At 40.1% G+C, this 57,671-nt stretch carries 44 protein-coding genes (2 of these 44 running past the window's edge); 25 read left to right on the top strand and 19 right to left on the bottom strand.

The genetic code is table 11. The annotated features are described in order from the left end of the window. The 3 genes from FLM47_RS16515 to FLM47_RS16505 all read right to left on the bottom strand — a co-directional run. Positions 1-288, bottom strand: the 5' portion of a protein-coding gene (locus FLM47_RS16515; RefSeq protein ID WP_138605720.1) for an HD domain-containing phosphohydrolase. Its footprint begins 1,050 nt before the window's first position; only the first 288 of its 1,338 coding nucleotides appear in the window; it begins with the start codon at positions 286-288; its stop codon lies off the left edge, out of view. An 81-nt stretch (positions 289-369) separates the two neighbouring features. Further along, positions 370-1,782 (bottom strand): sensor histidine kinase, encoded by a 1,413-nt coding sequence (locus tag FLM47_RS16510; RefSeq protein WP_178956995.1) that lies wholly within the window; start codon positions 1,780-1,782, stop codon positions 370-372. Further along, complete coding sequence (locus tag FLM47_RS16505; protein WP_178956994.1) at positions 1,779-2,963, bottom strand: FIST signal transduction protein; 1,185 nt, start codon at positions 2,961-2,963, stop codon at positions 1,779-1,781. Before FLM47_RS16505 ends, FLM47_RS16510 begins: the two co-directional genes overlap by 4 nt. Positions 2,964-3,326: 363 nt before the next feature. Between FLM47_RS16505 and FLM47_RS16500 the strand changes: the two genes are divergently transcribed. The 4 genes from FLM47_RS16500 to arfA all read left to right on the top strand — a co-directional run bounded on the left by FLM47_RS16500 (position 3,327) and on the right by arfA (position 9,845). Continuing rightward, complete coding sequence (locus tag FLM47_RS16500; protein ID WP_178956993.1) at positions 3,327-5,336, top strand: EAL domain-containing protein; 2,010 nt, start codon at positions 3,327-3,329, stop codon at positions 5,334-5,336. Beyond that, positions 5,333-6,490 (top strand): HDOD domain-containing protein, encoded by a 1,158-nt coding sequence (locus tag FLM47_RS16495; RefSeq protein ID WP_178956992.1) that lies wholly within the window; start codon positions 5,333-5,335, stop codon positions 6,488-6,490. Before FLM47_RS16500 ends, FLM47_RS16495 begins: the two co-directional genes overlap by 4 nt. Positions 6,491-6,932: 442 nt before the next feature. Beyond that, the gene (locus FLM47_RS16490; RefSeq protein ID WP_178956991.1) at positions 6,933-9,461 is read left to right on the top strand and encodes a TonB-dependent siderophore receptor; all 2,529 of its coding nucleotides are present in this window, start codon (positions 6,933-6,935) and stop codon (positions 9,459-9,461) included. A 183-nt stretch (positions 9,462-9,644) separates the two neighbouring features. Next, positions 9,645-9,845, top strand: coding sequence for an alternative ribosome rescue factor ArfA (arfA, locus tag FLM47_RS16485; RefSeq protein ID WP_010389506.1), 201 nt, complete (start codon positions 9,645-9,647; stop codon positions 9,843-9,845). Positions 9,846-10,216: 371 nt separating this feature from the next. On the opposite strand, the gene FLM47_RS16480 is transcribed toward arfA, so the two are convergent. Continuing rightward, the gene (locus tag FLM47_RS16480; protein WP_178956990.1) at positions 10,217-11,200 is read right to left on the bottom strand and encodes a helix-turn-helix domain-containing protein; all 984 of its coding nucleotides are present in this window, start codon (positions 11,198-11,200) and stop codon (positions 10,217-10,219) included. Positions 11,201-11,420: 220 nt separating this feature from the next. Between FLM47_RS16480 and FLM47_RS16475 the strand changes: the two genes are divergently transcribed. The 3 genes from FLM47_RS16475 to eat are packed head-to-tail and all read left to right on the top strand — an operon-like array spanning position 11,421 to position 15,152. Further along, positions 11,421-12,827, top strand: a complete 1,407-nt coding sequence (locus FLM47_RS16475; RefSeq protein ID WP_178956989.1) for an ethanolamine ammonia-lyase subunit EutB — start codon at positions 11,421-11,423, stop codon at positions 12,825-12,827. Beyond that, the gene (eutC, locus tag FLM47_RS16470; RefSeq protein WP_178956988.1) at positions 12,824-13,696 is read left to right on the top strand and encodes an ethanolamine ammonia-lyase subunit EutC; all 873 of its coding nucleotides are present in this window, start codon (positions 12,824-12,826) and stop codon (positions 13,694-13,696) included. Before FLM47_RS16475 ends, eutC begins: the two co-directional genes overlap by 4 nt. Before the next feature lie 43 nt (positions 13,697-13,739). Then, the gene (gene eat / locus FLM47_RS16465) at positions 13,740-15,152 is read left to right on the top strand and encodes an ethanolamine permease (RefSeq protein ID WP_076918807.1); all 1,413 of its coding nucleotides are present in this window, start codon (positions 13,740-13,742) and stop codon (positions 15,150-15,152) included. Positions 15,153-15,352: 200 nt separating this feature from the next. On the opposite strand, the gene FLM47_RS16460 is transcribed toward eat, so the two are convergent. Then, entirely contained in the window at positions 15,353-16,369 is a 1,017-nt protein-coding gene (locus FLM47_RS16460) for a LacI family DNA-binding transcriptional regulator (RefSeq protein ID WP_138605738.1), read from the bottom strand. Between the two features lie 575 nt (positions 16,370-16,944). Here FLM47_RS16460 and FLM47_RS16455 point away from each other — a divergent pair. The 5 genes from FLM47_RS16455 to nagP all read left to right on the top strand — a co-directional run bounded on the left by FLM47_RS16455 (position 16,945) and on the right by nagP (position 24,163). Beyond that, the gene (locus tag FLM47_RS16455) at positions 16,945-19,635 is read left to right on the top strand and encodes a family 20 glycosylhydrolase (protein WP_178956987.1); all 2,691 of its coding nucleotides are present in this window, start codon (positions 16,945-16,947) and stop codon (positions 19,633-19,635) included. Positions 19,636-19,797: 162 nt separating this feature from the next. Next, a complete protein-coding gene (nagK, locus tag FLM47_RS16450; RefSeq protein WP_178956986.1) occupies positions 19,798-20,709 on the top strand; it encodes an N-acetylglucosamine kinase in 912 nt (303 codons plus the stop codon). Beyond that, positions 20,709-21,707: a glucosamine-6-phosphate deaminase NagB-II gene (nagB-II, locus tag FLM47_RS16445; protein ID WP_178956985.1), complete on the top strand. Its 999-nt coding sequence runs from the start codon at positions 20,709-20,711 to the stop codon at positions 21,705-21,707. The genes nagK and nagB-II overlap by 1 nt, the downstream gene beginning before the upstream one ends. Continuing rightward, entirely contained in the window at positions 21,708-22,835 is a 1,128-nt protein-coding gene (gene nagA / locus FLM47_RS16440) for an N-acetylglucosamine-6-phosphate deacetylase (protein WP_178956984.1), read from the top strand. It begins immediately after the preceding gene. A gap of 32 nt (positions 22,836-22,867) precedes the next feature. Further along, the gene (nagP, locus tag FLM47_RS16435; RefSeq protein ID WP_178956983.1) at positions 22,868-24,163 is read left to right on the top strand and encodes an N-acetylglucosamine MFS transporter NagP; all 1,296 of its coding nucleotides are present in this window, start codon (positions 22,868-22,870) and stop codon (positions 24,161-24,163) included. Positions 24,164-24,231: 68 nt separating this feature from the next. Here nagP and FLM47_RS16430 read toward each other — a convergent pair whose 3' ends face one another. Both FLM47_RS16430 and FLM47_RS16425 read right to left on the bottom strand, forming a co-directional pair. Continuing rightward, positions 24,232-25,731 carry a DUF2235 domain-containing protein gene (locus FLM47_RS16430; protein WP_054201440.1) on the bottom strand — a complete coding sequence of 500 codons (1,500 nt, stop codon included), beginning with the start codon at positions 25,729-25,731 and terminating at the stop codon, positions 24,232-24,234. Positions 25,732-25,926: 195 nt separating this feature from the next. After that, entirely contained in the window at positions 25,927-27,231 is a 1,305-nt protein-coding gene (locus FLM47_RS16425; protein ID WP_010389488.1) for an NAD(P)/FAD-dependent oxidoreductase, read from the bottom strand. 234 nt (positions 27,232-27,465) lie between these two features. On the opposite strand from FLM47_RS16425, the gene FLM47_RS16420 reads away from it, so the two are divergent. From FLM47_RS16420 to FLM47_RS16405, 4 genes are all read left to right on the top strand, one after another. Beyond that, a complete protein-coding gene (locus FLM47_RS16420) occupies positions 27,466-29,406 on the top strand; it encodes an ATP-dependent DNA helicase RecQ (protein WP_178956982.1) in 1,941 nt (646 codons plus the stop codon). A 107-nt stretch (positions 29,407-29,513) separates the two neighbouring features. Then, positions 29,514-30,587, top strand: coding sequence for a porin (locus FLM47_RS16415; protein WP_054201437.1), 1,074 nt, complete (start codon positions 29,514-29,516; stop codon positions 30,585-30,587). An 11-nt stretch (positions 30,588-30,598) separates the two neighbouring features. Beyond that, on the top strand, positions 30,599-31,006 hold the full coding sequence (locus tag FLM47_RS16410) for a substrate-binding domain-containing protein (protein ID WP_178956981.1): 408 nt from the start codon (positions 30,599-30,601) through the stop codon (positions 31,004-31,006). A gap of 155 nt (positions 31,007-31,161) precedes the next feature. Next, the gene (locus FLM47_RS16405; RefSeq protein WP_178956980.1) at positions 31,162-31,464 is read left to right on the top strand and encodes a YkgJ family cysteine cluster protein; all 303 of its coding nucleotides are present in this window, start codon (positions 31,162-31,164) and stop codon (positions 31,462-31,464) included. A 36-nt stretch (positions 31,465-31,500) separates the two neighbouring features. On the opposite strand, the gene FLM47_RS16400 is transcribed toward FLM47_RS16405, so the two are convergent. After that, positions 31,501-32,865: a TrkH family potassium uptake protein gene (locus FLM47_RS16400; protein WP_178956979.1), complete on the bottom strand. Its 1,365-nt coding sequence runs from the start codon at positions 32,863-32,865 to the stop codon at positions 31,501-31,503. Positions 32,866-32,867: 2 nt separating this feature from the next. Continuing rightward, positions 32,868-33,521, bottom strand: coding sequence for a TrkA family potassium uptake protein (locus FLM47_RS16395; protein WP_178956978.1), 654 nt, complete (start codon positions 33,519-33,521; stop codon positions 32,868-32,870). A 281-nt stretch (positions 33,522-33,802) separates the two neighbouring features. Between FLM47_RS16395 and FLM47_RS16390 the strand changes: the two genes are divergently transcribed. The 4 genes from FLM47_RS16390 to FLM47_RS16375 all read left to right on the top strand — a co-directional run bounded on the left by FLM47_RS16390 (position 33,803) and on the right by FLM47_RS16375 (position 39,662). After that, positions 33,803-35,128 (top strand): DUF4118 domain-containing protein, encoded by a 1,326-nt coding sequence (locus FLM47_RS16390; RefSeq protein ID WP_178956977.1) that lies wholly within the window; start codon positions 33,803-33,805, stop codon positions 35,126-35,128. Next, complete coding sequence (locus FLM47_RS16385) at positions 35,121-35,789, top strand: response regulator (protein ID WP_010389477.1); 669 nt, start codon at positions 35,121-35,123, stop codon at positions 35,787-35,789. Before FLM47_RS16390 ends, FLM47_RS16385 begins: the two co-directional genes overlap by 8 nt. Positions 35,790-35,992: 203 nt before the next feature. After that, on the top strand, positions 35,993-38,110 hold the full coding sequence (locus FLM47_RS16380; protein WP_256729746.1) for an ATP-binding protein: 2,118 nt from the start codon (positions 35,993-35,995) through the stop codon (positions 38,108-38,110). Between the two features lie 16 nt (positions 38,111-38,126). Beyond that, positions 38,127-39,662 carry an HD domain-containing phosphohydrolase gene (locus FLM47_RS16375; RefSeq protein WP_178956976.1) on the top strand — a complete coding sequence of 512 codons (1,536 nt, stop codon included), beginning with the start codon at positions 38,127-38,129 and terminating at the stop codon, positions 39,660-39,662. 49 nt (positions 39,663-39,711) lie between these two features. Here FLM47_RS16375 and FLM47_RS16370 read toward each other — a convergent pair whose 3' ends face one another. From FLM47_RS16370 to FLM47_RS16360, 3 genes are all read right to left on the bottom strand, one after another. Beyond that, positions 39,712-40,329: a glutathione S-transferase family protein gene (locus FLM47_RS16370; protein WP_178956975.1), complete on the bottom strand. Its 618-nt coding sequence runs from the start codon at positions 40,327-40,329 to the stop codon at positions 39,712-39,714. A 48-nt stretch (positions 40,330-40,377) separates the two neighbouring features. Continuing rightward, a complete protein-coding gene (locus FLM47_RS16365) occupies positions 40,378-41,406 on the bottom strand; it encodes an NADP-dependent oxidoreductase (protein WP_178956974.1) in 1,029 nt (342 codons plus the stop codon). Positions 41,407-41,563: 157 nt separating this feature from the next. Beyond that, a complete protein-coding gene (locus tag FLM47_RS16360; RefSeq protein WP_178957430.1) occupies positions 41,564-42,070 on the bottom strand; it encodes a GNAT family N-acetyltransferase in 507 nt (168 codons plus the stop codon). A 151-nt stretch (positions 42,071-42,221) separates the two neighbouring features. Here FLM47_RS16360 and FLM47_RS16355 point away from each other — a divergent pair, with 151 nt between their 5' ends. After that, complete coding sequence (locus FLM47_RS16355; RefSeq protein ID WP_178956973.1) at positions 42,222-43,427, top strand: anhydro-N-acetylmuramic acid kinase; 1,206 nt, start codon at positions 42,222-42,224, stop codon at positions 43,425-43,427. 36 nt (positions 43,428-43,463) lie between these two features. On the opposite strand, the gene FLM47_RS16350 is transcribed toward FLM47_RS16355, so the two are convergent. Then, complete coding sequence (locus FLM47_RS16350; protein WP_178956972.1) at positions 43,464-43,949, bottom strand: hypothetical protein; 486 nt, start codon at positions 43,947-43,949, stop codon at positions 43,464-43,466. Positions 43,950-44,372: 423 nt separating this feature from the next. Between FLM47_RS16350 and FLM47_RS16345 the strand changes: the two genes are divergently transcribed. Then, on the top strand, positions 44,373-46,628 hold the full coding sequence (locus tag FLM47_RS16345; protein ID WP_178956971.1) for an EAL domain-containing protein: 2,256 nt from the start codon (positions 44,373-44,375) through the stop codon (positions 46,626-46,628). Here the strand turns inward: FLM47_RS16345 and FLM47_RS16340 are convergent. The 4 genes from FLM47_RS16340 to FLM47_RS16325 are packed head-to-tail and all read right to left on the bottom strand — an operon-like array spanning position 46,621 to position 52,420. Further along, the gene (locus FLM47_RS16340; protein ID WP_178956970.1) at positions 46,621-47,619 is read right to left on the bottom strand and encodes an L-threonylcarbamoyladenylate synthase; all 999 of its coding nucleotides are present in this window, start codon (positions 47,617-47,619) and stop codon (positions 46,621-46,623) included. The two genes, FLM47_RS16345 and FLM47_RS16340, sit on opposite strands and share 8 nt — an antisense overlap. Before the next feature lie 8 nt (positions 47,620-47,627). Then, the gene (locus FLM47_RS16335; protein ID WP_178956969.1) at positions 47,628-48,425 is read right to left on the bottom strand and encodes a DUF6671 family protein; all 798 of its coding nucleotides are present in this window, start codon (positions 48,423-48,425) and stop codon (positions 47,628-47,630) included. A gap of 3 nt (positions 48,426-48,428) precedes the next feature. Then, the gene (locus FLM47_RS16330) at positions 48,429-50,855 is read right to left on the bottom strand and encodes a YbcC family protein (RefSeq protein WP_178956968.1); all 2,427 of its coding nucleotides are present in this window, start codon (positions 50,853-50,855) and stop codon (positions 48,429-48,431) included. Continuing rightward, complete coding sequence (locus FLM47_RS16325) at positions 50,852-52,420, bottom strand: NADH-quinone oxidoreductase subunit L (protein ID WP_178956967.1); 1,569 nt, start codon at positions 52,418-52,420, stop codon at positions 50,852-50,854. The genes FLM47_RS16330 and FLM47_RS16325 overlap by 4 nt, the downstream gene beginning before the upstream one ends. Before the next feature lie 96 nt (positions 52,421-52,516). Here FLM47_RS16325 and FLM47_RS16320 point away from each other — a divergent pair, with 96 nt between their 5' ends. The 3 genes from FLM47_RS16320 to FLM47_RS16310 all read left to right on the top strand — a co-directional run bounded on the left by FLM47_RS16320 (position 52,517) and on the right by FLM47_RS16310 (position 55,991). Beyond that, positions 52,517-53,395: a LysR family transcriptional regulator gene (locus tag FLM47_RS16320; protein WP_138621673.1), complete on the top strand. Its 879-nt coding sequence runs from the start codon at positions 52,517-52,519 to the stop codon at positions 53,393-53,395. 120 nt (positions 53,396-53,515) lie between these two features. Beyond that, positions 53,516-55,471, top strand: a complete 1,956-nt coding sequence (locus FLM47_RS16315) for a hypothetical protein (protein WP_178956966.1) — start codon at positions 53,516-53,518, stop codon at positions 55,469-55,471. Between the two features lie 61 nt (positions 55,472-55,532). Continuing rightward, positions 55,533-55,991 carry a thioredoxin family protein gene (locus FLM47_RS16310; RefSeq protein WP_138605787.1) on the top strand — a complete coding sequence of 153 codons (459 nt, stop codon included), beginning with the start codon at positions 55,533-55,535 and terminating at the stop codon, positions 55,989-55,991. Positions 55,992-56,031: 40 nt separating this feature from the next. On the opposite strand, the gene FLM47_RS16305 is transcribed toward FLM47_RS16310, so the two are convergent. Both FLM47_RS16305 and FLM47_RS16300 read right to left on the bottom strand, forming a co-directional pair. Further along, positions 56,032-57,342: a DASH family cryptochrome gene (locus tag FLM47_RS16305; protein ID WP_178956965.1), complete on the bottom strand. Its 1,311-nt coding sequence runs from the start codon at positions 57,340-57,342 to the stop codon at positions 56,032-56,034. 130 nt (positions 57,343-57,472) lie between these two features. After that, positions 57,473-57,671: the 3' portion of a DUF885 family protein gene (locus tag FLM47_RS16300; RefSeq protein WP_178956964.1), read on the bottom strand. Its footprint extends 1,529 nt past the window's final position; the window shows 199 of its 1,728 coding nt (coding positions 1,530-1,728); its start codon lies off the right edge, out of view; its stop codon occupies positions 57,473-57,475.

Below are 57,671 nucleotides of genomic sequence, written 5' to 3'. Positions count from 1 at the left end.
GGAAAAGCCAGTTAACAAAATGCGTTGGCTATCGGGGGCGAGCTTTCTGGCTTTGGCTAAAAACTCTGCCCCGCTCATGTGTGGCATGCGCATGTCGCTTATTACGACGTCAAACTCTTTACTTTGCATTTTTTCAAGTGCATCTTGGCCATTGGTTGAAACACTCACATCAAATTTATATTGACGAAGTAAGCGTACTAAAGATTTGAGTACATTAGCTTCATCGTCCAAGCATAAGATGCTCGGAGGCTGTTGATTTAGCTGTTCTAATTGGGCAATGTCTGTCATTTATCTTCTTACCACCAACATAATTATAAGTTTAATTTAGTCTAAGCTTTGGCTGTAAACAACTGATAATGTATTAAAAATTCACTCTTTAGCGATTTTTTTTGCATTTAAAATACTCAATGCATCGTCAGTTAATATTGGTTTTTTAGGTAAGGTAATATTAAAAATAGTGCCTTGATTTATCTTACTTTTAACACTAATTAGGCCACTGTGTTGTTCTATTATTGCTTTACTTATAGCAAGCCCTAACCCTGTGCCTTGGCCAATTGGTTTTGTAGTAAAAAAAGGGTCAAAAATTTTATTTAATTTGTCCTCCTTAATTCCACTACCATTATCGGCAATCGTTATATAGGCATTTTTTTTATCGGCTTTAGTAGTAATAGTGATCACCCCAACTTTGTCGCAAATAGCTTGAGCGGCGTTAAAAAATAAATTTAAAAACACTTGGGAGAGTTGGGTCGAACGACCAGTGATGATGATTGGTTCTGTATTGTAGTGCTTTTCGACCTTGGCACTGTATTTAATTTCGCTCCAGGCAACACGTAATGTATTATCAATAAGCTCAGTTATATTTATATCGCCAATTTTAGTTTGATCTGGATGAGCAAATTGCCTTAACCCTTGAACAATCTCTTTAACACGATCAGCCCCTTCAGTCATTTCAGCAATGATATCGCTTGAGTCTGATTGTAATCCATCAAATTGAAAATGTTGTAACAAATCTGCTAATGTTTGCTGCGTTATGACACTCTCTGTTTTAAGAGCGTTAATGAAATGGCTAAATTGCTCAAGGTTGTATGCCAAATTTTGAATGTTACTAACTATGTAACTTAAAGGATTATTTATTTCGTGCGCAACGCCTGCTGCCATTTGCCCTAACGAAGCCATTTTTTCAGAGTTAATTAACACTTGCTCGATGTTATTTTGTTTTTCCTCCATTTCTTTTTGTTTAACAAGTAAGTTTCGTTTTTCAAATTGTGAAATCGTATTACCTGCAAAACTGACAAAGCGCTGCATTAAAGTAATATCGTGCTGATTAAACGCGCCAATTTTTTCAGAAAAAATATAGAGCTGGTAGCTCTCTGTACTTGTATTTACTGGAGTGGTGAGCATGGCATATTGCGAATGCCAAAAAGGGTCGGTTACTTGCCAATTAGGGAGTTGATGTAAGTTAAATATATTTTTAATATTTCTATCGGGTCTATTAAGTACTTCCAGCTGGGTAATTATTGCATCGCTATTCGGATGCGACGCTGTAATTAACGTAGCCATTACATCTTTTGGATTTATTTTAATTAAAATAGCCGCAGAAAAGGCAATGGCCTGATGCAAAATATCAAAAAACTCAGTGAGTAAGGTTTCTGTGTTGTCGTTTTTTAAGATTATATCTAGACCATTTAAAATCAAGCTATTAAAGGCACGGTTTTCTTCAAGTGCTAAATTATGAACTTGTAATAAGTGTAGCTTTTCTAACAGTATTTCATTGTTACTCATATTGGGTCACCAAAAATTTCGCATGAGATCATTAAGTTACCATGTTTACTGGTCGCATCGCTGAATGTCCCGAGCTCCCCGAAAGTAAAGCCTATAATAAACGGAATAGTGGGAAGTTGTGTTTCAATAGATTGCTTTACTTCGTGCATTGCCTCTTTAATTGATAGCATACAACCACCGCAAAAAATAATAACACCACCGGTAATATTTTTTATAGCATGGAGTTCTGCCAATTTAGTTAATGAGGTGACAACCATATCAGCTCGCTTTATTAATTGCTCTGGGCTTCCTGAGGCAAGGTAAACCGTATCGCCAACATGTAGGTTAGAAAATAATTCTAACGATCCATTTTTTGCTATAGCTGGATGACTTAACAATAATCGTGGGATTTCATCATCTGAAGCAAAAGCTCTTGATAGCGGGGTCATTGCTGATTGGGCAAGTATATTTCCCGCTTTTAACTGTCCAAACCCTAGGTTTTTACGCCATTGATTATAAACATCAAAAGCGGGCTGATTATCGATTGTTTTTAATAAACGTCCTTCAATATTGGTAACTATGCCCTGCTGGTTGGTTATATCGTAGCCTGAACTATAAAAGCCGAATGTTTCTACAGACGGATATAACACCGCAATGATAAAACCTTGTTGGTATACATTTTTAGTATCGCTGAAACACCACTTTGCCGAAATGTCGTTATCAGCGCAACTTCCTCCAAAAACAGGTATACGCTGCCCAATAGCATCTTGGATTCCTTGTAGCACTAGTTCTTCGTTCCCTGGGACTTGAAAGCACCAGACCATTTTTGGGGCGAGTCCTGTTTGGCCTGCATTAGCAATAGCTCGGAGTACAGTGTTAGCTGCATTTTCTCTTAGGTTATTAGTTGTATTGCAACTGGCAATTCCATAATGACCCGTTGAGTCTTTGATAGAGAATAAACTAATACTTTGCTCATTTAACGATAAATTTTTTTCGGTTGATGAGCCAAGACAGGAGGAGATGATTAAGCAATTTTGAGTGTTTTTTATCACGTTGGGCTGGCTATTATAAAGATATTTAATGGTATCGGTTGTAGCAAACCCGAGCAGTAAATCGGGACTGTTGTTTGTAAACTGACTTACAGGTTTGATAAATTTATCTATATCGCTGCCGTGAGTGTGAAAAGTTTCAATGGCGAACATAGATGCCCCTTGGTAATAATAGCCACAACGCTGGATGTTTTTAACTAAAAATAATCACTTAGAATTTATTCTAGACTATTATTATATAAAGTGAACTGGATGGCTTATTTTTAAAAAGTATCATTTTTGTTTAAGTTGTATCTAGTGATTGCAATCACTTATTAATGATAGAAACCTTAAACCAATATAGGTGATCTGAAAAGGTATCAGTTAGATAGACAGTTACAGCTAAGTGGCATTATTGCGTATGTAGTTAGATACAACATACTTGTGCTGATGTGAACATTTTTGGTTGCTTAGCAAAGGGTACTTAGAAGAACAATCAAGTTAGCAAGAGTACAACCCCATTTTGAGGTGTAGATAGTGGCTTTGCGAATTTTATTAGTAGACGATGAACTCAATGTATTGAAATCTTTAAAGCGAGTACTTGCTCGTTCTGGTTATGATGTGCTGACGGCATCCTCTGGTTTTGAGGCACTTGAAATATTAGCGGCTAATCAAATTGAGATAATCATTACTGATTTTAGAATGCCAGAAATGAACGGCGCTGATTTATTACGCCAAGTTAAAAGTCGCTGGCCTGATAGTGTAAACCTAGTACTGAGTGGGTATGCTGATTTTAAGTCTGTGGTTGAGTTACTGAATCAGGGGTTAGTATTTCGTTTTTTAGAAAAGCCATGGGTCGATAGTGAGTTACTTGAGAACATCAGCGAAGCGAAAGTTAAATATGAACAGCGCCGAGCAAAAAGAGTAAGAGATCAATTATTAATGGGCAGTATGTCTGGCTTAATAGAAATAGACAATAACGGTATTATAAATCGTTTTAATGCACCTGCAGCTGAAATTATTCCAGATATTCATTTATATGAAAATAAACACCTCGCTTATTTAGATACAGCTCAAAACAAATCAGTAAGTCAGTCATTTGTTGATAAGAAAAGCAGTACACTTTTTATTAATTATGCACACGCCTCTGATCTAGCTAAAAACGAAGAAGTTATGATAGAGCGTTGTTTAAATGATGATTATTTTCAACTCTTAAAATTATCGAGCAACTCAAATAGCATGAGTAACATTTTTCAACTTACTAGAACACAGTCGGTGGTAACCAACGAGTCTGAATTTTATCACCATTTAACGCTGTGTGAAGCGAATAAAAAATGTTATGCCTTAGTTTATATAGGTATTGCCCAGTTTCAATTAATTAATGATTTGCTAGGTGCAGAAGATGGCAACCACCTTATAAAATTGGTTTTGAAAGTGTTAAAAAGCGTATCGGAGAAATCTGTCAAAGTTTTTCATAAGAGCGCCGATCGATTTGTATTATTTGTTCCGGAAATTAAATCTGATAGTGAAGTTTTAAGTGATTTAAATAAAGCGATTGAGCAGTTAAATAAAATTCTACCCAGAAAATATATTGACGCTCATGTGCAGCTATATGGTGTGTATGGTTTGTTTCCTGAGGATAATTTAGAAGGAAAAGAACTCGTAAATCAGATGCAGTTGACGTTGAATTATCAATTAGGTGAGCAGCAGCGTATTTTTTCCCGGTTTGATCCTCAGCTAGTAGCCGACTATAGAAAGAATTTTGAGTTAAGCCGTTTATTACTAATCGCGGTAAATAAAGATGAACTGTCACTACGTTTTCAGCCAAAAGTTAACATTGAAACAGGACAAGTACACAGTGCTGAGGCGCTCATTCGCTGGTATGAGCCAAGTAAATATGGTTGGGTTCCTCCTGCTCATTTTATTCCGATTGCTGAATGTGATGGCCAGATAATACCAATAGGGCGTTGGGTTATTTCTCAAAGCTGTAAAACGCTAAAATATTGGGGTGATAACAATATAGGTGTGAACGTGTTGGCTATTAACTTATCTGCTAGGCAATTAAAAGATGATCCCGGTTTGATTGACTATGTGCTGGAATGTTTAAGCTGCAATGGTTTAGAGTCATCACAGTTGGTTTTTGAGTTAACAGAAACCTATTTGATAGAAGATTTTTCTGCTTGCGAACAACAATTAAAAAGGTTAAAAAAGTTAGGGGTTAAGCTATTGATTGATGATTTTGGCGTGGGTTATTCATCACTTGGTTACCTTTCTAAACTGCCAGTAGATGGGGTTAAACTGGATAAAGCGCTTATTACTGATATTGAATCGTCTTTAGCGATGCAAAGTATGATTCGTAATATTACGCGTATGTCTCATGATCTCAGCCTTATAGTGATAGCTGAGGGAGTAGAAACTGCCTTTGAATGCGAAGTAATTAAAAAATTAGGCTGTGACTACATACAAGGTTATTACTATTCGCAGCCTTTAGAATCAGATGATTTTTGTAATTATTTAAACCATGCAAACACTCAAGGTGCTAAATGAAAGCGATTAAAGTAATCATTTTAGATGACGATGCTTTTTTATTAAAAGTATTGCAAAGAACTATTCATCGAGTATTCCCAGAGGTTGATATCATAACGACTGCGGATATTGATGAGTTTTGGCAACTTTTAAGTGCCATAAAAGACGTTGATTTAGTATTGAGTGATTATTTAATGCCGCAAATGAATGGGCTGGATATTTTAGAGCAATGCTCTTCAAAGAACCCCTATCCGGTTAGAGCATTACTTACCGGTGATATGAGGTTGAGTACTATGATACAACAACCTAATATTGTTCATGCTTATCTTGCTAAACCGTTTAATGAGGCAGACATAGCTGCACTTTTTAATAATGTGGCGGCGTTAAAGTCATTGCCTTTTGCTTATAATGTGCGTAGACAGTTAGGGGCTATGATCAGTTTTCCTGTTTATCCTCTTATTTTAAAAGAGCTCAGAGACTTAGTACAAAGCGATGAATTTGATTTACATGATATTGCCCATGTTGTTTCTCAAGAGCCAATAATAACGGCTAAATTGTTACAACTTGCAAACTCCGCTTATCTTGGTTTTGTAAGGCCAACATCGTCAATAGATGAGGCTGTTTCGAGGCTCGGTACCACGATATTAATGGCTATCACCACCTCTTTATTGGTTGCTAAAAACTTTGAATCGTCTATTCCTGTTGATGTGCATGAAAAGCAATTGAATATAGCGGCGAATTACGCTAGTTGTGTTAAGGATTTTGCAAAGCTGGCTGGTTTTAACTTGCATGATCAAGAATTGTTATTTTCAGTGGCGTTATTGAGTTTTGTCGGCAAGATCATTTTATTATCTCAAGCTCAAAGCGATGTGTCAGATGAGCATGCGCAAACCATCAGCGATGGATACGTAAGTGCCAATTTTATTTCTGCCTACGTTTTAAAGTTATGGGGATACGACACAAAAATATGTAACTTATTAATGAGTTGCCACGATTTAGATGGCACTGATGATAATGAGTTAACTCTGTTTAATCACATGTTGTATATAGTTTGGCAAATTATTTTTGACGAGCAACCCCCCATGCAATTACGTGCATACTGTGACTCAAAAGGCGTAGACCCTTTACTTTGCCATGTTATTAGTGAATTTGATTGGCATAGTTATACATCTTAAATAGGCCCTATATAAAATAACGTATAATAAACGGGCTGTTCTACACAACCACCTATTTATAATCTCTTCTGAGTTCCCTTTCTTATTTTTTATTATCTACTTTAGTCTAATAAAAACCGTATAAAACGTTATTGTAAGTACGTTTTACGCTCAGTGCGGTATGAAAAACATACAACGTTGATGTTTTTAATAATTATAAAGAAAATCCTTATGGTTAACATTGCATTAACTTCTGTGGGTGAGATATTAAATTGCTAATTTGGGCGTATTTTGAGCTTTTAAAGGTGTTATTTTCCTTTTTTTAAAGTTATTTGCATTCTTATGCCAATTTTGTCAAATTTTTTGTTTCTTTTTGTTTGTGTATGTTGCTAGGATGTTGGCAAGGGGATACATGCATATACCCTACACACATTATAAGAATACACAAAACAGGGTCATCATTATGTCAACATATCGTTTAAACACCTTGGCTGTAGCAGTTGCTTTTGCCTTTAGTGCGCCAAGTATGGTTAATGCACAAGAAGCGCCAACTAAAGCTGAAAAAAATATCGAACAAATATCTGTTTTAGGATCGCGAGTTTCAAACCGTACAGCCACTGAGTCATCATCACCTATTGATTTAATTGACGCAGATGATTTAAACAAAGGCGGCTTTACCGAACTTGGGCAAAGCTTACAGGCAACGGCGCCGTCATTTAACTTTTCGCGAACACAGGTTTCTGATGGCTCTGATTTATTTCGCCCTGCTACATTACGCGGCTTACAACCAGACCAAACGCTGGTTTTAGTAAACGGTAAACGCCGCCATAATCAATCTATTTTTGGTTTAACAAGCACTGTGGGCGGTGGCTCTGCCGGCACTGATATGAATGCGATTCCACTAATTGCTTTAAAAGGTGTTGAAGTGTTACGTGATGGTGCGGCGGCTCAGTATGGCTCTGATGCAATTGCAGGGGTTATCAACTTATCACTTAATGATTCAACAGATTTAACCACCGGTTACGTACAATATGGCGAAACGGCAGAAGGTGATGGAGAAACAATTTCAGCCGGTTTAAACCGTGGTTTTGAATTAGGTAATGAGGGCGGTTTTATAAATTTATCGCTTGAGTACCGTGATGCAGATAAAACTAACCGCGCAGAGCGAGATACGGGTGGGTCACTTAATGTTGCACCAGGTACTTTATCTGACGAAGTACGTTGGGGACAAGGTAATGCAGAGAGTGAATTCACTTCGGTATTTTACAATATGGCCCTGCCAATGGGTGAAGGAGAGCTTTACTCATTTGGTGGTTACTCTGAGCGCACGGCACTAGGCAACGGCTTTTACCGTAACTTTAATGAAGCGTCTAAAAACGTAACGCAAGTTTACAGCGATGGTTTTTTACCGCAAATCGACAATGAAGCACAAGATATTTCGGTAGCAGTTGGTTTTAAAGGTGAAATTAACTCTGATTGGACCTACGATGTTTCTGCTGTTTACGGTGAAAATCAATACGATTTTACCTCACGAAATACTTTAAATGCGTCATACGCGGCGGAGTATTTATTTAATAATCCGGGTGCAAGCGATGCCGATATAGCCGCGAATGCTGGCCCAACAGAGGGTTATTCGGGTGGCTTTAGATTTGATCAAACAACGTTTAATGCAGATATAAACGGAATTGTTGATATTGGTCGCAGTGAGCCTGTTTATGTTTCAATTGGCGCTGAATACCGTAAAGAAAACTATGAAATTGTACCAGGTGAGGTGGCATCATACGCATGTGGAGCAGCCAACACGGATACCTCATACCCATCGGTGAACGATCCGAGTCAATTTGCACAATGTGGTTTTCAAGCTTATAACGGTCTTCGTCCTGAAGCTTCAAACAAAAGCGATCGTGATAGTTACGCAGTATATGTAGATGCAGAAACCATGTTAAGCGATGCATGGAATGTGAGCGGTGCTCTTCGCTATGAAGATTTTTCGAATGCGGGTGACGACATCATAGGTAAAGTAGCAACACGTTATGAATTTAATGATGACTTTGCAGTACGTGGTGCGTTATCAACGGGCTTTAGAGCGCCATCATTACAGCAAAGTGGTTACACTGCGTTTACCACTAACTTAGGGTCTGACGGCACGTTAAGTCAGTCGTTTACTGCGACAACGGGCTCTGCATTTCCTGCTGCTTTAGGCGTTGATACATTAAAGCTTGAAACATCAACTAACTACAGTGCCGGTTTTGTTTACGATGTGACCAGTGATTTATCGTTAACGGTGGATTTTTACCGTGTAGAAATTGAAGACCGTATTACATTAGGCAGCTTGTTATCGGCTGATGATGTGGCGTTTAGTCCTGAGGCGGTTGCTGCTCTGCAAGCAACGGGTGCGGTGCAGGCGAATTACTTTTCAAACTCAGTGAATTCAACCACTCAAGGTGTGGACATTATTGCGTCATACCGCACTGATTTATATGACGGTAATTTTTCTGCTACGTTTGCGGGTAATTTAAACGAAACTCAAATTGATAGTGTGAATGCAGCTCCCGGCATTCCAAAAAGTGTAGCACTTGATGACATTCAAAGTAGCTTTTTAACCGACGGACAACCGGGTGAACGTGCGACGCTTACCTTTGATTATGAGCGTGATGCCTACAGCGCAATGATCCGCTTTAATTACTTTGGCGAAACTGATGTGAAGTACTTTGGTAATGACCATATTGAGCTTGCAACAGATGGCTCGTTTAAAGCGACGAGTACCGTAGAGACTGCAGTACTCGTAGATTTAAACGTAAGCTATGAAATTAATGAGATGTTTTCGTTATCGGTTGGAGCAGACAACGTATTTGATGAAACACCGGATGAATTAGGTGATGATGAAGTACTAAATGCGATCTCAAATGGGGCATTTAAATACCCGCTACGTGCAGTACCATACGGTTTTGATGGCCGTAGTTACTATGCAAAACTAAGCTTTAGTTTTTAATTTTTAATTTTTAGGTTAAGTTAAACCAGCAAAGGCGCCGTTTTAAACGGCGCTTTTTTTATGCTTAAAAAACATTGAAAAAGACATTAAAAATGGTTGCATGCTTGAAAATTAAGCATACAATCGCCATCAATATCAGTGTGGGATATGTATCCCTCTCATTTTACTAATAGGAAAAAACAAATGGCTAAAAAAGGCAAAGCAAAAGCGGTTAATAAATCCGCAGTAGACACCGGTCGAGGAGTGATAAAGCACAACGCATTGGCGGCACTGGTAACCTCTAAAGTATTTAAACCGCAAGTGGTTAAAGCTAAAAAAGGTAAAGGTTCGTTTAAACGTAACAACAAACATGCAGGACAAGAGTCCTATTTAATCGCGGCTTAATTAGCACCGATCAAATAGGGCTTTTGACTTACCGGAATAAGGCTGGCTTCGAGCGACGGGTTTCGAGTCACGAGCAGCGAACACAACCTAGCACCTTTAGCCTTCTCTTTCCGCGCAGCGTCTCATGACCTCTTTGTGAATTAATCACTTAAAACATGTTTGCACAAAGAGAAGTGAATGAGGAGTAAATGAGAAGGCAACGGGCTTCGAGTGACGAGTAGCGAGCTTGTGCAAACAGTCTAGCACCTAGTCATATCAGCCCTTAAATCTATTCTTTCAGCGCAGCGCCTCCCGCAGCTCGAAGCTCGAAGCTCGAAGCTCGAAGCTCGAAGCTCGAAGCTCGAAGCTCGAAGCTCGAAGCCGTACCCTCGTTATCCATGTATTATCGATTTAGAATCTTTCAGGTAAGAAGCATGGTTGCTAACTGTTTGCGAAGGGTTCTCACCAAATAATTGTGTGTAGTCTTTGGTAAATTGCCCTGCATGCCAAAACCCCCAATTGGCAGCAACCACAGAAATGGGTTTATCTTGCTTTGCTAATTTTAGCTCTCTTCTAACATTATTTAATCGAGTTAAACGTAAAAACCGCAGTGGGTTTATCCCTAAAATACTCTCAAAACTATATTGTAAGGTACGCCTGCTCACAAAGGTGAGTTCGCATAATTGAGTAATTGTTACCGTGTTTTGTGGATGCGCTTTTATATAATCTTTAACTTTATCAACGACCGCTTTGCGGTGTTTATAACTGGGAGCGATGCGTTGACACGGAGTCTGTTCGTTTAGTAAATGTAATACCAACATATTAAGCATATCTTGCTGTAAATCGGCATTTAGGCCAAAAGCGTTGTTGCTAACCATACTGTTTATTATACTCCGGGCACTTTTTAGCATGGCGTTGCATGTTGTCAGTCGCTCAGTATCTGAAGACGTTATATTTTTTAAGTGCATCCCTTGTATCTGAGCCATATGTTCTAACGATTGCATGTCTATTACTAAACCATAAATATTAAACTGCTCAGGTGTAATAAGCTCAAAGTTACTCTCACTAGTGCGACACATAAATTGATTACTTGCCACATTTAAGCCATTAATTTTGCTCTGCTGCGACTGCTTTGGGATCCCAAGCCAAATAGATCGTGGCGCTATTGCGCATTGTTGGTGAAGAGCACGCTCTGTGTATTCTTCAAATGCATGAATATTAGAATAATCCACGCTTTCTATACACCCAAAAAATCGCCCATCACTGAGCTGATCATATTTTTGCTGCCACTGCGTTAGATTATGCGCTTGCTCATCTATATCTTGGGTATGCACCATGCTCTTTTGTGGTGCGCTAGCTAAATCTTGCTGCGTCATAATGGAGTTACTCTTTGCTTTTTTATTTTTATTAAGATTAAGTTACCACCTGTAACTATAGTTAACTATATGAAATAAAGCTAAAAATGAAGATTTGCCAAAATTCGATAGTGTCTTGGTATGAATTAAGCTCTCTTGAAACTAAACAAAATTGATTTATAGCTTATAGGTCAGCAAAACCTGTACCAAGGTTTGAACTAGTTGTTATGTGGAGTAGATCATGGGGCAAAGGCACCGATATACACTGGGCACGCAGGTGTATAATTTTAAAAATTTGGCGCAAGTAATGGCAAAAGCCACTCCTCATCGCTCAGGTGACAGGTTAGCGGGTGTTATTGCACAATCAGCGCAAGAGCGAGCGGTTGCTCAAATGACCTTAGCGGATATTCCGTTGAAGGCATTTTTAAATGAGGCACTGATTGCTTATGAAGACGATGAAATAACTCGCTTAATTATGGACGATCACGATGCTAATGCATTTATGGCGATTGCTCATTTAACCGTGGGAGATTTTCGTAATTGGTTGTTAAGTGACTTTGCAACTCCCTCGGTACTTGCAAGTGTAAGACAGGGGATCACTCCGGAAATGGCTGCGGCTGTTAGCAAAATAATGCGTAATCAGGATCTTATCCTTATTGCTAAAAAATGCCATGTAACCAGTGCATTTAGAAACACCATTGGTTTACCTGGGCATTTATCCACGCGTTTACAACCTAATCACCCAACAGATGATATTAACGGCATTGCCGCCTGTATTTTAGATGGGTTGCTGTACGGTAATGGTGATGCGGTGATAGGTATAAACCCCGCAACCGACAACGTGGCGCAGGCTATTAAATTGATGACATTGATGGATGAGGTGATTCAAAAATATGAAATTCCTACCCAAAGCTGTGTGCTTACCCATGTCACTAATACGATTGAATGCATAGAAGCGGGGGCGCCAGTTGATTTAGTGTTTCAGTCTATTGGTGGAACAGAAGCCACCAATTCGAGTTTTGGTTTTAGTTTAAATACTTTAGCTGAGGCACAAGATGCCGCGCTGAGTCTAAAGCGTGGCACGGTAGGCAATAATGTGATGTATTTTGAAACAGGGCAAGGCAGCTCGCTTTCGGCTAATGCTCATCACGGGCTAGATCAGCAAACCTGCGAAACTCGCGCGTATGCCGTTGCACGAAAATTTAATCCGCTATTAGTTAATACGGTGGTGGGATTTATAGGCCCGGAGTATTTATTTGATGGCAAAGAAATTACCCGCGCGGGGCTTGAGGATCATTTTTGTGCCAAATTACTGGGTATTCCGATGGGATGTGACGTGTGTTACACCAATCATGCCGAGGCTGACCAAAATGATATGGATAATTTACTTACGCTGCTTGGTGTAGCTGGGTGCTCGTTTGTGATGGGGATTCCGGGCTCCGATGACATTATGCTCAATTACCAAACTACCTCATTTCATGATGCGTTATACGTGCGCCGAGTTCTAGGCTCTCGTCCCGCGCCAGAATTTGAAAAGTGGCTTACTAACATGAACATTATGAAAAACAGTAGCGATGTTACTTTATCGCACAGTCTTCCCGCGGCATTTGCTAAGCCGTTAGATGCACTGGCGGGAGGCCGTTCATGACTGCAGATTTTAAATCAAATGACCTTGCTAATATTGATCATAAAAATAATGGCAATGTGGTACACAACCCATGGCGTGACTTACGCCAGTTTACTGATGCCCGCATAGGACTTGGTCGAGCGGGTATTAGTTTACCAACCTCTGAAATGCTGGCGTTTCAACTGTCGCATGCGCAAGCGCGCGATGCAGTCAATTTTCCACTTGATATCAATGGAATGAAAGCAAAGTTAGCGACTGTTAATGCAGCTAATGCGCGTGTATTGCATTTACATAGCCAAGCGGTTGATAGAGTTACTTATTTACAACGACCAGATTTAGGTCGAAAGCTAAATGAGCATAGTCGTCAATTATTACTTGATTTTGTTGCTGAGCAACAGCAAAGCACCCAAGAAAAGTATGACTTAGCCATTGTGGTCGTTGATGGTTTGTCATCGTTGGCGGTTCAAAAAAATGCAGCTCCTTTTATAACTGAATTACTTTCACAGTTGAGCGTTAATAAGCCTCTTACTCTTGCTCCAATCACCTTAGTTGAACAAGGGCGAGTAGCCATTGGTGATGATATTGGTGAGTTATTGAATGCCCAAATTGTGATGGTGCTCATTGGTGAACGCCCGGGGCTTAGCTCACCAGATAGCTTGGGGCTTTATTTAACCTGGGAGCCTAAAACAGGGCTTAACGATTCGCTGCGTAATTGTATATCTAATATTCGTCCTGCTGGTTTGACCTATATTGATGCGGCAAGTCGGGCAGCCTACTTATTAAATGAAGCTAAAACATTAAAACTAACAGGAGTGAACTTAAAAGATCGGACACAGGATGATGTGATTGAGCATCAACAATCGAGCCGTCATTTTTTAAATGCGGAATAACGGTAATTAACAATAAAAATGAAATATCGATAAAGAGGATGTTATGTCTACTAATAATTCAGAATACTTAGCAAAAAGGCAGCTCAAAGGTGGCACTGCAGGTTGGTTATTGCTGGCAGGGTTAGGGGTATCGTATGTGATTTCAGGTGACTTTGCTGGGTGGAACTTTGGTATTGCAGAAGCTGGCTGGGGCGGCTTCGCGATAGCGGCAGTGCTAATGGCGATTATGTATTTAACTTTGGTGTTATCGCTGGCTGAAATGTCGGCTGCTATTCCTGCTGCTGGAGGGGGTTATAGTTTTGCTCGTCAAGCAATGGGGCCAACGGGTGGTTATTTAACCGGTCTTGCGGTATTAATTGAATATGCGTTAGCACCGGCCGCCATTGTGATATTTATTGGCTCTGCAGTGGAGGCGTTAACGGGGTTCAATGGCCCATGGGTTTATGCACTATTTTATTTGGTGTTTGTAGGTATTCATTTAGCTGGAGTAGGTGAAGCGCTAAAAGTAATGATGGTAATAAGCGGTTTAGCGGTACTGGCTATTGTTGCAACGGCAGTGGTTTTAATTACAAATTTTGATGCTACCAATTTATTTGATGTTGCAGTAACAGATGCCGCAGGTGCGAATGAATTTTTACCTTTGGGTTGGTATGGGGTATGGGCAGCTTTACCTTTTGCTATGTGGTTATTTTTAGCGGTTGAAGGCGTGCCATTGGCGGCTGAAGAGGCAAAAGATCCGGCTAAAGATGTACCTAAAGGCATTATTGGCGCCATGGTATTTTTATTGTTTACCGCGTTATTAGTGGTTGTGTTAGTACCCGGCGCAGCAGGTGCAACAGCAATGGGCGCTAGCGCAGTTCCGCTGGTGGATGCGTTAAATGCGACGGGCAATAGCGATTTAGCAACCGTGGTTAATATACTGGGATTAGCGGGGCTGGTGGCTTCATTTTTCTCTATTATTTATGGCTATAGTCGATTGGTGTTCGCGTTATCGCGTGCGGGGTATTTACCGCGTTCGTTATCAATTACCACAGCGCGTAAAGTGCCAGCACGAGCGCTTATTGTTCCTGCTGTATTTGGTTTTTTAGCTTCACTAAGTGGTGAGGGCGATTTAATGTTAGCTATGGCGGTAGTGGGGGCAACGGTATCGTATGCGTTAATGGCGTTCAGTCATATAATGTTGCGCTTAAAACAACCTGATTTACCTCGACCTTATAAAACGCCTGGCGGCATTGTCACTTCAAGCATAGCATTGTGTTTATCCTTGATTGCTTTGACTGGCGTGTACGCCTTTGACCCCCGTGCTTTTTTATACACTATGGTGCTGTTTATAGTCGGTGCGGCGTATTACTTTGGCTTTAGCTCTAAACATTTAGTGGCCAAAAGTGCAGATGAGGAGTTTGCTATGCTCGCTGATGCTGAGGCCGGTTTAAATACAGCGATAAGTGAGGGGTAATTTTCATTTACTAAAATAACTCATGTGGCTTTAACCTTCGAAGAGTTTGTAATGGCGCGATAAGTTTTAACTTACCGCGCTTTTTATTGTAAATAAACTCAGTAATACAGAAGGTATATTCAAAAAGTAGGCCGTTTTTAATTCACTTCTGCGCTGACCCTTTGTTACAGCGCAGAAGTGAATTATATGGTTAACCTAAGCTAAAGAGGGCGTGCGGTAGAGTCTCTAACGACGAGCTCAGGAGTGTATAGTTTTATAATATCGCGGTCATTGCCATTACGAATTTGGGCTATTAATAAGCTAGCCGCATCTTCAGCAATTTTATTATTTGGCTGATGAGCCGTGGTGAGTTTTGGCCATGTTTGACGCGAGAATGGGCTATCCTCAAACCCTGTTATAGAAAGCTCGCTGGGTATATCAATGTTCATTAATCTGGCTGCAAATAACGCACCGGCGGCTATTTCATCATTACATGAGACGATAGCGGTTGGCCTATTTGTTTGGCTAATGAGTGTTTTAGCGCCCTCAACCCCCGACTCAAATGAATATTCGCCATCAATAATTAAGCTTGGATCTATAGGAATGTCGTATTGGGTTAGCGCCGCTTTGTAACCTTCCAAGCGCTCTTTGGTCGAGTTATGCTCGCTGCCACCGGCTAAAAAGCCAATGCGCGTGTGGCCGTTATTAATTAGATGCTCAGTAATTGACTTTGAGGCGAGATTATCGTCAATCATAATACAGGGTGTTAATGAATCAGGCGCGTTGTGCCCTGATAAAATACGCACAACTTTTAGGTCTAGTTGAGTTAGCTTTTCAACAAACTCAGGCATTTCAGAAAAGGGCGGGGTGAGTAAGATTCCCGCGATACGAGTGCGTTTGATCATATTAGTAATTTCATCAAAAATATGCGCTTCTTTGGCATCACATGGGTGAATAAGTAGTTCAAACCCCTGCTTTTTGCACGCATCTAAAATACCATTTTGCATGTCGATAATGTAGTACGCATTAGGATTGTCGTAAATGTAAGCTATGCTGTAAGCTTTTGTTCCTGCAAGACTTCTTGCTGCTAAGTTTGGCTGGAAGTTCAACTTTTCGACCGACGCCATGACTTTTTCACGGGTGTTGTCACGGACCGAGGTTTCGTTATTTATTACTCTTGATACCGTTTTTATTGATACTCCGGCATCTTTTGCCACGTCGTTTATTGTTGTTCTCATCGGCTTAATAGACCTTTACATATCATTTTGGGTACTATACTAATTTATCTTTATCGGTTAACGACTACAGCAAAAGCGGTTAACAGTACTCGGTTTTTATTATTTGACGACTAAATTATAAAGACATCATTGAATTTTAACAGTTAATTTATACGCCTTTCTTGAGAGAATGGTAGATAAAGTTTCAGGTAATGATTTAGTAATATTTAAATCTCATTTAAATACAGTGATTTAAAATAAAAAAAGACGTATGCATGTAAATTTTTTGTATCTTTTTTGCCCCCTATGTAGCTATAAAAGAAAAAAAAGGATACATTAACAGTCAAATGACAGCGTTGTCATAAATTAAAGCGCAATGTTAATTATTATTTAGAACCTACGTAGTGGATTGTTTGGCTAAGGTAGCAATTACTAGATATGAATAGTGATTAATTTAAAGCATAAAATATTTTTTAGCTGATGGTACATTATAAACTAACCGCACTAAGAATAAATGCATTGAAAAATCGGCTTAATTTTTAGCATTTGAAAGAGATGCTTGAGTGACTAAGTTAATAATAAAGGGAGAGTAGCGAATGAAGATTCAATCATTACTGACAGCATGCTGCTTAGCACTAGGTTTAAGTGCATGTCAGGGCAATGTTGAAGGACAAAATACGGCATCGGTTCAGCTAAGGCCTGCAAACGATAGTGCGGTGGAGTTACTTGCTAACACATTACAAATAAAATATCAGCAAGTTGATAACCGCCCATCAGCACAGTGCGATCCAGATATTGAAAACGGTCACTGTTTTAAAGCGAATTTACATTTAACTGCCAACTCGGCAATTAACCTTAACCAATGGAAAATTTACTTTAGTCAAATTACGCCTATACAAAAGTCGATTAGCGATGAATTTACTATTAAACACGTTAATGGCGATATTCATGTCATTGAGCTTAAAGATGGGTTTACTGGCTTTAAAGCCGGTGAGACTAAAACGATTACTTTTTATGCGCATTTTTGGTCATTATCGCAAAGCGACGCTATTCCTAACTATATCGTGGTGAATAATAACGACACCGCTAAAGTGATTGAAAGTACAAAGCCTAAAATTGATACAGAGACTGGCTTAGAGCTATTACCTCATGTAGAACCTTATACCGATTACACTCGTCAGTTTAAACGTACTGCGGGCGACAAAACACAGTGGCTTACTGCTGAGCGCTTGTTTGAGCGTAATGAAAAGTATGACTTTTCAGCTTACTTAACCTCGCAAAATCAAGCAAGTTATGTCATTGCTAAGCAAATTATACCCACCCCACGCGTTAGCGAGTTTAGTCAAACTCAAACGCTTGATATTAGCCAAGGGCTTAATATTAATTATGCAGAAGTTAATAAATCAAGTGTATTGGCTGCAATCGAGCGGCTTGAACTACTAGGTATTAATTTAAGCGATGATGCAGCGGCAATTAAGGTCACACTTAATTCCACTGTTAAAAAAGATCAGCTTAATGGTAGTTATAAATTAGCAATTAAAGCCGATGAGGTTGTAATCGATGCAGTTGACGAAACGGGTGTTTTTTATGCTCTGCAAAGTTTAGCGAGCTTATATCAGGTTAACAGTAATATATTACCTGTGGGAGAAGTTATTGATGCACCGCATTATCAGTTTAGAGGGGTATTGGTTGATGTAGCGCGAAACTTTCGTGATAAAGGCTTTATTTTAAAGTTACTTGATCAAATGGCTGCTTATAAACTTAACAAGCTACATTTACACTTAGGTGATGATGAAGGCTGGCGTTTAGAAATTCCATCACTGCCTGAACTTACAGATATAGGTGCAAAGCGTTGTTTTGATCAAAGCGAGCAGCAATGTTTAATGCCACAGCTAGGCGCAGGGCTTGATACTTCAAGTGCAGCAAACGGCTATTATTCGGTAGCTGATTACCAAGAAATACTTAAAGCGGCCAGTGCGCGTCACATTCAGGTGATCCCATCGCTTGATATGCCAGGACATTCTCGCGCTGCGATTAAATCCATGCAAGCGCGTTATAATAAATATATACAACAAGGCGATAAACAAAAAGCCGAACAGTTTTTACTTTATGACCCGCTTGATACAACGCTCTATTCGTCGGTACAGCACTACAACGACAATACCATTAATGTGTGTTTAGACTCATCTTATGCGTTTATCCGTGAAGTAATGGAACAAGTAAAAAGTATTCATAGTGAGGCACAGCATCCGCTAACTCGTTATCACATAGGTGCCGATGAAACCGCCGGAGCATGGGTCGATTCACCTGCTTGTGCTGATTTTATTAAACAAAATAAGTTAGAAATTACCGAAGCAGGTCAGCTGGGCAGTTATTTTATTGAACGTATCGCGAATATGTTGGCTGATATGAATATTGAAACCGCAGCATGGAGCGATGGCTTATCGCATACTAACCCAGAGAATATGCCAGAGGTTGTGCAAGGTAATATTTGGGATTTATTAATGTGGAATGGCCATCAGCGTGCACATGAATTTGCCAATAGAAATTGGCAAGCAGTGCTTTCGTCGCCAGATGTGCTGTATTTTGACTTTCCGTATGAGGCAGACCCACAAGAGCATGGTTATTACTGGGCTTCAAGGCACATAAATACTGAGAAAATATTTCAGTTTATGCCAGATAATTTGCCTATTCATGCTGAGTTTTGGCTTGATAGAGAAGATAAGCCTTATGTAGCTGATGACACATTACAGCATGATGAGCAAGGCAAGGTCGTATCCGCGCCTTTAGCTAAAGATAAACGTTTTGTGGGTATTCAGGGTCAATTATGGAGCGAAAATACGCGTACCAATAATATGGCTGAATATAAGCTATTCCCACGATTATTATCGCTGGCACAGCGCGCTTGGCATAAAGCAGATTGGGCGGTACCGTATGATCACAATGGCTTTGTTTACAGCCAACAAACAAATCGCTTTAGCCCTGAATTAAAACAGCAGCGCGATCAGCAATGGCAAACTTTTGCTGCTACCATGGGGCTAAAAGAATTTGCCAAATTAGAACGTGCTGATGTGCATTATCGTCTTGCAAATGCAGGTGCTAAAATTGAGAATAGTATGTTGTACGCCAATATTGCTTACCCTGGTTTAGTGATTGAATACAAACAAGGTGATGAGCAATGGCAAACCTACACACAACCTGTCAAAGTAACACAAGATGTATGGGTTCGATCTAAGACTCCATCAGCTAGTCGTGTAAGCAGAAAGCTTAAAGTAACGCACCGTTAAGGTGCGTTTTCCGTTAAACTATTGACGATTGAAGAAGTTATTTATTTGTAAATAAAAATAATGACAACGCTGTCATTTGTGCTAGTATAAGATTCATACAGTATGACAGTCCGGCTTTATTTTAGTGTTTTGCAAAACGGTCGAACAACTTAAGAGGCAAAAATGATCACCAACAATATTAAAAACAATCAACTCTTTGTGGGGATCGATGGCGGCGGCACTAAATGTAAAGCAATTATCGTCAATAGCTGTAATAACATAGTCGGCACCGGTGTGGCAGGTCCAGGTAACCCGTTACATGGTTTTAATCAAGCAACTCATTCTATTGAGCAATCAGCGCGTTTAGCATTACAAGATGCAGGGCTTAAAGATACGCCTTTATCTGAGCTTATTGCAGGGGTTGGCCTAGCAGGGGTTAACTTACCAAGTTTGCATAATCAAATGACACAATGGCAACACCCATTTAAAACCATGCACTTAACTACTGATTTACTTATTGCTTGTATGGGCGCTCATCAGGGCGAGGATGGCGCAGTGATGATTGCTGGCACTGGCTCGTGTGGATTTTCATACGTTAATGGCCAATCGTTTATGATTGGTGGTCATGGCTTTCCACATGGTGATAAAGGCAGTGGTGCATGGATTGGCTTTACTGCTTGTCAGTATGTGCTGCTTAGCCTAGATAAATTAATTCCAAGTGGTGCGCTTACTAACTTGTTAATGAAGTATTTAGAAGTCAGCGATGCAATGCAACTTGTTGAAGTGATTGCCAATAAGCCTGCAGCCTTTTTTGCGCAACTTGCAGGTTGTGTTTTTCAATCAGCACAGGCGAACGATGCCACAGCAATTGCCATTTTAAAAGAAGGTGGCGCTTATTTAAGCGACATTGCACGACAATTATTAGATAAAAACCCACCAAGGCTTTCGTTTATTGGTGGCTTATCAACCGTGATGACAACATGGTTAGACCCAGACATACAAGCTATTTTATCAGCCCCATTATCGTCACCAGAAATGGGGTCTGTACTTTACGCTAAACAACAGCACGTTAATTACAGCAGCCAGGAGTTATGATGTTTAACACACTAATGGAAAAAGAAGCGGCGCAAACGCCAAATGTTATTGAAAAGCAAATTATTGCCAACCAACCTTTAGTGGAAAAAATTGGTCATAAGCTTCGCGATATGGCCCCTAAGGTGGTTATGATGATTGGTCGCGGTTCATCAGATCATGCTGGCGTTTTTGGTAAGTATTTAATTGAAATTGAAGCGGGTGTACCGGTCAGTTCAGCAGCGCCATCAGTGGCGAGTGTATATGGTAAAACATTAAAGCTTGAAGGCGCTGTTGTGATTGTAATTTCTCAATCAGGACGCAGCCCAGACATTCTTGCCCAGGCAAAAATGGCGAAAGAGGCGGGCGCTTATTGTATTGCGCTGGTTAACGATGAAGCGTCACCTCTACAAGACATAGTCGATGATTTTGTTCCTCTTAAAGCCGGCGATGAAATTTCGGTGGCGGCAACAAAAAGCTATTTGGCAACGTTATCAGCCCTAGTACATATTGTTGCTAATTGGACTCAAAATGAGTCATTATTACAAGGGCTTGACGAGTTACCTAGCGCGCTTAATGCCATTATAGATTCGCCAACTCAGCTACAACCTACTGAGTTTGCAAATATTAAGAATATGGTGGTATTGGCACGTGGTTTAGGGTTTTCTATCTCAAAAGAAATGGCACTTAAGCTTAAAGAGGTCTGTGCTATTCATGCCGAGTCATTTAGTAGTGCGGAGTTTTTACATGGTCCGGTGACCTTAGTTGAGCAAGGGTTAGTGATTTTAGATTGTTCGGTTGATGATGAAACCAAAGAGTCACATCAGCAGCAAATTGCTGAGGTCAAAAAACGCGGTGCAGAAGTGATTAGCCTTAACCAACAAGGTATTAAAGTACATCCGCGATTGGCGCCATTTTTAGTATTACAGCGTTTTTATCTTGATGTGGCAAAAGTGGCATTAAGCCGTGGTTTTAATCCTGATGAGCCAAAGGGGCTTAAAAAAGTAACAAGGACATTATAAATGTCAGTTAAACGAATTCATGTAGCAGAGCTTTTTGATGGCGAGCACTTTGTTAACGACAAAGTGCTAAGCGTTGATGCGGGTATTATTACGGCAATAGATGATAACGTACAGCAGGCAGACGAGCACCTAACGGGTTTAGTCGCACCTGGCTTTATTGACCTACAAGTTAATGGCGGTGGCGGTGAGTTGTTTAACCGTACTAGCAGTGTTGCAGGGGTTAAAAAAATACTGCTAGCACATGCCAAATACGGTACAACTGCTATGCTGCCAACGTTAATTACCGACACTGTAGAAGTAATGCGCCAAGCAGCCGATGTAATTGCTCAGGCGATAGCCCAACAAACGCCAGGTATTATTGGTATTCACTTTGAAGGGCCGCATTTGTCAGTGGCAAAAAAGGGGGCTCACAGCGCTGATTTTATTCGTCCTATTTCTGAACAAGAGTGGCAGGTGTTATCTCGTCAAGATTTAGGTAAAGTCGTAGTCACCTTAGCGCCTGAAAATGTACTACCAAGCGATATTACCAAAATGTGCGATTTAGGGATTCAGGTTTGTTTAGGTCATACCAACGCAAGCTTTGAACAGGCTCAACAGGGCGTTGATGCTGGGGCAACCGGATTTACGCATTTGTATAATGCTATGTCACCACTACAAGGGCGTGAGCCGGGAGTGGTTGGCTGTGCATTATTAAATGATGATACTTATTGTGGCTTAATTGTTGATGGCCATCATGTTGATTACGCAGCATGCCAACTGGCATTAAAAGCAAAACCAATGGGGCGCGTATTTTTAGTTACTGATGCGATGCCACCAGTGGGAACAGATGATACTCAGTTTGCTTTTTTTGACCGAACTGTCACCTTAGAGAATGGTAAACTCACCTCTACAACAGGTGAGTTGGCCGGCTCTGCGCTTGATATGGCAAACGCTGTTAGAAACACTGTAACTCATTTAAAGCAGCCATTAGCGCAAGCGCTTAAAATGGCGAGTTTATATCCTGCTCAGTATTTAAAGTTGCCTGCCACACACGGGCGATTAATATTGGGTAGTCCAGCAGATTTTGTACAATTAAACACACAACAACAAGTCATTAGCACGTGGATTGGCGGCGCTCAGGTTTGTTAACAACATAATAAATATAAATAAAGGAAAATAACATGACAACCAATGTTATGGATACGTCCAAAAATAGTAGCGTGGTTCCCATGGCCATTGTAGCGGTATTATTTTTTATACTGGGCTTTGCTACTTGGCTTAATGGCTCGTTAATGCCTTACTTAAGTCAAATTTTACAATTAACCCCATTTCAAGGGTCGTTAATTTTATTTTCCTTTTATATTGCGGTCACATTTACCGCGCTGCCCTCGGCAGTACTGATCAAAAAGGTCGGCTACAAAAACGGTATGGCATTGGGGATGGGCTGTATGATGCTAGCAGGCTTAATGTTTATTCCTGCTGCTATGTCGCAGTTTTTTCCTTTATTTTTACTAGCGCAGTTGGTAATGGGCGCAGGGCAAACCTTATTACAAACCGCGGTTAACCCATATGTAGTTCGTTTAGGGCCAGAAGAATCGGCGGCTGTACGTATTAGTATTATGGGGATTTTAAATAAAGGCGCGGGAGTTATCTCACCGATGGTATTTACCGCCTTAATTTTAAGTAACTTTACCGGTACGGTAGGCACAGAGCTAAGCCAACAGCAAGTTGATGATATGGCAAATGGTCTTATTTTACCTTACTTAGGCATGGCCTTATTTATTGGTGTATTAGCTTTTGCGGTTAAAAAGTCTCCGCTGCCTGAGCTTATCAATGATGAAGTAGAAGCAATAAACGACAAAGGTGAAATTCGTGAAACACTCTCTCATCCAAACTTGGTGTTAGGTGCAATTGCTATCTTTTTGTATGTTGCGGTAGAGGTTATTGCTGGCGATACCATAGGTACTTTTGCACTATCGCTGGGTATTGAAAACTATGGGGTAATGACTTCATACACTATGATGTTTATGGTGTTTGGTTATATTTTAGGTATTTTACTTATCCCTAAATTTATCTCTCAACAAGCGGCCTTAACAGCATCGGCTGTATTGGGTATTGTGATCACCCTGTGCATTTTGTTTATTGATGCGCAGTCTTTTGTTATTGCCAATGCCATACTGGTACCTTTAGGAGGCGCTAATTTACCAGATGCTTTACTGCTAATTGCCTTTTTAGGCTTAGCAAACGCCATTGTTTGGCCGGCGGTTTTCCCACTTGCGTTATCGGGTTTAGGTAAACTAACCAGCACAGGCTCAGCACTGTTAGTAATGGGTATAGCGGGCGGTGCATTTGGTCCGGTGTTATGGGGCTTACTGAGCGGCTTTACCTCGCTACAAACTGGCTACTCTGTATTGTTACCTTGTTACTTATTTATATTATTTTATGCCGTGAAAGGGCATAAAATGAAAAAGCAATAACATCCACCAGCTATCCCTAGCTCAGTGCACTTTGCAGTATAAAGTGCACTGATTATTAGGGCACTTTATCAGCTTAAGCGTGTTACCTTGAGCTTTATTCTGCCAGCATTCGCCCCATAAAAACGACTTAAATCATTAGCAAATGGACAAAATTCTCCTGATTTTTTAATGGTTATTTCAACGCCTTCGGCAATTTCAAATGCATGGTCATCGCTTTGGCCAATTGTTCCTATTAAGCTAAACCACTGCGCCGTGGCTAAACGCCTAAATGGCTCAAGTAATGCCATAGGGATTTCTTTAACGCCGAGTTGCACATTATCGCGATGCCAGCCAGAAGGAGGGCACTTTACACCATCGTCATACCAAAATTGGTTCGGGTAAGGAGTAAAGCGATAGGTTGCATCTTGGGCAAGCATTAAGCCGGTAGCGTTGTAGGCTTCACTAGCGTACACCATCACATCTTTGCTTTGATTAACACTCAGTAAGCTCATATTTTGATTGGCGAGCATTATATGAGCACTTAGCCCCATAAAGTTTAGTGTACTGTCATCGCTGTAAATCATTTTATAATGTATATTTTTTAACGATTCAGGGCGATAGCTGGTTAGTTTATTAATTCGCTGTGCAACACTGTGATGTATTAATGGAGCGTTGTGGCTAATTTCATCGTTAATTAATACACAGCACTGCCTATCAACCAGCTTGAAAAATGGGTTTAACCAAAAGTAATTTTGCTGATGACTTAGCGCCAGTGGATCGGGAATAACAGTCACATCGTCTTGGGCAACCAAGTTACTCTCAGGTAAAAGGTTTTCATAGTCTATGTCATGACTGGTTAATAACGAAACCGATAGCGGCTGAGCAATGAGCCACTCAAGCGCATAACGCAGGCAAATATCGGCAAGCCCATCGCGATAGTAGCCTCCTCCTACATCGGAGTGGGCTCCTGCAAACCACAGCTCGGTAATGTTTGCTTGTTGATTCATTAATGTGGGCTCAAAGGCCCGTCGTTTCTCATCAAGCGCAACACAATGCAGGGCCCCAGCTACATTATTGGCAATAGTATGGTTTTCAAAAACCACATGCTCTGCGCCACGGGTCGCTTTATTTATCTTTGACAGGCCAATTGAGGCCACGGTGTCAAAAACACACAAATATACTTGCTCATTTATTAATGGCTCTAGGCATTTAGCAAAACGCCTTGCTAATGCAGCGCCTCTGCTAAAACCGGTAAGTAGAACAGTATCGCCACTTTGATAATGCTGCTTAAAATCTGTGATAGCCTGAGTCAAAATGCTGGCCACATCTTCAGAACGTGGGGCAAGTGTTTGATTTAAAATTCGTTTTAAACGACTTCCTTTGGTGCCTATGCCTTGGTAATAAAAGCTTAGTTGCTGTGAAAATGGGGTAGTGGGTGAATCATCAAGTTTACCGCCGAGCAATAAGTGTAGTTTTAGAATATTAGAAATACTGGCGTCTTCTTTAAAATGCTCTGTACTAAACTGGTCTGCGTCGCGGGGTTCACTGCCGGTACCATCAAAATTAAAAATAAGCGTTTTAAAGGTCATTACTAAATTCCGTGAGTGGTTTATGTAAATTTATATGGGAATTGTGAAAAATTAAAGACGGCGGTAATAAATATTTGTTTAATCTTATTTATTACCGCGGCTGATGTAGCTATTTAACCTGAAATCTAGTTAAGAGATTTACTAACATATTTAATCAAAATGATATTTATGTTTATTATCCGGAGTTCAGGTTATTTAGTGTAGTTTCATTTTTGGGCGAACAACACGCAGCACCTTTTCGCTGATCCACAAAGCAAAGGTTTTGGCACTGCCGTGGATAGCGCGCTGATGCATTCTATATAGTGAAATATACATAAAGCGGGCAATTTTACCTTCAATAAAAAAGCTACTACTGGTTAGGTTACCCATCAAGCTGCCCACCGTACTGTAGCGCGATAAATTTACCAGTGAGCCATGGTCATTATATTCAAACTTTTTCAGGGGCTGCTCACGTAGTGTAGCAATTAGATTTTTTTCAACGCATTGCGCCATTTGATGAGCCGATTGTGCGCGTGGCGGCACTTGCGTCCCATCGTCTTGGGTAAACGCGCAGCAATCACCAAGCACATAGATTTGAGGGTCTAGGCTACTTTGTAAGTAATCATTCACTTTTATTTGATTGCTACGTGTCAGCTCAAATATGTCTAGCTCTTTAATGAAGTCAGGGGCTTTTACTCCTGCTGCCCATACCATAATATCCGCATTTATTTGCTCGTCATTATTAGTGATAAAGCCATGCTCGGTTGCTTGTTTAACTTGGGTGTTTTCTCGTACGGTAACCCCTAATCTTAATAATTCACGTTTGGCTGAGCTAGCAATTCGCTCAGACAGGGCAGGTAAAATTCTGGGACCCGCTTCAATCAAATGTATGTGCAAGCGTTTCGCCGACATATTGGTTAAACCGTATATTTTGAGTAAATCAGAAACATGATACAACTCAGCTGAGAGCTCAACGCCAGTTGCCCCACCGCCAACAATAGCAATGTTTAATGAATGCAATGGGTCGTCGTCTTGATGAAGGCGAGTAAAGTTATCTAGTAAGGCGTGTTGAAAACGCTCGGCTTGTTGGTTTGAATCAAGGTAAAAGCAATGGTCTTTAATACCCGGGGTGTTGAAGTCGTTACTGACACTGCCAATGGCAATAACTAAATGATCATAGTGAACGGTTCGTTTAGGTAATATTTGATGCCCTAACTCGTCATATAGAGGGCTTAAGGTAATGGTTTTATTATTGTTATCGAGGTTACAAAAGGTACCAAGTTGGAAGTTATAGTGGTGCTTGGCCGCATGCGCTGAGTATACAACGCCATCTAAATCGGCATCAATAGAGCCGGTTGCTACTTCATGCAATAACGGTTTCCATATATGAGTGCGGTTTTTATCAATGAGTAATATATTTGCGTGTTGTTTCTTTCCTAATTTGTGCCCTAATTGAGTTGCTAGCTCCAGCCCACCAGCGCCACCGCCTATGATGACAATTTTTGGTATGGTTTTGTCCATGACTATGCCCTTAAAAATAATATACCGAAGCAATTTCTGTACGTTGATTTTTAAAATGGCTTGGGTATCAAAAAATTATTTTGGCAAAGCATGCATTTATAGGACTATAGTGTGCGCCTAATTGAAGGATATGTCAGCAATAAATCCAATGATATGCTGTATACTGATATGCAAATATTTCATCTACTGCGCATTTACAGTATTTATGGGCACCGACATAAAAAGGACGCTTTTATGAGTACCTCGCTAGTTCAGTCTCTTGAGCAACATTTTGGTTTTAATCAGTTTAGAGCAGGGCAACAACAAACCATAGAGCAATTGCTAAATGGCCAATCATCACTGGCTATATTTCCAACTGGATCGGGTAAATCCTTGTGCTATCAACTTACTGCGTTACATTTACCGCATTTAACCTTGGTGGTATCGCCATTATTAGCGTTGATGAAAGATCAAATAAGTTTTTTAAACAGTAAAGGCATTTATGCCGCAAGTCTTGATTCAAGCCAAGATCAAATGCAAAGCAGTACGGTAATGAACGACGTGCGCAGTGGTAAAATTAAAGTGTTAATGGTGTCAGTTGAGCGCTTTAAAAACGAGCGCTTTAGAGAGTTTATTAGCCAAGTGGCACTTTCTATGTTGGTAGTAGACGAAGCGCATTGTATTTCAGAGTGGGGTCATAACTTTAGACCCGATTATTTAAAACTACCTCGTTACCGTGAAGAGCTAAATATTCCGTTAGTGCTACTATTAACCGCCACCGCTACTAAAAAAGTTAAACGCGATATGGCAGAGCGATTTGCTATTGATCCAAAATGCATTGTGCAAACGGGGTTTTATCGCGCTAATTTAGATTTAAATGTGCTGAGTGTTAAAACGGCTGATAAAAATACTGAGCTTACTGAAATTGTCCGTACGCAAACCGGCCCCGGTATTGTGTATGTCACGCTGCAGCAAAGTGCTGAACAAGTGGCCAATATGTTAAGCGCACAGGGCCTGCAGGCGGTGGCGTATCATGCAGGGCTTGAAGACAACCTGCGCGGACAAATTCAAGATGATTTTATGGCGGGAAAAATAAATGTAGTGGTCGCCACTATTGCCTTTGGCATGGGGGTTGATAAATCAGACATTCGTTTTGTAATTCACTACGATTTACCTAAATCAATTGAAAACTACAGCCAAGAAATTGGCCGTGCAGGACGTGATGGCAACCCATCGAATTGTTATACGCTGGCTAATCTAGATGGCTTAAATACAGTAGAAAACTTTGTGTACGGCGATACCCCAGAGCTCAGCGGTATTGAATATGTTATTAACGATATTCGCCAAGCTCAACAGCAATGGGAAATGCAAGAATATAGTCTTTCTAGCGAAAGTAATATTCGCCAGCTTGCCCTTAAAACCTTGCTGGTACAATTGGAAATACAAGGTGCAATAACCCCGCAATATGCGTATTACGCCGATTTTAAGTATAAATTTTTAGTTGATAAAAATGAGTTGCTTAATCAGTTTGATCAGCAGCGCCAAGCTTTTTTATCGCAAATATTTAGCCATACCGACTTTAAAAAAATATGGGGCACACTTAACTTTGACTCCCTAACGCAAGCCGCACAGGTTGACCGTAAACGTGTTGTAGCCGCGCTTGATTATTTAGCAGAAAAAAACCTTATCACCCTTGAAACTAAGCGTATTACTCAAGTGTACAAAGTGCATAGCGAGGTGATTAATAACCCTGCACTTGCCCAGCAGTTACATGATTACTTTACCGATAAAGAGCAAGCTGAAATAAAACGGATTGCTGCTTTGGTGCGCTTTTTTGAGCTGCAATCTTGTTTAAGCTATAACTTAGCCCGTTACTTTGATGATGCGAATGCGCCCGAGCAATGTGGGCATTGTAGTGTGTGCCGTGGACATGCGGTCAAGCTTGAATATTCAATCACTCCTGCAAAAATTGATACAGTACTTATATATCAAAAGGTGGATGAGTTTTTGGCACATATGGCAACGAAAGGGGTGCATAATGTTGGCATTGAAACCCAATGTCGATTTTTAGCGGGAATGAGTGTGCCGCTATTTGCACGCAATAAAGTACGCCAATTAAGTGGTTTCGCATTGTGTGAGCAACAGCGCTACAGCGAAATTAAAGCAATATTGCTATCAAGGTCGGCGCCTAATTAATATGAAAAACCAGTCTAAAAATAAAAAAGTGTTAATTTTTTGTTTCTTTTCTTCGCTTTACTATACTCAAATTGGCTATGACGGCCATTATAATAATGAGGTGATCAATGAAACTGCAAAAAATTATACTATTGGGGGTATTTGTATCAGCAAGTAGTTATGCTGAAATTAATATTTCAGGTTTCGCGAGTATTAATGCGGGTAAAGTGCTAAGCGGCACCGGTGTCCCGCAATATGGCGTTGAACCAACCTTTCTTGCGGACTACCCAAATGTAAGTGCCTACACTGAAGATTTATCCTTTTCGCCAGAGTCTTTGATTGGATTACAGGTATCAGGCGATTTAGGTGAAGGCCTTTCTGTCACTGGTCAGCTAGTTGCCAGAGGAGTTAACGACTTTGAGGCAAATTTTGAATGGGCCTATATTTCTTACGATATTAACGATAATTGGACTATTCAAGCCGGTAAGAAGCGTTTACCACTATTTTATTATTCAGACTTCTTCGATGTAGGTTATGCATATGTGTGGATGCGGGCCCCTGCTGACAACTATACATGGCAAGTATTTAACTACGAGGGGGTTAATTTACTTTACTCAGGCTCTGTAGGTGACTGGGGAGTATCTGCAAATGTTTATACCGGTAAAGAAGATGATGACGATAACAAACTGTTATCAGACTTCTTCTTTCAAGAGCCGACAAGAGAAATTTGGGAAGATATGCTAGGCGGCGTACTACTACTTAATCGTGACTGGCTCGAACTAAGAGTGACCCACATGCAATATACCAACAAGCGTTTTCGCGCGGGTGAACCCGTTTTGTGGGACGGTAAAGACAGCAGAGATGGTAAATTTTATGGCTTAGCTGCAAATCTTGATTTTGGTGATTTTTTTGTTTTAAGTGAACTTAACCGCTTAGACCTAGATGGTAATCTTGATACTTATATGATCAGTGCGGGCTATCGTTTTGACTCAATTACCCCCTATGTCATGTTTTCAGACTTTGAACAAGAAGGTGAGGGCGATACAGAGCAGCATAATACATTTGCTGTTGGTGTGAGGTGGGACTTTCATCCGTCAGCGGCATTTAAAGTGCAATACGATAGGGTTAAAGATGATTCGTTTGATTTAGCTGTGGCTGGTGATAGTAAAGCAATCACCCTTGGTGTTGATGTTGTATTTTAAGGAGAAGTAAGATGAAAAAATTAATATTTTGTGTAATATTCTTGTTTACTAACTTCGCCTATGCAGATTTTGCTATTATTGTGCATCCCTCAAATGAAAGTAGTTTTGATGAGTCTGTTATTAGTCGAATTTATACAGGAAAAGAAAAGTCATTTAGTAATGGTAATAAGATCATTCCAATATCTCAAGAATCAAGCAGTGCTGCAACCGAGCAATTTAATAGTAAATTGCTCAACAAAACTTCTAACCAGTTAAAAGCGTATTGGTCAAAACTGATTTTTACAGGAAAAGGCACACCGCCTAAAGAGTTAGAAAATGACAGTGAAGTGATCAAAATGGTCTCAGCTAACCCTAACACCATTGGCTTTGTTTCTTCATCGGCTGTATCGGATAACGTTAAAGTGGTTTTCACTTTTTAATCCGTAACTAATAAGCGTGCTGATTAACCAGCACGCTTTTTTAGTAATTGGTTAATTACATATGACGATGTTTATAAAATCTGACAGTTATTTTACTGTCACCATTGCTCCGCTCGTGTATCCTGTAGGTTGTATATCATTTCTCATAAGTCTGTATGTCAAACTCAATCATTGCTGTTGAAAATATCGATACAACCGCCGTTACTTGTGCTAACTGCCAAGCGTGTTGTTGCCAATTAGAAGTGCGCATAGTAATCGACACCGGTGTGCCTTTTCAGTACATTGATTACGACAAGTGGGGCAGTGAAGTAATGAAACGCGGCGATGATGGTTGGTGCCAAGCACTCGACCGCAATACGCTAATGTGTACTATTTACGAAAATCGCCCACTTACTTGCCGTGAGTTTGAAATGGCCTCGAACGAGTGTATTACAGAGCGCGAAATAGCCGGTATTTAAAAATACGGACTAACTAATAAACCCGCGTTTGTGTTTTTAACCAATAGAGAGTTGTGCGCTTGGGTATCTTAGTTTTTTACTTCGTGGACTTGCTAAAAAGTAGGCGAGAGTGAGCGGGCCTATTCTGCCCATAAACATTAAAAACATAATGATAAACTCCCCCAGCGGTGATAACGATGACGTTAAACCGCGTGAAAGTCCTACCGTACCCAGTGCCGATACCGCTTCAAAAGCAATATCTAAAAAAGGTGCATCTTCAACGACCAGTAATGTAAAAATAGCCAACCAAGTGACTCCCGCTGAAATAACGGTTAAGGCTAATGCTTTATACACTGAATCTTTGTCTATTTCTCGGCGTAGCACGGTGACGCCCTTGTCACGCCTTAAGTAGCTATAGGTTGCTAATATTAAAACGATAAACGTAACGACCTTTATGCCACTTGCAGTACTCAAAGACCCGCCACCAATAAACATAAGCATCATAGTTAAAGCGGTACTGGCATTTTTTAATTCTTCAATAGCAATGGTATTAAACCCCGCAGTACGAGGAGTAACGGCTTGAAACCAAGCTGCTAGCCATTTCCCTATTTCAGATAACGGCTGCAGTGTTTTTGGGTTATCGTATTCAATTGCGTAAATAAGCAACAATGCAATAACGTTAATAATAACAGTGCTGATCAGCATTAATTTACTGTAGGGACTGAGCTTAGCCCAACGCTTTGACTTATATAAATCTGTTAATACGGTAAAGCCAAGGCCACCAATAATAAACAAACAGGTAATTGTTAAATTTACAACGGGGTCTTCTACATACTGCATTAAGCTGTTAGGACTTAATGCAAACCCTGCATTGTTAAAAGCGCTAATAGTATAAAAAAGTGCATGAAAAAAGCTTTTTTGTAAGCCCATTTCGGGTAGCCAATACAGCGTTAAAATAATAATGCCTACAGATTCAACGATTAGCGCAAACAGCAAAACAGACTTAGCGGTATTTACCAAAGTAGATGTATCTGTTTGATTAAATGCAGCTTTAGTCACTGTTTTTTGAATAAAGCCAACTTTATTACCCAGTGCCATTAAAGTTACAACCGCAAAGGTCATTAAACCTAGACCGCCTAGTTGAATTAATAGCGCAATAACGCCTTGTCCAAAAGGAGTAAACACTGAACCGGTATCGACGACAACCAGTCCAGTTACAGTCACCGCAGAGGTTGCTGTAAACGCACTTTGTATCCATGAAATAGGCTCATAGGTTGCAAAAGGCAGTTTTAACGCCAATGCCCCAAGCGTTATTAATATTAAAAAACTGCAACATAAAATAAGCGGTGGAGCCGCATTGAGTTTTTTATGCCCACTGACTTTTCGCTCAATAGGCGTTTTGAGGGGATGCCATAAAACCATAGTTATAAAAGCCTTGGTGCAAGATAGTTTAGTTCGACTCGATTACCTGATAACAGTAAAGTGTCGTAGGTAAGTAACTCAAAGTCGTCATCAAGTTTGACAAACGTTTGCTTTGCGCGCTTGACCAATAATGGGTTTACAGTGCCTTTTATTTCTTTAAGTAAATGCCCTAGTTTTGTTTTATGTAAGTGCGCTTTTATACTTACTTCAACAACGTATAAGCCATTGCCTAAGGAAATATAGTCGTTTACTACAGGGTAATTAAGCGCTTGTGCAACGCGCACGCCCATTTCTTCTTCAGGATGAATAATGCGTGTTACACCTAGCTTAGAAATAATTGTGTGATGGGCTTTGGTGCTCGCTTTAACCCATATTTGCTTACCAGCTAGGTTTTTTAATGCAAGGGTGCACAGAATGCTCGATTGCATGTCTTCTCCAATCGCCACTAAAACGGCCTGACTGCTCGCTAAATCAAGCTCTTTAAGTGCGGCTTCATCAGTGGAGTCGCAAACAACGGTTTCAGATAAATGCTCAACATATTTTTCAGCTAGTTTAGGGTTACTATCAACCCCAGTGACTGTATGCCCTAAATGAATTAACTCAAGGCTTGCTGCAATGCCAAATCGACCCAATCCGATCACTGTAAAATGTGCCATGTTGATACCTAAATTAAAGTTAAAAGAGAGAAGTGGTAAAGTTCATTTGGTCAATAAACAGTTAATATATAGGCTGTAAGCATCATTATTTTTATCCAACCCAACATACGTATTACTCCTTCTGCTGAAGTTAGAATATGAGTTATTAAAGTAACAATGTAGGTAGGCGTTAAAAGCTTTATAAAGATTTAACGAATCAGATAAAAAACTTTATAAAAACTTTATAGAGGCAATATCGAAAAGGCAGTAATCTAGGTGCTCAAATGTTAGAGGAATAATTAATGAATCAGGCAGAGGCTAAACCACGTTGGTATAACGCATTGTTTTTGGCAGTAATAATGCCATTAATTGTGGTTATTGCCATTTACCCTGTACGTAATTGGTTTACTACCACTGATATCGTGATGCTTCAGTTATTGTGGGTGACTTGGGTTGCTGTGCGCAGTAATCGTCGTCTTGCCATACTGACCACCTTAGTGAGTGTGGCGTGTACAGATTGGTTTTTTGTTGCCCCAAATTTTACTTTTCATATTGAAAACATAGAATATTTAGTAACCTTTATGGTTATGCTGATTGTTGGTTTTGTGATCAGCCAATTGGCAGGGGAGCTCAGTACTAAAGTTAGGGATGTGCAATTACATGCAAGTAATAGTCGCACCTTGTACGAACTGGCCAAAGACTTAAACAGCTTAGATACGCTGGATGAACAAAAAAAGTACTTTGTGCAGCGGATCAGCAAGCATTTAAACGCATTTTGTACATTTATACCTGCAGCATCGCAGGGCAATAGTGAGTTTATATTGCTTAGTGAAGTTAACCCTAGCTGGGGCGGGTTTAATTTTACTAAACGGTTAACGCAAGGGCAAAAATCCTTTGCGGACACCGCTATTTCGCTTCTTTATCAGGTACATGAAAAAACGTTATTACGCCAACAGTCGGCTGCTATTTCGGTGCAAGCGGAATTAGAGCGCGCTAAAAATGCACTTTTACGCAGTTTGTCTCACGATTTACGCACACCACTGGCGACTATTATGGGCGCATCGAGCATGCTTGCAGATGATGAGATTACCCTCAGTGACAGCGTGATAAAAGAGCAAGCGAGTAATATTTATGAGCAAAGTAAAATACTAAATGAGCACTTTGATAAAGTAATGGAGTTAAGCCGAGTTAATAAAATGGGTGAAAATCTAAGTTGGCAAACAATAAACTTACAAGCACTACTTAGTGAAGCTAAAGCTAGAAGACAGCAGCAACTCACTGATTTTATCATAAATACCAATATAGACGCTCAGACAACATGCAAAGGGGATGTGACTTTGTTAGAAATTGCGCTGGCTAATATGCTCGAAAATGCATGGCGTTATGGTGATAAAAAGGTGAGCGTTGAATTTACGCAAAGTACTAATCAGCAAAAGGTAGTTTATCAGTTACTTCTAACTAATAACTTGGTAATTAAAGGGCAAACAAGTAGCGATGAAGGCGTTGGGTTAGGCAGCATTATTTGTGATGTGGTTGCTAAATTTCACCAGGGCACATTTACATTAACAATTAATAACGAAACAAATATGGCGCACGCAAAGTTAATCTGGGAAAAAAGTAATGACTAAAATCTTGATATTAGAAGATTCTCCCCCTCTACAAAGCTTTTTAAAAACCTTGTTGCAAGCCAGTGGTTACGAGCTAAGTATTTGTGATAAAGGGTTAGATGGTTTTGCACGTTTAAGTGAGCAAAGTTACGATCTTGTATTGTTAGACTTAGGCCTGCTAGACATGGATGGTCAAGACTGGTTAATTGAGTTTCGACAATGGAGTGCCTTACCTGTTTTAGTGCTATCAGCTCGAGATGGCGAAGTTGAAAAGGTCACTGCGCTTGATAATGGGGCAAATGACTATATTACCAAACCGTTTAGCGCCAATGAGTTGCTAGCCCGGATTCGGGTTTTATTACGTACCCAGAGCCAGCCGAGTGTGGCATTTACCTGCGGGAATATAAAAATAGATCCACAAAAGCACAGAGTAACCTCTTCTGGAAATGAGATAAAACTCACTAAAAAAGAGTACGCAATATTATTATTACTGTTTCAAAATAAAAATACAGTACTCACCCATAATGCAATCTTAAGCCATATTTGGGGAGCGCAGTACATAGACCGTCCTGAATACGTACGAGTCCATGTGGCACAGCTCAGACAAAAATTAGAGGCTAACCCCGCTAGTCCAAAATATATCTTAACTGAACCAGCTGTGGGTTATCGATTGGCCGATTAAAAATAAAAGTTTTGCAGAGTGTTTTTGTCTTTAAACCATACCCTATTTAACAATCTTATCTACTAGGCAGCTGGTATTTTAATACCCTTCTTTCACATTTATTTCTACACAATTCATTTGCCTAGAAAGTTTTTATAGTCTAATTTTTAAGCTTACTACTTCAAATCCTCAGGACATTGGCTTGCTTGTTTAAGCCTAAAATTATGCGACTAACACTCATACATTCTTTGCAAGGAAAAATGCTGCTTTATTTGGCATTTCCCGTAATGCTTATTATTACTGGTATTTTGAGTTACTGGTATTCAACCAGCCTTAATCAGGCTGTTATGCAAGCAAAGCTTAACTTGAGTCAGACCGCCGATACTATTGCTGCAAAAGTAAATGAAGAGACGCAATTGGCAGTACGCACTACCGAAATTATGGCCTTAGCACAGCAAAATGGGTTGTTTGGTGATAGAGAGGCAAGTATTAATTTTGTTCGTGCAGTGCTTAAAATGAATCCTTCATTCGTGGGGGCTTCTTTTGGTTATGAGCCTAATGCCGATAATCAAGATCAAGCCTATGTGAATGCTTCGCCATTAAAAGAGGGCGTTTATGTAGACCAAACCGGTCGTTTTTTACCTTATTGGCATCGTGATTTTAGTGACTCTGAACGCTTGTTACTTGAGCCCTTGGTGGACATGGAATCTAGTCTTTATTATGAGGGAGTACGTCAACAGTTTTTACGTGATGGCAATACCGAAACGATGATCACTGAGCCCTATGTTTACGAGGGAAGAATGCTAGTTGAACAAAGTTCGCCCATTATCATTAATGATAAATTTGTCGGTATGGCAAGCGTAGATAGAGCACTTGCTGACATCACTGAGTTTTTACAAACCATAAAGCAGCAATTAAAAATTGATGTTTTGCTACTCAGTCAACGCGACAACGTGATTGCAACGACATTGAATTACTCAGGATTAAAAACGAAAGCAATTTTAGATACTAATTATGCAAGTATAGCCAAGCAGCTAAAGTCACAGGGACAAGAAAGAGAGGTACTATCTGCTAACGATCCTTTTGATTCTGGGGTTTTCTATTTTGATAAGGCCAAGGTTGCCACTGGTAATTGGACAGTGATAGTGCGCCGCTCTGAATTGGATATTATTGGGCCTATTCAAGCGCAATTTAAACCATTATTGGCAGCCGCTTTTGCAAGTGTATTACTGATTTTTTTACTCTTTTGGTATTTTATTAACAGAACAACTAAGCGTATTAATATTGCGATTAAATCTGTTGAACAGCTAGCTAATGGAGATTTATCCATTCATGCTCAAAAATATATGGCTCAAAAAGATGAGCTTGGCACTATGTTTAGAAGTTTTGAGCGTTTAATTAAAGCCAGTAAAGATATTGATCAGGTTTGCTCAGCTATAGCCAGTGGCGACTTTTCTCAAACTGTATCTAAGCGCGGCCCTCATGACCGTCTAAGTGATTCTATTAATTTAATGTCGAGTAAACGCTATGAGGCAGAACAAGCTTTACTTGAACAAACCATAAAGCTTCGCCGTACTCAACAAGAGCTTGTTGAAGCAGAAAAAATGTCATCACTTGGCAGTTTAGTTAGTGGCGTCGCACATGAAGTGAATACGCCATTAGGTGTTTGTGTAACTGCGACGTCGCATTTGAGACAAATACTAATTGAAACTAAAAACAAAGTTGCTTCTGGCTCCTTGAGTAAAACGCAGTTTAGCGAATTTATTACTGAAGTTGATTTAAGTTGTGACATTTTACTGAAAAATATGCAACGCGCCGCTGGTTTAATCAGCAGCTTTAAACGTGTTGCGGTTGATCAAACCACAGAAGAGCTCCGTAGCTTATATATTAGCCAATATTTTAATGAAGTGCTCAGAAGCCTGTATCACACAGTAAAAACGACAGAGATTGATATTAAGGTTACAGCAACCGAGCTTGAACCAGAGGTCTACTCTGATCCGGGGGCTTTAGCGCAAATTTTTACAAACTTAGTCATGAATTCTATTGTCCACGGCTATGGTAATGGCAATCGAAAAGGGCTAATCACGGTTCATATAGAATACTCAGAATATGTTCAAATTCATTATCAAGATGATGGATGCGGCTTGACTGAAGAAGCTCGAAAAAGAGTGTTTGATCCCTTTTACACCACAAATAGAGCGGGTGGCGGTAGCGGTTTAGGCATGAATATTGTGTATAACCTTGTTGTACACCGCTTGAAAGGGCAAATATTTGTAAAGAAAAAACAAACACCAGGTGTTTATTTTTTCATTCAATTTCCCTTAACGCTATCAACTCAATAATTAGCAGGGTGTGTTTATGGATTGGTTACAAGATGATGACGTTTTAAAGCAGGCTTTGGATATTGAAAACGTTGAACCATGGAAAATTTTAGTGGTGGATGACGATGATTCGGTGCACCAAGTAACTCAACTTGCAATGAAGCGCTTTGAATTTGAGCAACGCCCTATCGAGCTGCACAGTGTTTATAGTGCAGCTCAAGCAAAAGAAAAACTACAAAGCTCAGAACGCTATGCTTTAATTTTGCTCGATGTTGTTATGGAGACAGAGCATGCAGGCTTAGAGCTTGCTCGTTACATACGCCAAGACTTACAAAATGTGTACAGCCGAATTATTTTAAGAACCGGACAGCCAGGGGTTGCGCCAGAGCGCAGTGTTATCCGCGATTATGATATTGATGGCTATAAAGCAAAGAGCCAACTGCAAAGCCATGACCTTGAATTAATTTTTTATACTTCTTTGCGAGCGTATCGCGATATTTGCATGTTACAAACCCACCGCCATAATTTAAAGCGACTAATAAAAGCAATTTCTACTATTACCCAAATTGGTGATTTAGTTGAGTTTACCTCTGTTGTTATGGAAGAGCTTAAGTTAGTGCTGAATATGAGCGAGGCAAATCTCTATATTGATGCGCCTAAAGTATTTGGCATTTGCCAGCTAGATCAAAGACTACAAATGATCGAAGGAGAGCTTTCTGGCATACATTTATTCACGGGCAACGGAATTGACAGTATTCCACAAAAACATCAAGAGTATTTTTTAAGAGCAAAGCAAACTAAGCAGAATTTTATAGCAGATGATCATTATGTTTATTTTCATCACTCCCAAAAAGGGCTCGATTCTATTTTAGCATTCCAATCATTACAACCGGTTAAAAAAGAAGCTCAGCAACTAGTCGATTTATTTTTAGGTAATGTGGTTTTAACATTTGAAAGCCTATTATTAGCCAATTCAGTTGAAGAAACACAACAGCTTGCTATATCGTTAATGGGTGGGGCGATGGAGTCACGCTCTAAAGAGACAGGTTCCCACGTGATCAGGGTAGGTTTATATGCCAAATTGTTAGCTGAGTTACATGATCAAAATAGAGCATATTGCGATAGAATTAGTTTAGCAGCGCAGTTGCACGATGTAGGAAAGGTTGGCGTTCCAGACTTGATTTTAAACAAACCTGCTAAATTAGACCCTGATGAATGGGAAATTATGAAACAGCACACCACCAAAGGCTGGGAAATACTCAAAGGTACGGGAAATCCTGTCATTGATATGGCGGCTAATATTGCGATTGATCATCACGAACGATGGGATGGAGCGGGTTATCCGCACGCTAAAAAACAGAAAGATATAAGTTTAGAGGGCCGAATTACTGCGATTGCAGATGTGTTTGATGCGTTATGTTGTCGTCGTTGTTATAAAGAGCCTTGGAGCATGGATGAAGCAAAAGCTGAGATAATTAAAGGCGCAGGTAATCATTTCGATCCGACGTTGGTTGAATTATTTGAATTGAATTTTAATGCGTTTAAACAAATTTATTTAGACAGGCCTGAGTAACGAGATTGTAGCTCTGATTGCGTTAGCCACAATCAAAGCGAACATAAAATTAGTCGTATTTAGCTTCAAGCTCGTTGGCAGTATGAAACTTTTCGTGAGATTGTAATTGCTCATCGTATTTAACTAGGTTTTTAAAGTGCCCTAGTTGGCCAGCGTTTTTAACGATTTCAACAATAAACGACATCATAAAATCGGCACCAGTGAGAGTATCGCCCACTAAATAACGTTTGCCTTCAAGGCGGCTGTTAAAATAGCTAATTACTTTAGCGGTTTCAGTATCGGCATAGCCCTCTAAAAATTGCGTTTTAGCACCATCTTTCTGGACAAACATTTTTAGCAATAATGGTAAAATTGCAGAGCTTTCTGCAAAGTGAAGCCATTGTTGGTAGTCTACAAATTCTGCAGTACCTGTGACTGGTGCAAACTTACCTTTGCCATATTTAGTTATCAGGTAATCTGTGATAGCACCAGACTCGGCGATCACTAAGCCATCATCTTCTATAACTGGCGATTTACCCAGCGGATGCACACTTTTAAGCTCATCAGGGGCTAAAAAAGTTTCAGTATTGCGCTGATAAGCAACAATTTCGTAATCAACCTCAAGCTCTTCTAATAACCAAATAATACGTTTAGAACGAGACTTGTTTAAGTGGTGTAGTTTAATCATTTTCTTCCTTATTGAGCTGTGTTGAATTACAACATAGCCTGAATGTTATTATAGTGGGCTGTTAATCTTTACTACGGTTTTACCAAAGTTCTTCCCGCTGATCATGTCGTTAAATGCGCTGATGGTTTTTTCAAAACCATCTACAAGATATTCGCGGTACTGAACTTTTCCGTCTTGCAGCCACTTTTGCATGTCTTGTGCAAATTCGTCATAACGATCGCCATAGTCATCAAAAATGATAAAGCCCTGCATTTTAATACGCTTAGTTAACAATTGTCCCATTAGCATACCTAATCTATCAGGACCTTCAGGCAAGCTGGTGGCATTATATTGCGATACCAAACCACAGATAGGCACGCGTGCTGAGGTATTAAGCAAAGGTAATACGGCATCAAACACTTTTCCGCCCACATTTTCATAATAAACATCAATGCCTTGCTCACATGCTTTTTCTAACTGCTCGGCAAAATCTTCGGCTTTATGATCTATACATGCATCAAAACCAAGAGTTTCAACAGCATGAGCGCATTTTTCGCTGCCTCCGGCAACGCCTACTACTTTACAGCCTTTAATTTTAGCTATTTGACCAACCGTTGCGCCTACTGGGCCTGTAGCTGCTGCAACAACAACGGTTTCACCCGCTTTAGGTGCGCCAATATCTAGTAAGCCCATGTAGGCGGTAAAGCCAGGCATACCCATAATACCAAGTGCATAAGACGGATTAGTTGGCTCTTTACCTAATGACATTAAGCCCTCGCCATTTGAGATAGCGTAAGTTTGCCAGCCTGTATATGCTAATACCCATTCGCCTTCGCTAAACTTATCATTTTTAGATGATTCGACTTGGCAAACCGTTGCACCAACCATTACATCGCCAATTTCTACAGGGTCGGCATACGATTTAGCATCGCTCATGCGACCACGCATGTAGGGGTCCAGTGATAAATAAATAGTACGCAGCAATACTTCACCATCTTTTAATGATGGTAACTCTACGTTTTTAAGTTCAAAATTTTCATTAGTAGGAGCACCATATGGACGTGATGCTAAAGTAAATTGACGACTGGTTGTGGACATAAAAACCTCCAAATAAAGTGAAAAACCACCTACTACCGAATGTTTAAGCTTTAAAACTATACATTGCTCAACAATAATGCGCGGATAGGTAGAAAAGATTTGTACCTTGATACACGAGCTTTGGGCGAAAGGTGGTTAATTCAACCGTCGAAAGAATTTAATTAGAACAATTACTCTGTTTTAGCACACTAAATAGATGGCTATCAAAATAGTGACCATTTTTATAAATTGCTTTCTTTAAAATAGCTTCGTTATTAAAGCCATTTTTAAGCAACGCGCTCATTGAGCCAACATTACCTGCAAATACAGCCGCATGAATACGGTTTAAGTTAGTACTTTCAAACACTTCTTTAGTAATTAACTCTATGGCTTGGGTAATAATACCTTGCCCCCAATACTGCTGACTAAGCCAATAACCTATTTCGCCACTGCGGCTATACTCAAATTCACCAGGAATAACACCAATACAACCAACACACAGGCCATCAACTTCAATGGCTTTAATGATGCCAAATTTTGCTCCCTCATTTACCCACCAGTTTGCATCTGCTTGGGTATAAGGAAATGGAATTTTAGAGGACAAATAGCGAGCTACTTGTTGATCGTTCAAAATGGTGACTATTTGGCAGGTATCGTGTTGTTTAAATGCTCGTAAAGTGATCATGCTACAAATGAGTTTGTTATTATCAGGCAATAACTTAGCAAGCTTTAAACGCTTAAACAATGAAAAACAATTCATTAAAATTAAAGTGTATACAGGTATAACTTTGCTTAAAACTCTTTTAAAATGTAAAAAACACCCAGACAGAGTCTCTATGCATCCTCATATCGAAGCCCTTTATAATAGCGCTAAAAAGCCCAGTCGTTTAATTATTGGTTTAATGAGTGGCACCTCTTTAGATGGTTTAGATGTGGCGCTATGTAAAATAACCGGTGCGGGTTTACATACACAAATAGAGGTTAAAAATTTTACTACGGTTGAATACAGCGACGAGTATAAAACTAAAATAAAGCAGGTATTTGCCAAGCGCGAATGCGATTTAGAAGTGCTGACTTTGTTACACCCTTGGGTGGGAAAACTCCATGGTGCTATGGTTAATCAGTGTTTAATTGCATGGGGTATTGACCCTGCGAGTATTGATGCCATAGCAAGCCACGGGCAAACTATTTATCACTGTCCGCAGTCGCAGCATAACCATCATGACTTTAAACATGGCACCTTGCAAATAGGTGATAGTGACCAAATAGCAGTTACTACAAGCATTACCACTGTTGGCGATTTTAGGCAAAAGCACATAGCCGCAGGGGGCGAAGGCGCACCTTTAGCGGTATATGGCGATTATTTATTTTTTGCCAGCCCTGATGAAAACCGCATTTTATTAAACATGGGTGGCATTGCAAACTTAACGTTTTTACCTAAAAACGGTGATACTAGTAGCGTGTTTAGTAGCGACATAGGCCCAGGTAACACCATTATGGATGCCTACGTACAGTCTTATTTTAAAGGGCTGCATTATGATGAGGGCGCAAAGCTTGCCAAAGCAGGCAAGGTGAATGCAAAACTGCTAAAAGCGCTCAGCGATAATGCGTTTTTTAAATTATCACTGCCAAAAACAACAGGGCCTGAGGTGTTTAATTTAGCCTTATTACGCGCAGCCCAAGCCCAAACCGCAACCCAAGATTTAAGCCATGAAGATGTGTTGGCGACATTAAATGCGCTTTCTGCGACTACGATTGCTAGGGCGTTAAATGACTGTGCTGAAGGGGTTCAAAACTGTGTGGTATATGCCAGTGGTGGAGGAATTCATAATCCATTATTGATGGAGCAATTACTAATACACTGCCCAAATATTAAGGCGTTTAAGAATACTGATGATTTAGGTGTTCACCCCGATGCCAAAGAGGCGGTGCTGTTTGCTATTTTGGCAAACGAATGTTTAGCAGGGCAGCGACAAAGTGCAAAAAATAAAAGGGGTGGAATTTTAGATATTACTATGGGTAAAGTGAGCTTTGCTGATTAACTAATTAAAGCTTAATGGAAAAGTTTATAACAAGAGCTAAAAAAGTGAGATTAAAGCTGTTCCCACACTGGCAAGGTACTGACGAACGCGATGAGGCTTTGGCGGCGTAATCGTATTTATTGGTACAGTATATCCATTACCAAATTGGTTAATGTGCATATCAAACTGCAAGCTATTTTTTAACGTACCGTGTTTACCATGCAAAATCATTTGCATTACAAAACCACGACGGTGCGCTATTTCACTTAACCTAAGCGTGACTCGTCCTTGCTCTAAATCAAGTTGGCTGAGCTTTTTTTCTGTGTAGTACTGAGCTTCACGTGCGTTTGGCAACGTTGCGCTAAGTGAAATAATATCACCTTCATGGGCAGCCTCAGGCAAAACGCATTGCAAAGCAATTTGATGCTGGCTATTGGCCTGCTGTGACAGCGTTTCAAATTCCATGCTGTGGCTCAGTGCCGCAGAGATAGGATCTTCAAATGACGGTAGTGCAAAGGTTAATTGCACCATGGATTCACTCATGGGGGCTTATAAAACTATATTGACTAATAATGCAGCTATTATCGCTGATGATTGTTGCATAATTATGACTAAGCTAAAGCGCTTAATACAAATGCTAGTTTTAATTGTAATTTTGAACTAAAGGTATTGTTTTAAATCAGTATTATATTTACGGAATAAATTATAATAGCCGCTCAATAACCACTGCGATAAACGTATATACAATTTAAGAATGGATTAACGTCTTACCTCAGCGATAAAAAACAATACTCTTACTGAATTTTTTGTTAATTGCGCCAGTTTTTTATTGTTAAATAATGGGTGCTTTTTTGTGTTTGTTTCAATTTTGCAACAAAATAGCTTGAAAAAAAACCAAGCTAGCCATAAAGTGCAGTTAAGGGCCCAAATACATAACACACTACCAAAAGGGTTGTGAGAAATTAGATGGCACTAATAAAAAATAATTTATGGAAACTCTTTTGTTTTTTGCTATTAGGCGGTCTAGTCCTATTAAGCGTTTTGTTGGCTTATGAATGGCGAAATATCGAAAAAGAATACCGCACAAGCTCCCAAAATCGTGTGGAGTTTTCTGCGCAAGCACTTAAAAGCACCCTCAGAAATAAAGAGCTTATGCTGGATCTAATTGGCAGAGATATTGTTACTAATAATAGCTCATCTACAAATACATCTCTCATAAAGAACCTTAATAATATTTTGTTAGAAAACCTCGTTTCAACTGGTTTTGGATTATTTAATACGCATGGTCAAATACTCTATTTCAGTTCAAACTTAGATGCTTCTACCATAGTTAACCTTAAAGAAAATGAAAGAACACGTGACAACTTTGCTCGTACTTTAAAGTCTAATAAAATGATATTAGGCAAAACGTACTATAATGAAACACTTCAAGAGTGGATAATTCCGATCCGAAAGTCGCTAAGAAACGAAAACGCAGAAGTTATTGCAGTGATGACGTCTGGAATGGCTATTTCAAATGGTGACAAATATTTAAATATTTTAAGCAGCACTCAAGATGATTATTTATTAATTATTAGAGAGTTAGATGGCTACATTCAATATAGCTCAAACAAAAGCGCTGATATTGCTAGTTATACACGTACACAAGCTAAGCAATTTTTTGGCCTTCTAGATGCTGAGTTAGTAAAACAGCTGGGTAAAACAAAGCAAGCACTTAAATCTTCTGAAGAAGTATTTAGCCTTATTATTGATATTCAAGGCAAACCTTATATCACATCTGCAAAATTTGATAATCGCTATCAGTTATGGACACTTTCAAACAGAGCGATGCAGCCAATAAAAAGTGTATTTTATTGGAAGGTCTGTTGGTATTCTTTCATTTATTTACTGATTTGTACGCTCTTATATTTTGGTTTTAGGTTTATTGCTCGTGCTGAGCAAAAACGGATTGATGAACTGTTTTACCTTTCTCGTAATGATGATTTAACTAAGTTACCTAATCGAAAAGCACTGCGTGATAGCTTTGAAGCAAAAAAAGGGACATCGTTTAGCTTGGCAATTATAAACATTACCAATTTACGCTCGATGAATAATCGCTTTGGTATGGAGTATGGCGATAAGGCAATTAAAGCCTATGCCGCAATGTTGCAAGCGACATTCGCAGCTCCATATTTGGTTTTTAGAAACAGTGGCAATGAGTTTTGCATTATTACGCCGCATTTATCGGATGAGCAAAATAGGCACACTTTTGAACAAATATTAGCATCCTCTATTGAACAATATGAAACCAAAAATACCGAACGTCCTTTAAATATGAGTGTTGGTGTGGCCAACTACCCAGAGCATGGCATAACCAAAAGTAAACTAGTGCGCAGCGCACATTTGGCTAATCAATGGGCGAAAGATACAGGACAGTGGTTGTGCCATTACCATGCAGGTATAAAACAAGCTTATTTACGCCGTTTAAAAGTAGAAGAGCGGTTAAATGTAGCGCTAAGTGAGCAATCATTCTCTATGGCCTATCAGTGCCAAGTAAATGAGCAGGGTAAAATTCATGCTATGGAAGCACTAATTCGTTGGCATGATAGCGAGTTGGGTATGGTTTCACCTGCTGAGTTTATTGCTATTGCGGAGCAAAGTGATTTAATTTTTAAAATCGGTGACTTTGTTTTAGCGCGCTCTATTAGTGAATTTGCAACGATGCAACAACATAGCGATACGCCTCTTGAACTAGCAATTAACATTTCTGTGATGCAATTTCAAAGCAGTGCTTTTATTCCTAAATTATTGCAAAGTATAGAGGCGCACAATGTTGCTCCGCACAGTATCATTTTAGAAATTACAGAGTCACTGTTTATGGATAACCTTGAGCATGTGATTGAAACTATACTGAGCTTAAAATCGCGTGGAATACGTTTCTCGATGGATGATTTTGGTACAGGCTATTCATCACTAAGTTTATTAAGACGCCTGCCCATAGATGAACTTAAAATAGATAAAAGCTTTGTAGATGATATTTTAATAGATCCTAAGTCTATCAGCATGGTGCAAAGTATTATTGCCATTGCCTTCAGCCATAACATAAGTGTTATCGCTGAAGGCGTGGAAGAGCAGGCACAATTTGATATGTTAGTGGATATTGGCTGTAAACGTTTTCAGGGGTATTACTTTTACAAACCTGTGAACGCGACCTCTGTAATTGAATACCTGCAAGCTAACTAGTAGCCGCGCGACTAAGGCGATCATTCACTGCAGCCCACTCACTGCTTATTGGCGGCTTTTCGATATAAATAGTTAATGGGGTCGTCTCATCAATAAGATGCAGTGCTTTATACATATTTTTAGCGTATTCAATAGGGCAACTACTGAGCTTAGTAATACGCTCTGATGGAATGTCGCCCGCTAATAATTGCTGTTGCAATTGAGTAGAATAGATTAAATAGTGACTTTTACTCTGAGAGTTTTCACTCAAAATTTTAGCGAAATCTTCAGTATTAGCCAACATGGCTGGTGCATGAGGCTGATAATGCGCTTTTACATTACCCGGTACCACTTCGTTATGTGAATGTGGCGTGCTGACATGCAGTCCAGTTTTTTGCAAAATATCAGATGCTGAAATTGGTCCTGGGCGTAATATGCGTAACTGCTCTGAGCTGGCATCGACAATGGTCGATTCAATACCTACATTACATTCACCTCCTTGTAATACCGCACTAATTCGACCATTCAAATCGCGCATAACATGAGCTGCGTTGATTGGGCTCAACTGCTTGTATCGATTAGCAGAGGGAGCTGCAAGACCAGTATTTAATTGTTTTAGTACCGCTAAAAACTCAGGATGCGCAGGCACGCGAAGTCCAATGGTGGGCAAGCCGCCTGTTACCGGACTGTTTAAATCATCTTTAGCATTTAAAATTAGGGTGAGTGGGCCGGGCCAAAATGCATCAGCAAGCGTGATGGCCGCCTTATTTACATTTTTTGCCCAGTGGTGCACATGCGACTGATTGGGAATATGCACAATGAGCGGGTGATTTGTTGGACGTCCTTTCGCGGTAAATATTTTCGCTACAGCATCACTATTAGTCGCATCTGCGGCTAAGCCATAAACGGTTTCTGTGGGTAAGGCAACGCATTCGCCGGCTTTTAATAGTGCTACGGCTTGGTTAATACGCTCTTCAGTATTTAATAATTGAGTCGGTTGTATTGATGTCATAATAACTCTTAAGGATTACAAAACTGGCAATATGTTGCATCGGCAACGTGTTTTTCATTCGCTTCAATATGGTTATAGCCGCAGCTATCACACAAAGAGGTTGTTGATTTTACTTGTTGTGTGGGCATGTTACACAGTTCACAGGGTAAGCCTTTAGTGAGTTGTTTGGCAACAAAGTTAGCACACTGGCATTGTGGACATTTTGATGCCAACCGCCTTGCTAAGTCCTCGGCAGCGAGGCGAATAATAGCTTGGCGTTGCCCACTATACATAGCTCTTAAATCAGGCGTGATTATGCCGGCTTTGGGCACTTTTTCTTTAAATAAAGCAACCAAGCCTTCAAAGCTTAGCCCTTTAAAAAGTGTTTGAGTGTCATCAAGTATCCAGTGCTGCTCTTTAAAGCGCTGGCATGCGACCGTGATTGATTCAACATTAGTCTCGCTGTTAATGGTTAAGCTGCTGGGTGAAAATGGCCCGCCTGCATGTCCATAAATAGCGATGTCTGTGTGTTTATCGTAAAAACAAATTACTTCTTCATCCCAGTTCATTAACCCAGGGTATGGGCCACCTCCAAAGCTGCCTTCACTACCAAGCCCACATTGCTCGCCAGTGAGTTCACACGCTTGTTGAGCTTTTATTAGTGCTGCTGTTTGGGCACTGCAATCACGCTGCACTTCATTAGTAAACATCCCAAGCGTATCGGTATCAAATAGACTGGTTGTTACCACATTATAGCCAAGTGGCTTCAATGCGGGAGCGATCAAAGGTGCCTTTTTATGTTTAGTGGCAATGACAGCGTTTAACATTGATCATGCTCGCTCTGTGGAGGGGGCAACTGTAGTGAAGTACCCGTTTTCAAAGCGCTCTAAGGTGTTGTCATCGCCCCAACGAATGAGTGTTAGCCAATGGTTATCAATTAGTTCCTTCACCATCGTATGCTTGTTATAAATTGCTGCGATTGCTGATTGTGGCGCAGCAATATATACATTGAGGCGAATAGGTTCGTGCATCCATTTATCGCCATTGTGTAGCGATTGTATGGCCAAGCCTATGCGCAGGTCGCCGCCATTACCTTCAAATAAGCCTATGTTACCGCCCACCGCATTATGAAGTATTTTATTACCACTGCCGTATTTGTGATTGTCGTTAACCGAGGCATTATATTGGCTATTGATCCAATGGGTGACTATCATAGGCGCAGTCATAATAAGCTCTAATATTGCAAAGTCGTTATCGCTTTCCCAATCATAATCGTGTAAAAAACAGCGCCCCTGTAAGTTAATACTTCGCGTCCATGAGCGCGGCGCGACAATAAAGGCGGCATTATTTGCAAGTCCCCATTCAGGCCGCACCTGCGACCAATCGCGGGCGCGTTGATGATAAGCGTGATTAATTTCATCCGCTGATTTATCAATCAGCTTTGGCTCTATATTAACTAAGCGTTCGCGCTGAGCTGTTTGTGTTGCCACACTGAGCCATTTTTTTAGATTATCATCCAGTTGAGCATCATAGGTGGTGATCACATCTGTGGTTGTATTATGAATGGCTGCAATAAACTGGGTGTTTTCTGACAGTGTGAGTCCCCGAGTTTTAAGCGCTTGACGTACTTGAATATCGTTAAGTAGGCTTGCGAGCACTCGCACATTCACTTCACCACTTTGCCCGCCACAGGCGCCGCAATCTAGGCCAGCACTGTGTAAGTTATTGGTTGTATGGCTAGCATGACCCACTAACATCACCTGTGGTGCCAACGCTTTTATACCTAAAGTAGTAAGCACTTTTTGGGCTAAATCGGTTTTGTCTTTTAGGGTCAGTTGCTGCTGGTTTTGTGTTAATTGCCAGTCAGTTGGGGTGCACTTTTTAGCATCGCCTTTAGATAAAAAGGTATTTTTTATTAGTTTAAATGCGTATAGCCAACCTGATGACTCAACCATAGAAAACGATGAAGGGGCCGATTTTGACCAGCTTTGCCATGTGGCACTATTTTGGCGTGATGCTTCAAGTGTCGCGTCTTTGTGAGTTTGCGTGGCATGTATAGCCGGTTTAAGTAGCCCAGGGAGCTGTGGGCGAGTAATAGCACTGCCATTTTCTTGATATTCCAGAGGTAAACCAAAAAAACCAGCAAAGCCAAAAGTTTCAATATGTTGACTTTGAGACTCTAGCGCACGGCGAATCACTTCCGAGCGAACATCAATACAAAACACCGCTTGTAATTGAGCGTTTTTCACGGGGGCTTTAGTCGCGGTTTGCAGCGCATCATTAAGTGGATATTGAAAACTTAGTTCTAGCGCTTTTGCCCACACCCATAATGGTTTTTGTGCTAGTTTATGTGCATGTAAGCGCTCAACGACAAGCGCTTTTTCTTGTTGCCACTGACTTTGTAGTTGTTTAAATGTAGCACTATCGTGATTGGCTAGGTACTGCCAAATCACTAAGTCCCATGCCATGCGCATGGCCAGAAGTTGCTTCATCTCATTTGTTGGCGTGTCGTAAAGCTGACCTTGAAATCGCAGATACGCAAGCCAAGATGCCCAACCGTTAATATCTAAAAGCAATGAGTGAGCGTATAACTCTAACGAATCATTATCTATGTTAAGCGTTTTAAGGGTCAGTGCAATCAGTTCATCTGCGGATGTGGGTAATCGCTTAAAATAGCCATTTAAATGCCGTTCATCCATAACAATGCTAATGCCTTTATCCGCTTGAATAACAGTTAGCCAATGGCGATATAATTCAGATGGGGCTTGAGTATCATTACGATGCAGCATGGGACCGAGTTGTTGATAATGCGCAGCACAAAACTGACTTAACTGATGAGTAATTTCATCATGCCAAGCCATTTTATGCTTATTACGTTGCTGGTCGAGTAAATCAGCAATGTTGTGCCAGTCTACTAATGGCACATCAATCTTAAGCGCTTGTAATAGTTGCTCTTTATTAAAGTCACTATTAAGTAGCGTTGCGGCATCGGCTAAGTGTTTGTCGGTAATCATGCTGGTGTTATATTTTTGCAGATAAAAATCTTTAGGCATTAGCATGTTGGCATTACATAAGGTATCCAGTCGTGCGCTTACATCTTCAATTGGCATATGGCGCATTTCCCAAAATGGGTTAACTGCAATCATCTGATCTAACGGCCAGTTTGGTGCTATGTAACCGCATACTTTATCAAGTAGGCTCTTTTGACTGTCGCTTAGCGAGAGTGCTCTATTATCTGAAGGCGTTAGAGTGCTCATTTTGATTCCTCAATAGTGATCCCAACGGCATGATTTTTTAAATCAGTGTGGCCATTATTAGGCAAATTTATCGGCCATATTTTTAGTGTTAATCGTGTAAACCACTCATCTAAATACAAGCCTGCAAATAATAAAGTAGACAGTGATTTAACCTGAGGGCGCCAAGATTGATAGCGCAAACAGTAGCTTGCTATCATTAGGGTTAAAATAAGGGCTATTACCCAACTGTCGGCCAGGCTAAATGCAGGTTCGCGCCACTGCTCAAGGGGAAGTGCAAACGCAAAGATATTTTTAGCCGCTACATAGCTAAAGACCACTAATAGTGCAATTAACAGTTTTTTACTGCGTGTTTTAGCCGTAGCTGTACCATGCTGATTTGCAAGCAAAATGGTTAACGCTGATGCTAAAAGCAACCAAATACTTACCGCTCCCTGATAAGAGCTGATAAACCATGCTGCACCAACGATTATTATTGAAATAAGCGCACCGGCTAACCAGTCAAAGCATACTGGTGATTGTTTTGGCATATGGCGACGGATCAGATCTTCATTTACGCCGTTACCTGAGTTTAAAAATGCGAAAGCTTTATAAGTTGAGTGGGTAACAAGGTGAAGTAAAGCCAGCTCAAATAACCCCAGCGCACACTCTACCAGCATTAACCCCATTTGCGCACTGGTAGACCAGGCAAGCCGAACTTTAACGCTTATTCGAGTGGTCATTATTAATGCGCTGATCACCGTAGTTAAACCTGCAACAATTAAAATTAACCATTGGGCTGCGCTAGCTTGAATAAACAAAGGAGCAAATAAAATTAATAAAAAGCCACCTAAATTAATGACTCCCGCATGTAATAACGCGCTCACCGGTGTCGGTACTTCAACCACTTTAATTAGCCAACCGTGTATTGGAAGTTGAGCACATTTTATTAAGGCTGCACAGGCAATTAAAAAAGCGGCAACTTGCTCTGCAAAAGACAGTGGTTGTGTGGTGGTGTGATAAAAGGCGGTTATATCACTTATGTACAGGCTATTGTGAGTGAACCACAAAATACCAAATGCAATTAGTAATAAGGATTCGGCAACACGTGCCACAATAAATTTTTTATGGGCGGCAAGCACCGCTCGTGGGCGCTCAGGGTAAAACATTAAAAGTTTATGCAGTGCTAAACTTATCGCCACCCAACCTAGCCAAAATAGCGCTAAGTGGTTGCTCATAACCACAACTAATACGGCTGTGATGGTTAGTAATAGCCATCGCCAAAAGTAGTTTACGCGTGGCTCACCTTGCATATAGTGCCTACAAAAGCGAATCAATATCAGCGTGATAAATAATATAAGCCCCAGCATAATAATTCGGGTCATGGTCAGCGATAAGAAACTGAGTAAATCAAAAGCATAAATTTGATGAAGCGTAATAGCTGTTATAAATGCAAGGCTATTAAACATCATTACTTTAAACAGTACATGACCATTTGAAGCGCGCGATCGTTGGCCAATTAACCAGGCTGCTATAAATGTGCTTAAAGGCATTATTAGCATTAACAACGAAATAATATACTCACTCATTAAGTGCTCCTTATTTAGTGAGCAAAGTATGGCAAACTAGATAACTAAATAAAAATAGATATAATGTATGTAAACGTTCTATAAAAGAGAACAATAATGAGCCGTTTAAATTATCATCATTTATATTATTTTTGGTCGGTTGCTCGCATTGGTAACTTAACCCAAGCGGCGAAAGAGCTGCATTTGTCGCAGTCAGCGCTCTCTACGCAAATAAAACAATTAGAACACACCATTAATATTGAGTTATTTGAACGTAAAGGCCGCACACTCGCATTAACCGATATGGGAAAGCGGGTGCAAATGTACGCCAACGATATATTCACCAAAGGGGAAGAACTGTCTTCTTTTATTCATAAAGGGGTGATTTCGCAAACCCAGCATTTATCAATCGGAGTGCTCAATACGCTCTCTCGTAACTTTATCGAAGAGTTTATTAATCCCTTAATGAGCAATGACGAAGTACGCTTTTCGCTGACTGCAGGGCGTATGGATGGGCTGTTAAATGGCTTGGCAGAACACGAACTGGATTTAGTTTTAACTAATAAACCCATCGGGCTTGAGCACTACGATCAGCTTTGGCAAAGTCAGTTGGTATCTCGTCAGCCATTAGCTATAGTGGGTCCAGCTGATAAAAAAATACGTGGCCAATTTCCAACAGGTTACACGGATGCACAGTGGGTGTTACCCGCTAAAACTTCTGCTATTAGAGACTCATTTAATGCTTTGTGTGCTCGTTGGCAGTATCAGCCAAAAATAAAAGCAGAGGCTGATGATATGGCTATGCTGCGATTACTTGCCCGTGATAGTGGTGCGTTATCGGTATTGCCATCAGTTGTAGTAAAGGATGAAATAGAACAAGGCCTACTAGTTGAATATCAGCGTTTACCCGATGCGTTTGAGCACTTCTATGCCATTACCGCGCAGCGCAAGTTTGTACCAGACATATTAAAGTCGCTGCTTGCCAAAACCTGCTAATTACTTTTAAAGTATGTTTTTTGCGTAAATACTTTATTTTTAAATAATAAAAAAATAATTAAAGCTTTTAATTCGTTGGCCGATACCGTATTTATATTGTACTGCAGATTAAGGATAATCATGGTTAATAAACTACAAGGCAATTATGCTAACTTAAATGCGTTGCTTGCCCAATCGGTCAATAATTCAAACCAAACCAGTATGCCCACAGGTTTGCAATCGCGTGCTCACTTAGCGCCAAGTTCGGCAACAATCACTGATGAAATGCTTAGTCAGTTTAGTGACCAACAAGTCGATGAAATACTTAATCAGCAATTATCCTCGTTACTCACGATTTCCAGCGCACCCAGTGGCTCAAATTATAAGCTCTCTAGTGAAGAGGTTGCACTACGTACGGTAATAAGCTCTCAGCAAGAGGGCTTATTAAAAAACGAACGTAGCGATCAGTTAATTGAGCGCTTAAATTCTTCGGTAAAAAATATCCAAGGTGCTTATGCCAACACTAGCGATATTTTATCAAACTTGGGGCAACTGGGATTTAATCAAAAAACATTTTTAGCATCTAGCCAACAGCGTGTTGAGCGCTCACTTAATCCTTTCATGGAAAGCTTTAATCGCGAGCGATTTGAAGACGATGATAACTATGGGTTTGAGCTTTCGGTAAAAACCAAAGAAGGTGATGTTATCAATATCGCCTTTCATTCTGCGCAAGGTTATGATGAGGAAACAGGCGAAACCACTGACGAATTTAGCATAAGTTATGAAGTAGATGGCGACTTATCTGAGACTGAACACCAAGCATTAACGCAAGTACTTTCTGGTGTTGGTGAAATGGCGGATGAATTTTTTAAGGCTAAACAAAGCGCTTACAGCCGTTACGTACCCGCAAACCAAGCTGATTTAGATTTAAGCTTTCTAAGCAATTTTGATAACAAAGAACTTTCGGGTTTTGATTTGTACTTTTCAACGTCAGAGGGAAATACTGGTGATGCTGATGGAGCGCTCCTTGGAATAGATAATGAGCTTAATTTAAGTTATACCCTTGATGAGGATTCTGAGCAGCAAATACTGGAGTTTGAATCGGTAAACGGACAAAACAATATTGATTTTTCGCTTGATATGTCAACCATTGGCGCTCAAGACAAAAGCCAAATGCAACAATACATAAAAGCGCTCGATAAAAGCTTAGAAGATAGCCAGCTCAATAGCTCTGAGAAAAGTACACGTTCGGCGTTTGGCCAAAAAAGTGATGAAGTAATGAAACAAGGGTTGGCTGTATTTAAAAGTGCGTTTAGTAGTATGTCATCAGCCGCTGAGCGCTACAGTGAAATTGAGTCGGTTGCTACAAAGCAGTTTACTAATGGACGCGAGCTTGTCGCTAATTTAGTTGACAACATGATCACCAAAGATCCACGCTACCAAGGACTAGGAAGTAGTAATAAAAATTCCTTAGGCGATGGTATTTCTAAGTTAGCTGATTTTGATGCAAAATTCTCTTTTGCAATGGATCAGGGGGATTACATAGCAACAAGCACCACAAAGCTGAGTCAAAATACAGAACACAAAAAATCAGCAGGGTTAACTGGGGTTACTCAAGATAAAACGGCGAGCACGCGTTTTAATTATGAAGAAGGTAACCGCTCTGACATCCCTCCTGATTATTATGATAAACAAGAAAATTACACTATTGGTACCGCTGTAAAAAATAACGAATTGGTTGCCCTTGATCAGGCTCATGAGGTGGATGTAGATAAAAAAGTTTATCAGTTTAATCCCGAAATATCTCAATACAAGCTAAAAAAAGAATTGAAAGAAACCACCACCAGTGAGAGTAATATTCGTCTTATTAATGATATTTGGCTCGAGAAAAATGAAGATAGTCATAGTATGGATGAAAGAAAACGACTCAGTGGTGTGGGGGCGTCGAACGAGTTTAAAACAACGTCGAGTTATTCACATACGCAATTAGTAACGTTAATCGGTGACTTAGATAAATTAGAACAAAACAAAGAAGCCAAACGTGAGTACTTAGCCGTTTTATCACAAGTGGATGATTTTATGGATAAAAGCAAGTAACTTTTATTTACTTAAGCTCGATTGTGGGTATAGTAACTAAAACACTATTTAAGTATAAGATATGTTTAAACAATTAATTTTACTTTTAATGTTGAGTTTACCACTGGCAGTGAATGCAACGCTCAAACCACACTCGGACGCTATGACTGCTAAGCGTTTATTAAGCGAGCACGATAAATTTGCTAAGCAATACCAAACATTTTCGCCCACACCGCAAGACGTTGTATTGATGCAAAAATTAGCAGGTAAAGAGGTGCTAGTGCTTTTAGGTACGTGGTGTCATGACAGTGCCCGTGAAGTCCCCCGATTAATAAAGTTACTCGATGAGTCTAAGGTTAAACTTTCGAAAATAACCTTTGTTACAGTCGGTTATGACAAACGTGATGAGGCAGGTATTGCCCTGGCGCATGACTTACAATATACCCCCACTTTTATTATTAAGCATAACGGGGTTGAAGTTAACCGCGTAGTAGAAAAACCCAGCGGCACTCTCGCCCAAGATTTAACCTTGGGCTTATAACGAGAGTCAGCTAGCCAGTATTATGTTTGAGGTTATGTTATTACACTGGCCAATCAGCGGCGTCTAAGTCATCTAATTGTGTATCGCAGTGCTCATTTCCTTGCCACTTAGCAATGTATTCACCGTGCGGATCATATTGCTGGGTTTGTTTTTGCAAATTAAAGTGACGTCCGCCGCGCGGATCGACCCCAACTCCAGCAATATATTGCCAATTACCCCAATTCGACGCCACATCGTAATCGATTAACTGTTGCTCAAAGTAAGCCGCACCATAGCGCCAGTCTAGTTGTAGTTCGTTTACTAAACAACTAGCAACGATTTGTCTTGAGCGATTGCTAATAAAGCCTGTTGCATTTAGCTCTTTCATAATGGCATTAACTAACGGGTAAGGTGTACTGCCTTGGCACCATTTAGCAAAACGATTCGGGCTAAACGTGGTAAGTGGCGAGCTTTGTTTCTTACCTTTAAAGGTAAATAACTGATGCTTAACATTAATTGCATGCCACTTGAAATACTCACGCCAGAGCAATTCAAACTTGATCCAGTAAGTTGACTCGTTCGCTCCATACTGCGCTTCATAAGCATCTACTGCACAAAAAATTTGCTTGGCACTAATACAGCCAAAAGCCAGCCAGCTACTAAATTTTGTAGAGTTATCAAAGCCATCCAGCTCATTACGAGTGATTTTATAGCTACTCGGTAGTGGGGATGAAAAATAGTTGAGGCAGTGCTCAAGCGCAGCCTGATGCCCACCAAGTAATTGTGTATTCCCTGTTGCTGGCTTTTCTATCGGTTGTTTTGCGCAAAGTATAATAGGTGGAGGCAATCTTGCTGCTGAAAATGTATGTGTGGTTAAACTAATTTCTGCCGCTTCGATCTTTTTTCTAAAAGGTGTAAAGCCGGTTGGTAAATTAGCTAGTTCAAAGGGCAGTTGCTGTTGTTGATATAAAGTATCTTGCATCACAGATTTAAATACCACAGTCGTGCATTTTGACTTAAGAGCACTAATTTGGCGCTGTTCATATACACCTATTTGCTGGCTATATACAACTTCGTCAATGCTAAGCTCATTAATACGCTGTGTTAATACCTTTACCGGATCGCCTTCTAAAATATGTAAAGTTTGGCCAAGCTCTAAAACAAACTCCTGAAGCTGATAAAGGCTTTGCATTAAAAAGCGTTGTTTGTGGACACCATAGGGTTTTTGTTGATAGTTATTGCTTTTAAACCAAGCAGGGTTAATCACAAAGACCAGGTCCAACTTACATTGTTGTTGTGATAAATCATTGAGTATGGGGTTGTCGTCAATGCGCAAATCATTTTGCAGCCAATACAGAATACGTTTTTTCATACTTATGCTCTGGTTTTTAAAATCATTTATTTTACGAAGCAAAAGCGAGCAGGGATTAGTTTTGAGGTGTTTAATAGAGCTTTAAAAAGAGGCGATAACAATACCGCCTCTTACTCGTTTCCGTTGTATCTTAGATAGCTAATTTTTGCTGTGCTATCCAGTCGTTAATTACATCTTCAAGTACCGCCATAGGAAGTGAACCTTGACCAATAACGGTGTCGTGAAAGCTGCGTATATCAAATTGTGCGCCTAGTTCTTTTTCGGCTTTTGCACGCAGTTCGCGTATTTTAATTTCGCCCATTTTGTATGAAAGCGCTTGGCCTGGCCAT

Origin of the sequence: Pseudoalteromonas sp. Scap06, assembly GCF_013394165.1 — a bacterium.
GTDB lineage: Bacteria > Pseudomonadota > Gammaproteobacteria > Enterobacterales > Alteromonadaceae > Pseudoalteromonas.
This window is presented reverse-complemented; position numbering and strand designations above follow the sequence as displayed.

Excerpts from the sequence above, each read along its gene's own strand:
- FLM47_RS16400 (WP_178956979.1), bottom strand. The coding sequence starts at position 32,865 with ATGGTTTTATGGCATCCCCTCAAAACGCCTATTGAGCGAAAAGTCAGT.
- FLM47_RS16425 (WP_010389488.1), bottom strand. The coding sequence starts at position 27,231 with ATGGACAAAACCATACCAAAAATTGTCATCATAGGCGGTGGCGCTGGT.
- FLM47_RS16340 (WP_178956970.1), bottom strand. The coding sequence starts at position 47,619 with ATGACATCAATACAACCGACTCAATTATTAAATACTGAAGAGCGTATT.
- FLM47_RS16430 (WP_054201440.1), bottom strand. The coding sequence starts at position 25,731 with ATGACCTTTAAAACGCTTATTTTTAATTTTGATGGTACCGGCAGTGAA.
- nagP (WP_178956983.1), top strand. The coding sequence starts at position 22,868 with ATGACAACCAATGTTATGGATACGTCCAAAAATAGTAGCGTGGTTCCC.
- FLM47_RS16490 (WP_178956991.1), top strand. The coding sequence starts at position 6,933 with ATGTCAACATATCGTTTAAACACCTTGGCTGTAGCAGTTGCTTTTGCC.
- FLM47_RS16360 (WP_178957430.1), bottom strand. The coding sequence starts at position 42,070 with ATGATCACTTTACGAGCATTTAAACAACACGATACCTGCCAAATAGTC.
- FLM47_RS16315 (WP_178956966.1), top strand. The coding sequence starts at position 53,516 with ATGGTTAATAAACTACAAGGCAATTATGCTAACTTAAATGCGTTGCTT.
- FLM47_RS16460 (WP_138605738.1), bottom strand. The coding sequence starts at position 16,369 with ATGAGAACAACAATAAACGACGTGGCAAAAGATGCCGGAGTATCAATA.
- FLM47_RS16350 (WP_178956972.1), bottom strand. The coding sequence starts at position 43,949 with ATGAGTGAATCCATGGTGCAATTAACCTTTGCACTACCGTCATTTGAA.
- FLM47_RS16320 (WP_138621673.1), top strand. The coding sequence starts at position 52,517 with ATGAGCCGTTTAAATTATCATCATTTATATTATTTTTGGTCGGTTGCT.
- FLM47_RS16385 (WP_010389477.1), top strand. The coding sequence starts at position 35,121 with ATGACTAAAATCTTGATATTAGAAGATTCTCCCCCTCTACAAAGCTTT.
- FLM47_RS16345 (WP_178956971.1), top strand. The coding sequence starts at position 44,373 with ATGGCACTAATAAAAAATAATTTATGGAAACTCTTTTGTTTTTTGCTA.
- nagK (WP_178956986.1), top strand. The coding sequence starts at position 19,798 with ATGATCACCAACAATATTAAAAACAATCAACTCTTTGTGGGGATCGAT.
- eat (WP_076918807.1), top strand. The coding sequence starts at position 13,740 with ATGTCTACTAATAATTCAGAATACTTAGCAAAAAGGCAGCTCAAAGGT.
- FLM47_RS16325 (WP_178956967.1), bottom strand. The coding sequence starts at position 52,420 with ATGAGTGAGTATATTATTTCGTTGTTAATGCTAATAATGCCTTTAAGC.
- nagA (WP_178956984.1), top strand. The coding sequence starts at position 21,708 with ATGTCAGTTAAACGAATTCATGTAGCAGAGCTTTTTGATGGCGAGCAC.
- FLM47_RS16305 (WP_178956965.1), bottom strand. The coding sequence starts at position 57,342 with ATGAAAAAACGTATTCTGTATTGGCTGCAAAATGATTTGCGCATTGAC.
- FLM47_RS16475 (WP_178956989.1), top strand. The coding sequence starts at position 11,421 with ATGGGGCAAAGGCACCGATATACACTGGGCACGCAGGTGTATAATTTT.
- FLM47_RS16310 (WP_138605787.1), top strand. The coding sequence starts at position 55,533 with ATGTTTAAACAATTAATTTTACTTTTAATGTTGAGTTTACCACTGGCA.
- FLM47_RS16505 (WP_178956994.1), bottom strand. The coding sequence starts at position 2,963 with ATGTTCGCCATTGAAACTTTTCACACTCACGGCAGCGATATAGATAAA.
- nagB-II (WP_178956985.1), top strand. The coding sequence starts at position 20,709 with ATGTTTAACACACTAATGGAAAAAGAAGCGGCGCAAACGCCAAATGTT.
- FLM47_RS16395 (WP_178956978.1), bottom strand. The coding sequence starts at position 33,521 with ATGGCACATTTTACAGTGATCGGATTGGGTCGATTTGGCATTGCAGCA.
- arfA (WP_010389506.1), top strand. The coding sequence starts at position 9,645 with ATGGCTAAAAAAGGCAAAGCAAAAGCGGTTAATAAATCCGCAGTAGAC.
- FLM47_RS16410 (WP_178956981.1), top strand. The coding sequence starts at position 30,599 with ATGAAAAAATTAATATTTTGTGTAATATTCTTGTTTACTAACTTCGCC.
- FLM47_RS16495 (WP_178956992.1), top strand. The coding sequence starts at position 5,333 with ATGAAAGCGATTAAAGTAATCATTTTAGATGACGATGCTTTTTTATTA.
- eutC (WP_178956988.1), top strand. The coding sequence starts at position 12,824 with ATGACTGCAGATTTTAAATCAAATGACCTTGCTAATATTGATCATAAA.
- FLM47_RS16510 (WP_178956995.1), bottom strand. The coding sequence starts at position 1,782 with ATGAGTAACAATGAAATACTGTTAGAAAAGCTACACTTATTACAAGTT.
- FLM47_RS16355 (WP_178956973.1), top strand. The coding sequence starts at position 42,222 with ATGCATCCTCATATCGAAGCCCTTTATAATAGCGCTAAAAAGCCCAGT.
- FLM47_RS16405 (WP_178956980.1), top strand. The coding sequence starts at position 31,162 with ATGTCAAACTCAATCATTGCTGTTGAAAATATCGATACAACCGCCGTT.
- FLM47_RS16375 (WP_178956976.1), top strand. The coding sequence starts at position 38,127 with ATGGATTGGTTACAAGATGATGACGTTTTAAAGCAGGCTTTGGATATT.
- FLM47_RS16335 (WP_178956969.1), bottom strand. The coding sequence starts at position 48,425 with ATGTTAAACGCTGTCATTGCCACTAAACATAAAAAGGCACCTTTGATC.
- FLM47_RS16420 (WP_178956982.1), top strand. The coding sequence starts at position 27,466 with ATGAGTACCTCGCTAGTTCAGTCTCTTGAGCAACATTTTGGTTTTAAT.
- FLM47_RS16365 (WP_178956974.1), bottom strand. The coding sequence starts at position 41,406 with ATGTCCACAACCAGTCGTCAATTTACTTTAGCATCACGTCCATATGGT.
- FLM47_RS16370 (WP_178956975.1), bottom strand. The coding sequence starts at position 40,329 with ATGATTAAACTACACCACTTAAACAAGTCTCGTTCTAAACGTATTATT.
- FLM47_RS16330 (WP_178956968.1), bottom strand. The coding sequence starts at position 50,855 with ATGAGCACTCTAACGCCTTCAGATAATAGAGCACTCTCGCTAAGCGAC.
- FLM47_RS16455 (WP_178956987.1), top strand. The coding sequence starts at position 16,945 with ATGAAGATTCAATCATTACTGACAGCATGCTGCTTAGCACTAGGTTTA.
- FLM47_RS16415 (WP_054201437.1), top strand. The coding sequence starts at position 29,514 with ATGAAACTGCAAAAAATTATACTATTGGGGGTATTTGTATCAGCAAGT.
- FLM47_RS16390 (WP_178956977.1), top strand. The coding sequence starts at position 33,803 with ATGAATCAGGCAGAGGCTAAACCACGTTGGTATAACGCATTGTTTTTG.
- FLM47_RS16380 (WP_256729746.1), top strand. The coding sequence starts at position 35,993 with ATGCGACTAACACTCATACATTCTTTGCAAGGAAAAATGCTGCTTTAT.
- FLM47_RS16480 (WP_178956990.1), bottom strand. The coding sequence starts at position 11,200 with ATGACGCAGCAAGATTTAGCTAGCGCACCACAAAAGAGCATGGTGCAT.